Origin of the sequence: Rathayibacter sp. AY1A4, assembly GCF_002930955.1 — a bacterium.
GTDB lineage: Bacteria > Actinomycetota > Actinomycetes > Actinomycetales > Microbacteriaceae > Rathayibacter.
This window is the reverse complement of sequence record NZ_PSTN01000008.1, coordinates 54,832-111,707: the sequence shown is the minus strand read 5'-3', so window position 1 is coordinate 111,707 and position 56,876 is coordinate 54,832. Positions and strand designations below refer to the sequence as shown.

Sequence of the window (56,876 nt, the reverse complement as noted above, 5' to 3'; positions counted from 1 at the left end):
CATCACCCGCGCCGCAGCCGTCGACATTCGCGGCGCGGTGCACGGCCGCTACGAGCACGACGTGTTCAAGTCCGGCTACCGCAACGCCTATCGCCTCGCGTCCCCGCACGGCGGCAAGGTGTCCGGTGCTCAGGTTCTCCGACTCCCCAACGCGTCCGACTCCACCGAGGGCGGCTACGGGTACGGCGTCGAGCTCGAAGGCACCGCGCACAACTTCATCATCGAAGACTGCGTCTTCTCGAACGTCCGACACGGCGTCACCACGAACCCGACCGGCAACACCGGCTACCTCACCGCGGTCGGTGACACCCTCCGACACGGCATCCAGCGCTTCGTCTACGTCGTCGACTGCAAGACCGAGGACACGTACGCGCCCGGCTTCGACACCCACCACGGAGCGGACAGCGTCTTCTTCATCGGCTGCAAGGTCAACGGCGTCATCTCCGGCGGCGAGAAGGACTCCGACTTCGCCGGGTTCCAGACCCGCTCGAGCAACACCTGGTACGTGGACTGCATCTCGATCGGCGCGTGTGCCGGGTTCACCGATCCGACCGCGGGGTTCACGGTGCCGCAGGGCAACCCGAACCCGAACGGCGGCACGTGGCCGCTCACCCCGATCCACTCGCGGACGACGTACATCAACTGCCAGGCCCTCGACTACGAGGAGATCGGGTTCCGGCAGGGTCTCGCCGCCGAGTCGCTCGACCACTCCGCCGTCTACGTCGGATGCCTCGCCCGCGCCAAGAAGGACGCCCGATACCCGACCGTGGGCATGCGCCTGACCGGGGTGACCACGTGGATCATCGACCCGATCTTCCAGGAGAACAGCCTCGCGATGATCGACATCGAGCAGGGCTCCTACTACGGCCCAACCCCCTCGACCCGCGTGAAGGCGACCATCGGCGTGATCGGCGACACGTTCGCCGACTTCTCCCTCGCCCCCACCAACGACTGCGGACTGATCAACGTCGCCGGCTCCTCCTCGGGAGTGCTCACCCTCGCGCTCGCGGGGAACGTCGACGTGGTCCAGAAGGCCGGCGTCACCGGCATGCCCGCCGCGTGGGTGAACGTCACCGGCGGAGCGCTCACTGTGAAGGGGACCGGCGAGATCCGCAACCTCACCGGCACCACCGCCATCCCCCTCACCAAGAAGGCGTCGGCCGCGTCCGTCACGACCGCCACCATCCCGACGACCTCCTGGAGGTAACACATGGCCGGCTTCGGAACAGCGCCCTTCGGGACCACGCCCTTCGGCAGCGGCGACGGTCAGCCCGTCCCGCCGGAACCGCCCCTGCCCACTCCTGACGCCGTCACTGTCTCCGAGGTCGGCGAGACCGACGCCATCATCACCTGGTCAGGGCCCACCCCGACCGCGTACCGGCTGAACGTCGGCGGGCGACAGGTAGGCTCGGAGGAGTCCCGGATTCTCGTGCGCGACCTCGAGCCCGACTCCTCCTACACGGTGATCGTCGAGACCTACGAGACCGCGGACGAGCCCGGCCAGGCAGCTGCGCCCGTCGCCTTCCGCACCCTCGGAACTACCGCCGTCCCCGAAGAACCGGAACAGGGTCAGCTGTACCCCATCGAGCGGTGGAAGGAGCTCGTCCTCCGAAAGCCGTATCTCGCGAGCGGATCGTCGGAGGGCATCGTCGTCGCAGAGTCGGCGATCAACAAGCCCGACTACGTGGCCGCGGATCTCTTCCACCGCCGCTTCGGACGCGAGCTCGGCGTGACCTCCGTCAACCAGCACAACGGTGGACGGCACCGCCTCGACGTCGTCCTCGGGAACCTGAAGGACGGCTACTACGAGTTCAACAAGTGGGGCCTGATCACGCAGGCGGCGGGCGGAAACGATGCCGCCTACTGCTGGTCCACTGAGGCAGGTAAGCGCGGGTTCAAGCACAACACGACTGCGCTGCTCGGACAGTACCGCTCGAAGGCCAAGGTGCTCCCCGGCAGCCTCGAGACCGGCTCGTGGGTCCAGTCCGAGAACCAGTACTCCGGGAAGACCCGCAAGTCGACGACTCCCGGGTCGACGCAAACGATCAAGTTCACCGGCGTCGGCGCGACCCTGTTCATGCTCGGCTACACCGACCTCGAGGTGGCGACGAACTTCGCTGGCTCGGAGTTCACGTGGTCGATCGACGGGTCTACGCCGATCAGCCGCTCGACGAAGCGGCAGGGCGTCGCCGGGTCGGACAAGCCGAAGAACTCGGTCGTCCCGATCCACTTCCGCGACCTGGCGCCCGGCGAGCACACCGTCGTCATCAAGCACAACGGCTCCGCGGGCGACCCGCTGATCGTCGACTCGCTATGGATCTGGCACGACCGCGTCCAGGACATGCCGTTTACGCTCATGCTCCCGCCGGCGCAGACCACGTTCACCGGTCTCCTGCTGTACCCGGAGCCCCGCCCGACGAACGACATCATCGTCAAGTTCCGCGAGCTGGAGGTCGAGGCGTTCGACGAGTTCGGCCGCGACGGGACCTTCGGCAGTGTGCCCGGCGAGCTGATCGACCGGTACTTCCCGCCGAACGACCGCAGCAAGCGACTCGGTGACGGCCTGCACCCGAGCGACGCCGGCCACGAATCGATCGCGCGGGGACTGCGCGAGGCGATCGAGATGTTCACGCCGACGTCGTACATCCCGACGCCGACGGACCCGACCGATCCCACCGATCCCACCGATCCCGTCGACCCGACGGACCCCGTCGACCCGGGCGACCCGACCGACCCGGTGGAGCCGACCCCTGAGCCCGACCCGACCGTGACGGTCTCGATCCTCGTCCCGGCCAGGGACGCGGTCGCGTCGTCGGCGGTGACGTTCCTGTGGACCAGCGAGCCCCGGCAGTACACGCTCTCGAGCGCACTGCTGATCAACGGCAGGAAGATCGCGGACGGCGCCCCATACGGGCAGGCATGGACAGTTACGGTCCCCCTCGAGGACTTCCCCGCGGCGGACCGCGACGGGTTCGTCCGTTGGGGCGCCCAGACCACGACCCCGTTTGGGACGGTCAAGTCGATCGAGCGCCTCCTCCGCATCGAGAAGCCGCCGGTCGTGCCGCGGCCGAACAGCCCGCGGCTGACGTTCTCGGATCTGAAGGCGACCTCGGTCGTCCTGAGCGGAGCGCCGGCGGACGTCCCTGGCGACGTCGACCGTTACGAGCTGCGCCGAGGATCGACAGTCGTCCGCTCGAGCGCGTCCATCGTCGACTTCGCGAAGGTCATCGAGACGCTCACCGAGAACACCGCCTACCAGTACGCGCTCGTCGCGATCGGCCCGGGCGGCGAGTCCTCGTCCGCGACGGTCTCGTTCCGTAGCCCGTTCTCCCCGGCCGACATCGTCCCGAACTGGTTCGAGACCGGTCCTCGCACTGTCGATGGCGCCGCCGGGCCTGTGAACGGCGACGTCTACGTCCGGTACAGCAGCGACGTCCGCACCACGGACGGCCGACAGCTGACCGCGACGCAGCAGCTGATCAGCGCGATCGACGGTAGGTTCTTCGACCCCGCCACCGCCGAGCCGTGGCGGGGCTACAGGTCCCCGAACCCGGACGACTACATCGAGTGGATCGAGCGCTTCCTCGGTCCCGACGGCAAGGCCCTGATCCGCAACCGCCGGTTCCGGTTCCCGCGGGATGCGGAGGGCTCGACCGTCGACTACCTCGACCGCATCTGGCTCGACGACGCCCCCACGGGTACGTCGCTGCCTCTGTGGGCGCAGGGCCTCGAGGCCAAGACCGACCGGCTCGAGGCCGTCTCTGCCCAGATGGTCCTCGCGGTCGAGGCGACCGCCGAGCGGGTCGACGCGGCGATCGCGCAGCTGCCCGAGCCACTTTCGGCGTACGGCTACCAGGCGACGCCGCTGAACGATCCGACTCCGCACGTCGGCAAGCGGATCATCTTCAACGGCGACTCGCTGAATGTCGCGGACGGCGCCCACGGCACCGGCCCGACGAGCGTCTACGGCTACCTCGTCGCGAAGATGCTCGGCTCCGAGGGCAGCTACCGGATCGACCACGTCGGCGGCTCCACTACCGGCGACGTCGCACTCCGCCTCCTCAATCCGGCGTCCACTCAGTATCAGGACGCGTCCAACCCGGGCGCGGCCAGGCCTGAGGATGACGTCGTGCTCAACGTCGGCAGCAACGACGCCGGCTTCGGCTCCGGCGGCCGCAACCCCGACGACGGCGGCGCACCGTTCTTCGTGAACGGCCGCTTCCTCTACTCCGACGGCATCGAGGCGCTCGCGGGGATCTACCAGTCCCTCGAGAACCTGCACACGGGGTGGGTGAAGACGGGCACCTGGACGACGGTGACCGGCCCCTTCTCCGACGCGGGGAAGGCTCAGCAGACCACGGTCGCCGGGTCGAAGATCGCGCTGACGTTCACGGTCCGGGCAGGCCGCGGCGTGACGGCGATCCTCATGGCCCCGGTCGACTCGACGGGCGCGAACTACATCGCGCGCGTCGACGGCGTCCCGGTGAAGACGGACACCACCATCCGGCACGGCTTCGGCGGCGACGGCACCGCGCTCCACGCGACGCACAGCCCCGTCCCGATCACCTACCGGGACCCGAACTGGGCCGTCGGTTCGCAGCACACGATCGAGATCGAGAACACGTCGGGCGGCCCGCTTATCGTGAACTCGGTCCACCCGTGGGGCGTCTCGCCGCTGATCCGGTTCGCGCCGGTCGTCTACCAGTCCGACGCGGGCTGGGCGCTCCTGCGCCCAGAGGCGCCGTACCGGGCCGACAACCGGCTGGTCGACGAGTTCTACCGGCCGACCCTCGAGAGCATCGTCAACGCGCTCGGCAACCCGCGCATCCGCACCATCCGCGCGGCGCTGTTCGACCAGCTGTTCTCTCACCTCGAGCCGGGCCTGCGGGTCCCGGACGGAGTGCACGCGAACACCACCGGTCAGCTGCGGCTCGCGAAGGTGTTCTACGAGGGGGTGCTGCAGCCGCAGACCGGGGTCGACCCGGACCTGTACCTGCGGCCCACCCGCGGCGAGCTCGCCCGGCTCATCCCCGACGGGTCGATCACGAGCTCGAAGATCGTCTCGCTGGACGGCTCGAAGGTCACCGGTCTCCCGGAGGCCCTGCAAGCTCGGGACCGTGCGATCGAGGAGCGCGCCACGAACGCGGACCTCGACGAGCTGAAGACCGACGTCGCCGCGGCACTGGACGCGCGGATGACGGCCGTCGCGCAGGTCGTCACCCACGGGTCGGTCGCCTCCACGGCTCGCCCGGCGGGCGCGGTGTGCGTCATCTGGCTCGGTACAGTCGAGCCCGCCAACATGGCGGACGGCGATCTCTGGATTGGACCCGCATGAACCTGATCCGCCCGCGAACCGGCCGCGTCCTGCGAACGAAAGTCGGCGGCGTCCTGCGCCAGCTCTGGCCGCAGCTCTCGCAGACGATCCGCTGGGGAGGCAGGACGTGGCTGGTGCGAACCGGCACCGCCCTGTCGCCCGGGCCGAACGACTTCGGCGGCACGTCCCGGAACGTGGCGGTCGAGAGCGACGGGCGGATGCGACTCTCCATCGCTCAGGTCGACGGTGTGTGGACGAGCGCGGAAGTACAGGACACGGCGGGCAGTCTCGGCTACGGCCGGTACCGGTGGGTCTACGACATGGACGTGCTCGGGATGGACTGGAAGCCGGTGCTCGGCCTCTTCGTCTACGACGACGACCCCGCGGCGGCTCCGCACTTCCGCGAGATCGACATCGAGACGACGAAGTGGAACTGGGTCGGGGAGCCGTCGCGCCAGTGGTACTCGGTGCACCCGACGGTGGGGATCCTCGAGCCGCGAACCGGGCCAATCGAGCCGAGGATGGGCGAGCACACCATGTCGCCGGCGTCGCCGTACACGGGCGAGTTCATCTGGCAGCCCGGCCAGGTCTACTTCCGCACCCTCGACGCGAACGGCGTCGTCCTCGGCGAGCACACCGTCACCGAGGGCGTGCAGGTCCCGGGCACCGAGAACGTGCGGATGAACCTGTGGCTGGTGAACGGGGACGCGCCGGCGAACGGCCGCCCGATCGACGTCTACCTCCACTCGTTCGACTTCACGCCCGACGTCACCTTCACGCAGCGCCGGGCGGCGGCGGTGACGGACACCTTCGACGACACGTACGGGTGGGCGCTGCGCGGAGGCGCTGCGATCACCGGCGGCGAGCTCGTCCTCCCGTCCGTGCAGACCTATGCGTCAGCGACCAGCGGCTCGGTCCTCGACCTCCGCGGGTCCTACGCCCAAATCGAGGTGGTCGCGTTCCCCGAGGGGGTCGGCGGGTACAGCCAGGAGGCGCTGTGGTTCCTCCGCTACGACGGCGACAACTTTCTGCTGTTCTTCTACTCGGCCGGCGGGCTGTACGTCCGGGCGCTGCAGAACGGCGTGCAGACGCAGTTCCAGATCCCCGCGTTCGACCCGGCCGTGCACCGGTGGTGGCGGATGGCGCACGCAGGCAGCACGCTCACGTTCTCCACGTCACCGGACGGCGACACCTGGACGACGCGCGGAACCATCCCCGCCACGATGCCCGCGCGGATGCTCGCGACGCTCCGGCTCCGGCTCGAGTCGGGCATCTTCGGCGACCCGTCGGATCAGTCGACCCCGTTCCGGGTCGGACAGATCGGCCGGGTCGATGAGCTGTCGCTCCTGCAGGACACCGACGGCGTCTACTACGCCGGCACCGGATCCTCCGATGCGTTCCGCGTGCCGATCCTTCGCGACACCGACGGTGTCTACTACCCCGGCGCTGCCGGTGCCGACGGCGGCTTCCACCCGAAGCAGGACACCGACGGCGTCTTCTACCCCGACCCCATGACGGAGGACTGAACCGTGCCCAACAGACCATCAGGAAGCGGGTTCGTCACCGAGTCGGCGCTCGCGCTGAAGGCGGACGCGTCGGCAGTGTCCGCGGCGCTCGACCTCAAGGCGAATGCAGCGGAGGTGGCAGCGGCGTTCGCCGGCACGGCGACGGCCGCGCAGCTGAACACGAAGGCGGACGCGACCGCCGTCGAGGCGGCACTGACCTCGAAAGCAGACAGCAGCGCGCTCAGCCTGAAAGCGGACAGCGCCGCACTGGCGACGAAGGCCGACACGGCCGCGGTCGACGCCCTCTCCGCGAGCGTGACCGCGGAGCTCGGGAAGCGCGCGCTGACCACAGCCCTGACAGCGGGGCTCGCGGGGAAGGCGGACCTCTCGGCACTCACGGCGGGGCTCGCCGCCAAGGCGGACCTCTCAGCACTCACGGCGGGGCTCGCCGCCAAGGCAGACCTCTCAGCGCTGAGCGCGCAGGCGACGATCGTCGCGGCGAAGGCGGACGCGGCCACGGTCAACGAGCAGGTGAGAGTGCTCGGCACCCGACTCGATGCGATCGGGCCGGCCACCCGCGACGGACTGGTCGCCCTGACCGCTGACCCGGCGATCTTCAGCTCGACCTACACCCTGAACGCATCCGCGACCATGGTGCACCGGGTGGCCGTCGAGTCGGCTACGCCGATCACGAAGGTCCGCGCGTACCTCACCGTCTACGACACGACGACCACCATCCAGGCGGCCGTCGCCACGTCGGCCGGGGTGATCCTCGCGCAGTCCGCTTTCGTGGCAGGCGGCGGGGCGTCGAACTGGTACTCCTGGGACCTCGGGTCCACGGTGGCCGCGCAGCCCGCGGGGACAGTGCTCTACGTGGTGTTCACGCGGTCGGCTGCGTCTGGTACGGCGACGTTCCGGGCAACGACGTCGTCCACGATGATCGCCGTACCGACCGCACCGTTCATCCGCGCCGCGGTGCAGTCGACCGCGGGCGCCATGCCCAGCCCGGTCGCCCCCGCGTCGATGCTCGCCCTCAACCAGGTCTGCCTCGTTGGCATCTCCTGACACGACGAAACGCCCCCTCACCTACCGCTTCGGCGGCCGGGTGAGGGGGCGTTTCGTCGTACCCCTAACGTTGGCGCAAAACAGTAACCGGCGCCGTGTGTGCTTCGTCCGACTCTAGTCGCCCTGTCCAGCGCCGCAGCCTCTCAGGAGCCACGCCGAGCTCGTGGGATGCACGAGCGAAAGTGGCGGTGGGATAGACGCGAGTGAGAGCTTGGCTTACGAGGAGCGGCGACTCCACCGCCACCGCGACGGGCTCTTCCTGCGTCCATCCTCTCGAGGAATGCTGAATCGACAGTGTTCGATGCCGGGCTTCACTGATAAGACCGAGCCGCATAGCCCGGTACATCACTGCCTTAGCAGAGATGCCGTAATCGGCCTTTACCTCTAGGTAATCACGAAGCGTGGAAGCATCGGTGATGCGGTCCTCGACGACGGTCCGCGGAAGCAGGAAAGCAGAACCGAATGCGAACGCCCGCTTTTCCTGCGGACTCCTGGTCGAGCAAGAAATTGTTGCTGCGCGCCCATCGAAGATTAGATGCCCTAGTTCATGCGCGAGAGTCATCCTCTGCACATCACCCCGCCCGATCATCGGCGTGGCAACGATAGGCCTCTCGTTCTGAACTGTGGGCATAGCGATGCCTGAGATATCTCGCCGATCTGCCTCGTGGGCCTCGTCAAGATCGGTGACCACCCCTACTCCGAGGCGCTCGAGAGTCCTCACGAGATTGGCGATGGGAGCCGTGCGCCCGATGCCCGTTTCTCGACGAAGGTCCTCCGCCAACCGCTCAGGGTCCGAGCTGTCTATTACGACGGGCAACGCTGCGGCATGGTAGCCCGACGCTTGCGAGACGAGGAAAAAGACCCGCGCCGCCTCACGAAATAATTCTTGAATGCGCGCTTGCTCTTGGGCCGTCGCGGCTGCACGACGTCGAAATGCCGGAGGTCCTAGGTGCACAGGGTTGTTGGACACTGTGAAGAACGACAGCGGTTCGCCGAATGCCGAGCTTGCTGCGTGCGCCAGGCTGGAAACGAGCGGCTTTTCCCCGCTTTCGATGCGTGAGAGCTGCGAGGGGTGGATAGACAATCGCGCGCCAAGATCCCGTTGCGTAAGTCCGTGAATTCGACGAAGAGTTTCGAGACGCGCGCCATTTAGAGGCGCTTCAGACATCGCGAGAGCCGCTCTCTTCCTCCGAGATGCGCACAGTGAAAAGGTCCTCTTCTTCATCGCTACCGCCGAAGGAGCGGTCTTCCCAACTCTCAGCAGCCTGCTGCAGGACCAAATTGTAGTCGCAGGGAACAGTGCCGCGATAGCGACCAGGAGCGACTGGACGCACGATCCGAAGGCTCGGCTCAAGGCTCTCGAAAGCACCCAGGAGAAGAAAACGCCGGTCTATCCGGACATCGGAGGGGAGAGTGAACAACGGAACCTGAACCGCTGTCCAGGCGTCCTGTTGTGCCAGTGTGCGCCCAGCGTGGGGTACCCCATTTGTCGTCACGCGACTCTCAGCAAGGACACGCAACGTTGTGCCCAGGTCGGCATGCATCAAGATGATTTGACCATTCATCTTGGGTGAACCGGTCACGGTCCACCCAGAGGGCAGACCTGTACCGAGCAGGGCTTCACGGAAATAAGCCCTCTTGGAGGAGGCGAACAAGTGCGGGTAGTCGCGCTCGGACAGCTTCCGGAGGGCACTCGTCGTCTGCGCAACTGCCGACTCGATGCCGTCAAACAGCGGGCGCGAGAGGAGGTTGCCCTCACGGGCGAGGATGCGGCGTGTTACATCGTCGATCATAAGTTGCAGAGTAGCAGGCCTTCGCAAGATTTGACAGCCAATGAAACACCGACTTCGACGCCTCCGGTGTCCGCTCGTCGGCGGCGCCCCCAACTCTCACCTCACGTCGCACCTCTGGACCCCGATGGGCATGGTCCGCTCGCGGTCAGTTCGGGCAAGTGCTGGGTCGGTGGCAAGAAGGGTGCTTTTCGTCGTTGCTGGCTGCAGTGCAGTGTGCCACCGCGGCCGCACCTCGCGCCTCGACTCTCGCACTTCGGCGCCGCCCGGCAGGCTGGACCGATGAGCGATACAGAGCACCACCTCGTCCTGGTCACCCGACTCTGGGCGAGCGCCCCGACCGTGCTCGGGATTTACACCACCCACGCTGATGCTGAGGCAGCCGTCGCCGACGACGCGCCGACCGGGCCGACGCCGGACCGATACCACCACGAGACGTGGCGCGGCGGCGAGCGAGTCTTCTAGCGTCCAGCGCAGCTGGCCTGGGTGTCGAGATCGAGTCCGAGCAGAGTCCGAACACGGGGGCCAGCGGCCTTCTCCTCATCGGAGCGCGGGCTGAACGTGATCGCGAGAACCTCGTCTGCCGACCCGGCCTGGATGACTCGGTCAAGGTCCGCGAGATCCTTGAAGTAGGAGCTCGCGATGACGTCGATGTCCGCGTCGACCTCCGCCGGCCAGACCGTATCGGCCGAGGAGAATGCGACCGCAGCATCCTGGTTCGCGTCTCGGAGAGTGACCGACGCCTGCTGAAGAGGGGCGATGTCAGCGCCGGAACCCGCGGCCACGACCGCATCGTACGCGTCGTTGTACGCCTGCCCAGCGATGTTCGCCGGGCACACGCCGTCCAAATAGGCGGCGGCCGCTTCTTCCGTCGAGAGAGACGTTGCGGTCGGCTGCGGAGCTGCCTCTGCCGTAGTAGCGGCGGGCGTCGTCGGCGCTACCTGCTCCGCTGAGGGTGCAGGAGCGGCCGTGCAGCCGGCGAGGAGGAGGACCGCGGCGAGGACCGGCACGTAACGCTTCATGCGGGCGACTCTACCGAGCACCCGTGTCGGTGGTCGACCGCACGCTAGGCCCGTGACCCGTTACGACCCGAACCACCCCGAGCGCCCCGACGAGGAGGGCGACCCGTTCGTCCGCGCCTGGCGCAACGCGGGCGAGGAGGCGCCATGGTTGCTCGCCTGGCGCGACGGCAAGGTGATGATGAACCCGGAGGCGGGTCGCTACCTCTACAGCCACGAGGTGCCCGGCCAGCACGGCGACCTGAAGCGCGGCCGCGGCGGACGTCGCGCGTGACTGACGCCGAACTGCTCGACTTCGTCCGCGCCCAGCCCAGCGGCGCTGCCGGCGACCTCGCGATCCGCTCCCACTTCGGGAGTCCCGCGCGCTTCTACCAGCGCCTCGGCCGAGTACTCAACGACGAGGCCGCGCTGCGCCACGACCCCGAGCTCGTCCACCGCCTGCGACGCATCCGCGATGAGCTGGCCCGCACCAGCGCGGAGAGGCGTTTGCGATGAGTAAACGATGGTTCGCCGCCCTCGACCTCTGCTGAAGGCCGCCCGGTCCCCAGGGAGAGTGCCCCCGGCAGGAATCGAACCTGCGACCAAGAGATTAGAAGGCTCCTGCTCTATCCGCTGAGCTACGGGGGCGGACTCCGACCACGATACCGAAGCACAGAGGCCGCGCCCGCCGGGGCCTAGGCGCCCCGGACGAGTCCCAGCACTCCCACGACGAGGGAGACCACGGCGAGGGCGAGCGACACGCCGATGAGCACCGTGTGCACGCGGAGGAAGGTCGTCGCGCGGCCGTCCGCGTCGCGCGCCCGCGGGTTCTTGCGGACGCGGCGGAGGAAGGGCGGCCAGACGATCGCGTTCCACACGGCGTTGACGATGAGGAGGCAGCAGGCGAGCGTGATCACGAGGGTCCAGTGTAGGAGGAGCGAGGCGGCCGGACCGGGTGTCGGCGGCCGCCGATAGACTGCCCCGCATGAGTAGCGCCCCCGACCGTCTTGTCTGGATCGACTGCGAGATGACGGGGCTCGACCTCTCCGTCGACGAGCTCGTCGAGATCGCCGTCGTCGTCACCGACTTCGAGTTGAACCCGCTCGACGAGGGGCTCTCCCTCGTCATCCGGCCCGACGCGACCGCGCTCGAGAACATGGGCGACTTCGTCCGGTCGATGCACGAGACCTCCGGGCTACTGGTCGAGATCCCCTCCGGCGTCAGCGTCGCGGAGGCCGAGTACGAGGTGCTGGAGTACGTGCTGAAGCACGTCCCGGCGGAGCAGCAGGCCCCCCTCGCCGGCAACTCGATCGGCACCGACCGCGCCTTCCTCGCGAAGTTCATGCCGCGTCTCGACGGCCACCTGCACTACCGCAACGTCGACGTCAGCACGATCAAGGAGCTGGCACGGCGGTGGTTCCCGCGCATCTACTTCAACGCGCCCAAGAAGCACGGCGGACACCGCGCTCTCGCCGACATCCTCGAGAGCATCCGAGAGCTGCAGTACTACCGCCGTGCCGTGTTCGTGGAGCAGCCGGGGCCGAGCACCGCCGAGGTGCAGGCCGTGTCGGCCGCCGTCGTGGACGAGTTCGCCTCGCGGATGTAGTACTCTCGTACAGTTGCTTCGGCGGGTCACCCCGCCGGAACACGCTCCTGGTGGGTATAGCTCAGTTGGCAGAGCGCCTGGTTGTGGTCTAGGAGGTCGCGGGTTCGAGCCCCGTTACTCACCCCAGTGGCTGTGCATGCAGCGGAAGAGGCCCGGAGTTCCGACTCCGGGCCTCTTCGCACATCCGGCGACCGGCAGCGATCGCCGACGCAGAGAGGTCCCGGATGCTCGAGCTGGACGAGGACGCCTTCGAAGCCCTGGTGATCTCCGAGCTCGACGCGCTCCCGGACGACATGGTCGACGGGCTCGACAACGTCGTGTTCGTCGTGGAGGACCGGCCCGAGGACGGGACCCTGGATCTGCTCGGCTACTACGACGGCGTCGCCCTCACCGAGCGCGAGCGCTACGGCTTCGGCGAGATGCCCGACCGCATCGTGCTGTTCCGCGAGCCGCACCTCGCCGCGTGCGACGATCTGGACGCGCTGCGCGACGAGATCCACGTCACGCTCGTCCACGAGATCGCCCACTTCTACGGCATCGACGACGACCGGCTGCACGAGCTCGGCTGGGCCTGATCACCGCCGAGGGCGAGCCTCTCACCGGCATCCGCGCGTCGCAGCGCTCGGAGTGGACCCCTCAGCCGCGCACCGCTCCCCCGCCGCCCGTGTCCAGCACGAGGTCGGCGTTCTCCCGGGGCCGCTCCCGAGCGCAGTAGGAGCGGAAGTCGCGGTCCCAGGCGTCCCAGTGCGGAGCGAAGAGCTCGCCGTCGCGCTCGAGCGCGCGCACGCGCCGCACCTCGTCGTCGGCCTCGAGCCAGACCACCAGATCGGCGTGGCGGCGCGCGGCGGCGCCGGCCGATCCGCAGCCCTCGAGCACGAGAAGCGGCTCGCGGACGACGCGGCGCCCGGCCGTCGTCCCCGCGGCCCAGTTCCAGGGCCGCCAGCGCGCCGCGAGGCCGAGGCCGTGGGGGCGGACGAGCGTCGCGGCCGTCTCCCGCGACGCCCGGTCCAGGCCCGTCCAGCCGGGGTAGAGGTCGTCCATCCGCACGAGCGCGACCGACGATGCCGCCGGCGCGAGACGGAGCTGCTCGACCAGCGCGCGCGCGAACGTCGACTTGCCGGAGCCGCTCGGTCCGTCCAGCAGCACCGTCCGACGACGCCGCGCGATCACGGAGCGGGCGAGGTCGCCCGCCGTCCGATCCGTCAGCGGCAGGATCCGCTCAGCCATGCAGGACGAAGCTCCAGGAGCCGGTGACGACGGCGGCGGTCACGGCGACGGCAGCGATCAGCGCTCCGCCCGCGAGCAGCAGGAGGTCGCCGGCTCCGAGGCGCGACTGCCGCGCCCAGGTGCGCGGGACGCCGGAGCCGAAGCCCTTCGCCTCCATCGCCGTCGCGAGCCTGCTCCCCCGCCGGATGGCCAGCACGAGCAGCGAGAACGTGCGGGCCGCGAGGCTGCGGAGCGCCTCGACGGGCCCGCGGCCGTCGGCGACCCCGCGGGCGCGGCGGGCCATCGACAGGGTGCGCCAGTCGTCGACGAGCAGACCGACGAGCCGCATGCCGGCGAGAGCGCCGAGCACGAAGCGCGAGGGCAGTCGCAGGATCTGCGCGAGGCCGTCCGCCAGGTCGGTCGGGTCGGTGGTGGCGATGAGGACCACGCTCGGCAGTCCGATCGCCAGGACGCGCAGCGCGATGGCCAGCCCGAGGGCGACGGATCCCTCCGTGACCGAGACGATGAGGAACTCCGCGTAGACGGCGCCGCTGTCACGCCCGTAGAGGACAGTCGAGAGGCCGGCGAGCGGAGCCGCGATCCAGACGGGAGCCGTCCGCCGCACGAGCTCACCCGCCCGGAGCCCTGCGAAGGGCAGAACCAGCAGCTCGAGCGCCAGCGCCGTCGCCGCGGAGACCGCATCGACCGTGAGGAGGAGCGCGAACGCGATGACCAGGCTGGCGAGGAGCTTGGCGACCGGGTTGGCCCGGGCGATCCGGCTGCGCGCGGGAACGGAGTCGAGGAGCGTCATCCCGACACCGCCTCGCGGGCGCCGAGGGTGACGACCGAGTCGGCGAGGGCGGCGACCAGCGCCTCGTCGTGGGTGACGGCGAGCACCGCCGTGCCCGCGTCGCGCTGCTCGGCGAGGAGGTCGACGAGCACCTCCCAGGTCAGGCGGTCCTGCCCGAACGTCGGCTCGTCGAGGACGAGCACGGACGGCGACCGGGTGAGGGCGGACGCGACGGCCAGGCGCCGCTTCTCGCCTCCGGAGAGGGTGAACGGATTGGCGTCGGCGAGGTGCGCGAGGCCGAGGCGCTCCAGGAGCTCCTCCGCCGGATGCCGCTCCGCCTCGTCGCGGGCGCCCAGCGCGAGCTCGGCGCGCACGCGAGCGGTGAGGAACTGGTGCTCCGGCTCCTGGAACACCATCGCGATCCGTCCGGCGAGCTGAGCCGAGGTCCAGCGGATCGGCTCCGGGCCCGCACCGGCGCGGAGCGACTCAGAGGCGGTCACCCGCCCCGCGACCGGCGGCAGGAGACCGGCCAGCGTGAGCGCGAGGGTCGACTTCCCCGCGCCGTTGGGTCCCAGCACGGCCGTGGCCCGCGCGGAGTCGACGGCGAGCTCGAGCCCCGAGGCCACGATGGTCGAGCGGCGGCGCCCGAGGACGGGCCGGCCGATGGCGAGGTCGTGCGCGCTCAGGGCGGCGGGCGAGGGCAGCACGCTCGCCCCGCGCCGGGCGGGGGTGTCACCGGGCAGCCAGACGCCGGAGGCGCGGAGCACGTCGTGCGTTCGATCGAGGACCTCGACTGGAGCGCCGTCGGCGACGACCGCGCCGTCCCGCCCGAGCACCACGACCCGGTCGACGAGGCCGACCCACACGTCGACCCGGTGCTCGACGACGATCAGCGTCGCCCCCGTGCGGGCGGCCGTGCGCTCCACCGCCGCCCGCACCTCGCGTACACCGTCCGGATCGAGGTTGGCGGTGGGCTCGTCGAGGAGCAGGAGCCGCGGACGCATGGCGAGCACGCCCGCCAGGGCGAGCCTCTGCTTCTGCCCGCCCGAGAGCGCCGAGGTGGAGTGGTTTAACGGGACGTCGAGACCGACGTCGCCGAGCGCCTCCCGAACCCGCGCGGGGATCTCCTCGCGCGGCACGCCGAGGTTCTCGCAGGCGAACGCGACGTCGTCGCCGACCCGCGCCAGGACCGCCTGAGTGTCCGGATCCTGCAGCACGAGCCCCGCGACACCGCGCCGGGTGAGCGGCGCGGCTCCGTCGATCTCGAGCTCGCCCGCCGCGGAGCCGTCCTCCTCCCCGCCGAGGACGCCGGCCAGGGCGTGCAGCAGCGTGCTCTTTCCCGCGCCGGAGGGGCCGAGGAGCAGCACGCGCTCCCCCGGCTCCAGCGCGAGATCGAGGCCGGAGAGGGCGTCGCGGGAGCGTCCCGCGTGCCGCCAGCTCCAGCCCCGCGCCCGGACGGAGGCGCCGCTCATCGAGCGCCCGCGCCGGCTCCCTCGACCGTCCGGCCCTCGCGCCCGGAGGCGAAGCGGTCCAGCGCTCCCGAGGCCGCGAGCCCCCGCACCGCGAACCAGGACAGCAGCCCGGCCAGGAGCGCGCCCGAGACGATCGAGGAGGCGACGTAGACGGTCTTGAAGAGCGCGTCGTTGACGGCGTAGTACGACAGCAGGTCGTTGATCGCGAGGGCCAGCCCGGCACCGGCACCGGCCAGCATCGCGACGAGCGGACGGCCGCTGCGGTAGAGGAAGAGCGCCAGGACGATCTCCGCGCCGAGTCCCTGCACGAGTCCGGAGATCAGCACGGTGAAGCCCCACTGGGTGCCGATCAGAGCCGACACGGCCGCGGCGACCAGCTCGGTGTAGAGCGCGGCTCCGGGCTTGCGGATGATCAGGCCGCCGAGGACGCCGGCGAAGAGCCAGCCGCCGCCGAGGAGCCCGCCGAGCCCGGGCAGGAACTCGAAGGCGAGGCCGAGGACGTTCGTCGCCAGGCCCCAGGCCCAGAAGACGATCCCGCTCGCGACGGCGACGACGCTCGCCACCACGATGTCGACGACCCGCCAGCGCAGATCGCGCCGGGCCGGGGCGGAGGAGGTGAGGTTCTGCGCGTTCGTGTTCTGCGCGTTCGTGTTCTGCGCGTTCGTGTTCTGCGCGTTCGTGTTCTGCGCGTTCGTGTTCTGCGCGTTCGTGTTCTGCGCGTTCGTGTTCTGCACTGACGTGCCCTTTCGTGGAAGCGAATGGAGGGCACGGGTTGGTAAGAGGAGATCGAAACGTTCCTTCGCTGGCATGACCCAGATCAGGTTCGACGGTCGAAGGCTGCTGCCTTCCTCTCAGCCCGGTGCACCGGACTCCCGTGTTCGTCGGCAATCATAGACGTCATGTCGTGGTCGGTGGTCGTCGTCCTGGCCGTGCTGCTGATCGTTCTGCTGCAGGCTCTGCTCTGGCAGCGCCGTGCGCGGATCCGCCGCGAGCTGCTCAGCTACGGCACGCGGGTGCCGGCGCGCGTCGTCGGGCCGGATCCGGCACGCGGCGATCGCGATTCGGCACGGGATCTGGGCAGGCTCCTGGTCGTCTACCGGACCGCCGAGGGTGTGGAGAAGCGCGCGCAGAAGTACCCGCTGAAGCGGGGGGACGCGTGGATGGCCGGCGAGCCCGCCGCGGTGATCTACGACCCCCGCCGGCCGGACGACGCCGAGCGGCTGATCGTCGGCTTCGGCCGGACGAAGAAGAAGTGGTACCCCGCGCGCCAGCAGCGCGCCAGCTGACGCGGGGCCGCTCCGGCTACTTCTTGAGGGCGCGGATGATGCGCGCGAGGGCCTTGCCGGTCACCCACACGAAGGGGATGCCGACGGCGAGGACCGAGATCACGTTCGGCTGGAACCGCAGGCCGAGGTCGTCCTTGATGTAGGCGCCGATCGGGATGACCGTGGCGCCACCGCCTCCGCCGCCGCCCTCCTGGCCGTCCTCGGAGCCGCTGCCTCCGCCGAAGCCGAACCAGCGGAGGGCGACGGGGACGAGCGAGACGCCGTCGACGGTGACGGGCTCGCCGTAGATCGTCGCGGTACCCGCGGTGGTGACGGTGTCGGCCAGGGAGACTGCGATGTTGGGCATGGTGCGACGGTACTCCGCGGCTCTCCGCGGCGACAAGCGGCCCGCCGGGGCGCACAGGACTCGTCCATGGACCTCCGGGGACCTGCTGCCATGATCGACGGATGTCCGCCCGCACCCGCCGCCGCCGCCCCGTGCGCTCGGCCGCGGTGGCGGTCGCGAGCCTCGTGCTCGCCGCCTTCCTCGCCTTCCACCGCGCGCTGCCCGATCCGATCGGCTGGCTGTCGGTCCTCGAGGTCGGGATCCCGTGGACGGGGCTCCTCGTGCTGCTCCTCATCGCGGCCGCGGCGGCCCTCCGGTCGCGCCGGACGGCGGCCGCGGTCACCGTGCTGGCGATGGTCTACGGCGTGCTGGTGCTGCCGGTCGCGCTTCCGGCGCCGGCCGTGCGCTCCGGCTCGTTCACCGTCGTCAGCCAGAACATCGAGACGAGCGGCGACGCCGGTGGCCTCGCCGCCTCGCTCGCCGCCCGCGGCCCCGACGTGATCGCGCTGCAGGAGCTCGACGGAGACGCCGTGGACGCGGTCGACGCCGAGCTGGCCGACGAGTACCCGTACTCGTCCGTCTCGAGCACCGTCGGCGTCTGGAGCCGGACCGAGCTGACCGACCAGGAGCCGCTCGACCTCGGTCTCGGCTGGGAGCGCGCGCTCGCCGTCGACGTCGACACGCCGGTCGGCAGCGCACGCCTGTTCGTGGTGCACCTCGCCTCGTTCCGGCCGGGCGACCACGAGGAGCGGGACACCATGCTCTCGAACCTCGCCACCGCTCTCCGAGACGACGAGTCGGACCGGACGCTGGTCATCGGTGATTTCAACACGCCGACGGACGACCACCTGCTCGCTCCGGTGCTGGCGGAGGCGGGCCTCGTCCGCACGGGCGGAGTCGGCTTCCCGGCGACCTGGCCGTCCCTGCTGCCGCTCGTCTCGCTCGACCACGCGCTCGCCGACGGCGTCACCGCCGCGACCGTCGCGGTCCTGCCGCCGAACGGCTCCGACCACCGCCCGATCAGTCTGACGATCGGTTCCGCGTAGCGAGCGTGTCGCTGAGGTCGATCCCCTTGGCCGACTCGGGAGCCGACCGGGACAGGAGCGAGGCGGGACGCACGGCCCCGGAACCGAAGCGGGCGGCCACGCCGTCGACCGCGAGCTCCGCGTCGCGCCAGTCGTCGGAGTCGCTCCACAGGGAGAACGCGACGTCGTCGCCCTCGACGAGCTGCTCGCCGCGCACGCCGATCAGCCGCACGGGCCGCCGCATCGGGTTGGCCGCCTCGAGCAGCGCGGAGGAGGCCTCGTAGAGGACGCGGGCCACGTCCGTCGCCTCGACGAGCGTGCGGGAGCGGGTGAGGGTGCTGAAGTCGCCGAAGCGCACCTTCACCGCGACGGTGCGGCAGCGCACTCCCGAGCGGCGCATCCGCACGGCGACCTTGTCGCAGAGCCGCAGCAGCTCACGACGGACGAGCTCGGGGTCGGCCACGTCGTCGGCGAAGGTGATCTCGTGTCCGGCGCTCTTCTCGATCTGGCGGGTGTCGACCGGCCGCGGATCCACCCCGTTCGCCAGGGCGTGCAGGCGCCTCCCGGTCGCCTCGCCGAGGGCGGACACCAGCGACGGCAGCGGGGTGGTCGCGACGTCGGCGACGGTGCGCAGACCGCGGCGGACGAGCGCCTCCTCCGTGCTCGCGCCGACTCCCCACAGCGCGCTCACGGGCAGCGGATCGAGGAACTCGCGGACGCCGTCGGCGGGGACGACCAGCAGACCGTCGGGCTTGGAGCGGCCGGAGGCGAGCTTGGCGACGAACTTGGTGCTGGCGATCCCGACCGAGCAGGTCAGCCCGAGCTCGGCGTGCACCCGGCGGCGGATCTCGGTGCCGATCGCGAACGGCGAGCCCGAGATGCGGCGGGCACCCGCGACGTCGAGGAACGCCTCGTCGATGCTCAGGCGCTCGACCAGCGGCGTGAAGGAGTCGAAGATCGCCATGACGCGGCGAGAGGCCTCGCGGTAGCGCTCCATGTGCGGCTCGAGGACCACGGCCTGCGGGCAGCGGCGGAGGGCGACCGCCATGGGCATCGCCGAGTTGACGCCGTAGCGGCGCGCCTCGTAGGTCGCCGCTGTGACGACGGAGCGCGCTCCGTGGTGGCCCACGATGACCGGCCTCCCGCGCAGATCCGGCCGGTCGAGCAGCTCGACGGAGGCGAAGAACGCGTCCATGTCGATGTGCATGATGCTCGCGCGCGGGTCGTCGAAGGGCTCGGTCGTGACCTGCCGCCCCGTGCCGTCCTGCTTGCTCACGCGGTGCCGTCCTGCTCGCTCACGCCGTGCCGTCCTGCCTGCTCACGCCGCTCCGTCCTGCTCGACCACACCTCCGGACATGATCGCACCCACCACCGACATCGGCTTCCCGGCCGCTGCGCCCGGGCCGGCCGGGAATGAGCGCCGACCACTCGCGGTTGACCCGAGCACCACGACGCTCCGGAGAGACCATGACGCACGAGCAGCCCGACTCCCCCACCGCCACCGAGACCGGCCCCGGCGCCGAGATGAGCCGCTGGCTCGATCTGCAGGACCGCGCCCACCGCGCCTTCGAGCTCCGGCTGAGCGCCGTCGAGGACTGGTCGGCCCCCACGCCCGACACCGAGTGGGACACGCGCGCTCTGGTGCTGCACGTCGTCCGCGAGCAGCAGCGCGCGCACACGCTCCTCTCGGGGGGCGACGAGTCGGCGCTGCGCCTCGAGTCCGTCGCCACCGATCTGAGGAGCGAGTGGCGCCGCGTGACCGACCGCCTGCGCGTCGCTGTCCGCACCGTCGACCCGGCGGCGACCGTGCAGCTGGGGCGCGACACCGTCAGCGCCGTCGAGCTGCTGCAGGAGCAGACGGCCGATGTGACCGTCCACGCCTGGGACCTCGCCCGCGCGACCGGCAGCGACGAGCGGCTGGACGAGGAGCTCGTCGCAGCGGTCTGGGAGCTCTTCGCACCCCAGGAGGAGACCCTGCGCGCGAGCGGCCTCTACGCCGCGCCCGTGCCGGTCGACGACGCCGCCTCCCTCCAGAGCCGCCTGCTCGCCATCACCGGACGCGACGACCGCCTCGCCGCCTGACGACCCGGCGCCCGAACGCCGTCAAGGCCTGGAGGCGCCCAGGGACGCGGCGGCAGGATGGAGGGGACACGAACACGGGGCGACCCGCCCCGACGAGGAGAGGAACGTCCATGACACGCATCGCCGTCATCGGAGCCCACGGCAAGGTGGGGCAGCAGATCCTGCACCTGCTCTACGACGCCGGCCACGAGTCGGTCGGAGTGATCCGCAACCCCGATCACGCCGAGGACATCGTCCGGCTGGGCGGCGAGCCGCTCGTGCACGACCTCGAGGACACGACGCCCGAGGCCTTCGCCGAGGCGCTGGGCCACGTCGACGGCATGGTCTTCACCGCCGGAGCCGGACCCGACTCGGGCCCGGAGCGCAAGCGCACCGTCGACCTGGGGGCGTCCGTCCTCAGCCAGAAGGCCGCCGCGATCGTCGGGGTCCAGCACTTCGTGCAGGTCAGCGCGATCGGTGTGGACGAGCCGCTCCCCGAGGACACGGAGGAGGGCTGGAAGGCCTACGTCGAGGCCAAGCGCGACGCCGACGCGGCACTTCGCGACTCCGGCCTCGACTACACGATCCTCCGCCCGGGCGGGCTGACGGACGACGAGGGCACCGGCACGATCACGCTCGGCACCTCCGTGGAGAAGGGGAGCATCCCGCGAGCGGACGTCGCCGCGACGGTGATCGCCGCCCTGGCGCAGCCGACCTCCATCGCGAAGACGTGGGAGATCGTCTCCGGTCCCACCCCGATCGAGGACGCGGTGGCTCAGGGAGCCTGAGCCCCGGCCCCTCCTCCTAGAGTGGGGCGGGTGAGCACCCACCCGCCCCGCCCCTGGATCCGCAGCTACGCGCCCGGCGTGCCGACGGAGCTCGAGCTCCCGACCGGCTCGCTCGTCGACATCGTCACCGAGTCGGCCGAGCGCTATCCCCACCAGGTCGCGCTCGAGTTCTTCGGCCGTTCGACCAGCTACTCCCAGCTCGCCGACGAGGTGGAGCGGGCCGCCGAGGGACTCCGCCGCCTGGGCGTCCGCGCGGGCGATCCGGTCGCCCTCGTCCTCCCGAACTGCCCGCAGCACGTCGTCGCCTTCTACGCCGTCCTCCGGCTCGGCGCCGTGGTGGTCGAGCACAACCCGCTCTACACCCCGCGCGAGCTGCGCCACCAGTTCGAGGACCACGGTGCGCGTGTCGCGATCGCCTGGAACCGCGTCGTGCCGACGGTGCAGGACCTCCCGGCCGATCTCGGCGTCGAGACCGTCGTCGCCGTCGACCTCACGCGCGCGATGCCCGCCTCGATGCGCGCAGCCCTCCGCCTGCCGCTGAAGAAGGCCCGGGAGTCGCGCGCCGCGCTGACGGGGCCGGTCCGCGGCGCGATCGAGTGGGAGTCGCTGCTGCGCCGGCGGATCGACCCGGCGCACCCGCGCCCGGTCGCGGAGGACCTCGCGGTCATCCAGTACACGAGCGGCACGACCGGCACACCCAAGGGCGCCGAGCTGACCCACGCGAACCTGACGGCGAACGCCGCCCAGTCGCGCGCCTGGGTGCCGACGGTCCGCCGCGGCGACTGCGTGGTCTACGCGGTGCTCCCCATGTTCCACGCCTACGGGCTGACGCTCTGCCTCACCTTCGCGATGAGCATGGGCGCGCGCCTGGTGCTGTTCCCGAAGTTCGACCCGGAGCTGGTGCTGAAGGTCGTCAAGAAGCACCCCGCCACCTTCCTCCCGGCCGTTCCGCCGATCGCGGAGCGCCTGGCGCGCAGCGCGCAGCAGCGGGGCGTCTCCCTCCGCGGCATCGAGATCGCCATCTCGGGTGCGATGCCGCTCGACCCGGCGCTGGTCGAGTCGTTCGAGGCGCTGACCGGAGGCACGCTCGTCGAGGGCTACGGCCTCTCGGAGACCTCTCCGGTCCTGATGGCCAATCCGGTCGGTCCGACGCGACGCGCCGGGACGGTCGGGCTCCCGCTTCCCGGCACCGACGTGCGGATCGTCGATCCCGAGGATCCCGACACGGAGGTGGCGACCGGCGAGCAGGGCGAGCTGGTCGTGCGCGGTCCGCAGGTGTTCCGGGGCTACCACCGCAAGCCCGACGAGACGGCGGCGACCTTCACCGGTGACGGCTGGTTCCGCACCGGCGATATCGCGACGATCGACGAGGACGGCTTCGTGCGCATCGTCGACCGGATCAAGGAGCTCGTGATCACGGGCGGCTTCAACGTCTCGCCGTCCGAGGTGGAGGAGGTGCTGCTCCGCCTGCCCGAGATCAAGGAGGTGGCGGTGGTCGGCCTGCCCGATCCGCGCAGCGGCGAGTCCGTGGCGGCGGCGGTCGTCCTGGAGCCGGGCGCGCAACTCGACGTCGCAGCCGCCCGCAAGGCCGTCCGGGAGGCGCTGACCCCCTACAAGGTGCCCAAGCGGATCACCGTCGTCGACGAGCTGCCGCGGAGCATGATCGGCAAGGTCCTCCGCCGCCAGGTGAAGGCCATGCTGACCGACGAGGACTAGCCCGGAACGAGCGAGGGCCCCCGACCACTGTCCGTGATCGGGGGCCCTCTGCAACGAGGCTAGAAGCCGAAGTCGCCGCCTCCGAAGTCGCCGCCTCCGAAGTCGCCGCCCCCGCCGAAGTCGCCTCCGCCACCGAAGTCGCCGCCGCCGGAGTCGCCCCAGCCGCCGCCGTCTCCGGCGTCCGCACCGGAGGCGTCCGCACCTCCCGCATCCGCTCCACCGTCGGCCGAGGCGTCTCCCCCGCCGTCACCGCCGGCGTAGTCGCCTCCCCCGTCGGGGAGGAACGCGCCCGCGATGGCCGAGCCGATCGCGAACCCGGCGATCGTGCCGAGCATCGAGGAGGCGAGGACGCCGCCGAAGCCCATGCCTCCGCCGCCGGAGAAGCGGCGCTCCATGAATCCGGGCTGTCGCAGCTCGCTCCGCGTGGCGGACTGGGCGAGCGTGCGGGGGTCGTCGTCCTTCGGCGCGTCGCCGACAGGGGCCCCCTCGCTGAGCTCTCGGAAGACCTGCTGGCGCTGATCCGGGGTCAGCTGCTCGAAGGCCTCGCGGTGCACCTGCTCGATCGCCTCGGGCGGCGCGGTGCGGAGGAGGTAGCGGTAGCGCTCGATGGCACGCTCATCGTCGGTGCGCGGAGACGTCGCCGGAGGGGAGCCGTACTCGGGCCTGCGGTCCGCGGCCTGCGGCGGCGCGTACGTCGAGCGGCGTGCGCTCTCAGGCTGCTCGTCGCGGCCCAGCAGTCGGTCCAGGAATCCCATGATCTCCTCCTCGGCGCCCGACGGACGCACACCGCCACCGTAGGCCTCTCACCGCTCCGGGTGCTGAGCGTTCTCTCAGAGGCTGCTCGGAGCGGGGGCCTCGGTCATTTCTGCTTCGGGATGACCACCCACATCACGAGGTAGGCGATGATCTGCGGCCCCGGGAGGAGACACGAGAGCACGAACAGGAGACGCACCACGAAGGGGCTCCAGCCGAATCGGCGGGCGAGACCGGCACAGACGCCGGCGATGATCCTGCCCCGACGGGGGCGCACGAGAGTAGCCATGACTCCACTCTGGCGCAGGGCGCCTGAGCGGGGCATCCGGGAAACCCCCTAGGTCTGCGCGGGAGTCCCGTCGAGCTCCTCGGGCCGGAACGCTCCGACCGAGCGGGCGAAGGCGGCGGCGCGCTCGGCGTCGGCCTCCGGCCAGACCACGTGGAAGCGCTCGAAGACCACGTCGCCGATGCCGCCAGGTGAGACGCGGGCGAAGTAGCGGCGGTGCCCGTCGAGCCAGGAGGCGCGCGTGCGGTCCCCCTCGCCCTCGGCCCAGGCGAACGCGTCGTCGACGGAGTCGAGCGGACCGGTCCGCACCTCGTCCGTCACGAGGACGACACGCGCCGCTCCCGCGCCGTCGCAGACGATCCAGTGCTCGCCCGCGACGGGCGCCCCCTCCTCGGCGAGGGACGCCGTGGCCGTCTTCACTCCGCGCCGCACGAGGCCCAGCAGCTCGTCCGCCATCGCCGTGCTGTCGCCGAACGCCTCGACCGGCGGGAGCGCCTCGTCAACTCCCGGATGTGCGGAGCGGTACTCCGCCCAGAGGAGCGCCGCCGAGGCGGCGTCGGGGTCGGGGAGGGCGGTGCGCTCCGGCGCGGCGGGCACGAGCGCCACGATGTTCGCCCCGGCCAGGGAGGCGGGATCGTCGGGGTGGTTGTCGGGCGTGGTGACCGTGTCGAAGGGCCAGTGCTGCTGGAGCCAGCGGCGCGCGTAGGCGTCGAGCTCCTCCTCGAGCCGCGAGCCCCGGACGGCGGGGACGACCCACCAGGAGGCCTCGGCGGAGTCGCCGCCGCCGGGCCGGACGCTCAGAGCGCCCAGCGCCTCGGTGCGGTCCGGGCCGACGAGCAGGAACGCGTGCGCTCTGCCCGCACGCGACTCCTCCTCGAGGCGCAGGAGACCGCGCACGTCGTCGCCGAGGGACGCCGACGGCAGGGCGGCCGGATCGTCCCCGCGGAGGAGAGCCGCGAGCCACGGTCTCTGCTCGCCGATCACCGCGTGCAGGAGGTCCGCATCGCTCGAGACGAGAGGACGCAGGAGGGCGCCCGCCGGCAGCTCGAGCCGCGCGGGAAGGGGCGCGTCGCCGGTTCCACCGCTCATGACCGCACCTCCCCGCGCACCGGCTCAGCCGGCCGCGCGCTCCAGGACGAGCTCGCGGACGCGGGCGGCGTCGGCCTGCCCCTTCATGGCCTTCATCACGGCACCGATCACGGCACCGGCGGCCTGCACCTTGCCGTCGCGGATCTTCGCGAGCACGTCGGGCTGCGAGGCCAGTGCAGCGTCGATCGCCTCGATGAGCGCTCCGTCGTCCGAGACGACCGCGAGTCCACGGGCGTCGACGACCTCCTGCGGGGTGCCCTCCCCGGCGATGACGCCCTGGAGGACCTCGCGGGCGAGGCGGTCGGTCAGCGTGCCGCTCTCGATCAGACCGGCGAGCTCGGCGACCTGGGCCGGGGTGACCAGGGACGCCGGGTCCTCGCCCGCCGCGTTCGCGAGGCGCGCGATCTCCCCGGTCCACCACTTGCGGGCCGCCTGCGGAGCGGCTCCCGCGGAGACGGTCTCGGTGATCTCGACCAGCAGGCCGCTGTTGGCGACGTCCTGGAACTCGAGGTCGGTGAAGCCCCACTCCTGCTTGAGGCGGCGACGGCGGTCGGCGGGCTTCTCGGGGAGCGCGGCGCGCAGCTCCTCGATCAACTCCGGGCTCGGCACGACCGGGAGCAGGTCGGGCTCCGGGAAGTAGCGGTAGTCGTCGGCGTCGCTCTTGGGCCGGCCCGCGGAGGTGCGGCCGGTGTCCTCGTGCCAGTGGCGCGTCTCCTGCGTGATCGTGCCACCCGCGGCGAGGATCGCCGCCTGGCGCTGGATCTCGTAGCGGACGGCGCGCTCGACCGAGCGGAGCGAGTTGACGTTCTTGGTCTCGGTGCGGGTTCCGAGCTTCTCCTGGCCGATCGGGCGGAGCGAGACGTTCGCGTCGCAGCGCAGGTTGCCGCGCTCCATCTTGGCGTCCGAGATGCCGAGCGCCAGCACGATGTCGCGGATCGTCGCGACGTACGCCTTCGCGTACTCGGGCGCGCTCTTCCCCGCGCCGTAGATCGGCTTCGTGACGATCTCGACGAGCGGGACCCCCGCGCGGTTGTAGTCCACGAGCGAGTACTCGGCGCCCTGAATGCGGCCGGTGGCGCCGCCGACGTGCGTGAGCTTGCCGGCGTCCTCCTCCATGTGCGCGCGCTCGATCGGGATCTGCACGAGCGAGCCGTCGGCCAGCTCGACCTCGACCGAGCCCTCGAAGGCGATCGGCTCGTCGAACTGCGAGATCTGGTAGTTCTTCGCCAGGTCCGGATAGAAGTAGTTCTTGCGCGCGAAGCGGCTGGACGGGGCGATCGAGCAGCCCAGGGCGAGGCCGAGGCTGATCGAGTAGCGGACGGCCTGCTCGTTCACGACCGGCAGCGAGCCCGGGAGGCCGAGGTCGACCGGGGTCACGTTCGTGTTGGGCTCGGACCCGAACTCGTTCGGCGCGTCCGAGAACATCTTGGTCTTCGTGTTGAGCTCGACGTGCACCTCGAAGCCGAGCACCGGCTCGAAGGTCTCGAAGACCTCGTCGTAGTCCATCAGCTCGGGAGCGGACGTGTGCGCGGAGGCCATCAGACGGCACCTTCCTCGGTCGCGGAGAGCACGGAGTGGGTCAGGTCGGGGGCCTGCGCGAGGAGCGGGCGGCCCCACTTCTCCTCGAGCAGCGCCTCGAGCGCGGCGCCCACGGTGTAGAGGCGCACGTCCTCCCGGGCGGGAGCGAGGAACTGGATGCCGACGGGCAGCCCGTCCTCGTCGGCGAGGCCGGCGGGGACGGAGATGCCGGGGATGCCGGCCAGGTTCGCCGGGATGGTCGCGACGTCGCCGCGGTACATCGCCAGCGGGTCGTCGAGCTTCTCGCCGAGGCGGTAGGCGGTCGTCGGTGCCGTCGGCGAGGCGATCACGTCGACGTCCGCGAAGGCCGCGTCGAAGTCCCGCTGCACCAGGGTCCGGACCTTTTGCGCGCTGCCGTAGTAGGCGTCGTAGTAGCCGGCCGAGAGGGCGTAGGTGCCGAGGATGATCCGGCGCTTGACCTCGGGGCCGAAGCCCTGCTCGCGGGTCGCGGACATGACCTGCTCGACCGTGCCGCCGCCCTCCGGCGTGACCCGGAGGCCGAACCGGACCGAGTCGAACTTGGCGAGGTTGCTGGAGGCCTCCGCGGGGAGGATCAGGTAGTAGGCGGCGACCGCGTGCTCGACGCTCGGGAGGCTCACCTCGACGACCTCGGCTCCGGCGCCCTGCAGGATCTCGAGCGCCTCGTGGAAGCGCGCCAGCACGCCGGGCTGGAAGCCCTCGCCGCCGTCGAGCTCCTTGACCACGCCGATCCGGAGGCCCGTCACGTCGGCGCGGCGCACCGCGTCGGCGAAGGAGGGCCAGGAGTCGCGCAGCGAGGTCGAGTCGCGCGGGTCGTGGCCCGCGATGACGTCGTGCAGCAGCGCGGAGTCGAGGACCGTCCGGGAGACCGGGCCGATCTGGTCGAGGCTCGAGGCGAGCGCGATCGCTCCGTAGCGGGACACGCCGCCGTAAGTCGGCTTCACGCCGACGGTGCCGGTCACGTGCGCGGGCTGGCGGATCGATCCCCCGGTGTCGGAGCCGAGGGCCAGGGGCGCCTCGTAGCTCGCGACGGCCGCGGCGGATCCGCCGCCGGAGCCGCCGGGGATGCGATCGAGGTCCCACGGGTTGTGGGTGGGGCCGTAGGCGCTGCGCTCGGTGGTCGAGCCCATCGCGAACTCGTCCATGTTGGTCTTGCCGATCGGGACCAGCCCGGCCTCGCGGACCTTGCGCATGACGGTCGCGTCGTAGGGCGGGCGCCAGCCCTCGAGGATGCGGGAGCCGCTCGTGGTCGGCATGTCGTTCGTGACGATGACGTCCTTGACCGCGAGAGGCACTCCGGCGAGGGGGTGCAGCGACTCGCCGTCGGCCCGCCGGCGGTCGATCGCCTCGGCGGACGCGACCGCGCCCTCGCGCGCGACGTGGAGGAAGGCGTGGACCGCTCCGTCGACCGCGTCGATGCGCTCGAGGTGGGCGCGGGTGGCCTCGACCGAGGAGACCGAGCCGTCGGCCAGCTTCTCGGAGAGGGCGGACGCGCTGAGGCGGACGAGCTCGTCGCCGTGCGCGCTCACTGCTCCTCCCCCAGGATCGCGGAGACCTGGAAGCGGCTGCCGTCGTGCTCGGGCGCGCCGGAGAGCGCCTGCTCGAGCGTGAGGGTCTCGCCGACCACGTCGGGCCGGAAGACGTTCTCGAGCGGGATCGGGTGGCTGGTCGCCGGCACGTCGGGCGTGGCGACGGCCTGGACCGCGCGCACGGAGTCGACGATCTGGCCGAGCTCCCTGGTGAGGCTCCCGATCTCGTCGGAAGTGAGGTCGATCCTGGCCAGCTGGGCCAGATGGGCGACCGTGTCGGCCGTGATCTCGGACATGCGTCTCCGTCTGGTGGTTCGGGGGGATTTCCGGCCGCCAGTCTACTCGGCGCGCCCGCACCGCCTCCGCCCGTGCCGCCCGCCCGTCAGGAGCCGCCGAAGAGGCTGGCGCCGTGCTTCAGGAGTGCGTTGTACGCGCCCTCGTAGGTGGTCGGCAGGTCCTCGCCGGGCTCGCCGTACCGGGCCAGCAGCAGGCCCATCAGGCCGACGGCGGGCGGGCTCAGCGGCTTGTCGCGGTTCACGTGCGCCGGATGCGCGGGCGCCGCCTCGGGGTTCGGGGGCAGGTACTGCGGCACCGTGGTCGGCCAGTCGCCGATCTGCCGCGGCTCGTCGAGGGTCAGCACCCCGAAGAGGTCGGGGGCGGAGGCGTCGCGAGCGGTCAGCGGCTCGAGGCCGTGCAGGGCGCTGAGGGTCCGGATCACCGCGCCGTGGTGCAGCTCGTCGTGCACGATCGTGCCGGCCCTCGTGTACGCCGAGACGGCGATCGCCGGCACGCGGCAGCCGAGCCGGTCGAAGGCGAAGCCCATCTCGCCCTCGCGGCCGTCGCCCGGCGGAGTCGCCGACGGCGGAGGGACGTGGTCGTAGAGGCCGCCGTGCTCGTCGAAGGTCGCCATCAGCAGCGTGTTCACCGCGTTCGAGCCGGTCGTGCTCGCGCTCTCCCGGATCGCCGAGTACACCTGGTGCAGCAGCAGCTCGCCGGCGCGGACGTCGGACAGCGCGCTGTCGTAGACGGGCGTGCCGTCGACCTCGTCCTCGTGCAGGACCCCGGTCGGCGGGTGCATGTCGTTGTGGTCGAAGACGAGCCGCGGCTCGAGGAAGGCGTAGTCGGGCAGCTCGCCGTTCTCCACGTCGGCGTAGAACCGGTCCATCGTCGAGAAGTGGGTCTTCCAGTACTTCTCGAGCACCGGCGCGTGCAGGAACCCGGTGTACGAGACCACCTGCAGCGCGTCGAAGTAGACGCGCCAGGTCCTCCCCGCCTCCTCGAGGCGGTTGAACACCGTCGGCGCGTCGGCCAGGTCGTCCGCGAGCCACTTCTCGTAGCCGCCGCCCTGCTTGTTGGTGACGAAGCCGTGCGAGGTCGACGCGTGCAGGAAGGACCGGTTGCAGAAGGTCTGGGAGGGGACGGCGCAGAACCACTGGTCGAAGACGGCGAACTCGCGGGCGAGGGTGGAGAAGACGGGCAGCATCTCCGGCGAGAAGCCGCCCATGATCGTCCGCGCCTCCTCCGCCGTGGGCTCCTGCCCCTTCTTCATCACCCTCAGGTGCTGGACGTAGTCCTCGAGGAAGCCGCTCATCGTCGGGGCGGAGGCGTCGGCGGGCGCGTTGAAGGGCGCGGTCATGGCGCCGACGGTGCGGCCGGCGTTCTCGGGCGGATCCACCGTGCCGAAGAGCTGGGTGTTGACGTGCGGGTACTCCTCGCCCGGGTCCGGGTCGGGCTGGCGCATCACGGAGTCGGTGGCGCCCTCGTAGACGTGCGTGCCGACGGTCAGTCCCCCGGCGCTGGTGTTCGTCCGCTCGTCGGGGAGGAGGCCCTCGAAGCTCTCGCCCGCGGGCAGGTCGTCCGGTCCGTAGAGGCGGCCGAGGACGTTGTCGAAGGAGCGGTTCTCGAACATGATCACGACGACGTGGTCGAATCCCGGCTCCGTGCGGGCGGGCAGTCGCGGCTCCTCCTCGCGGCGGGGACCGGAGGCGACGGCCGCGCCGATCGCGCCGCCGGCGAGTGCTCCGGCTCCGACTCCGGCGGCGGCGGTGCCGGCCAGGAAGCGGCGGCGGGAGCGGGAGCGCGGAGCTCCGTCGTCGTGCTCCGAGGGAGTCCGCTCGCTGGTCATCTCGGCCGCCTCTCCTGCGCCGCCTGCGCCTGCTCGGAGTGTAGCGACGCGCCCGGGGCGGCGGCTCGAACGCGGGTGAGCAGTCCGGCCTCCGGCTCGGGGTCGACGTGGGCGCGGCGGGCCGCGTCGCGGAGGCGCCGCCCGACCGGCGCGGGCGGCGCGAACGCCGGCGCCGTGCGGGGCCAGCGCGCGAGGGGGCGGTCGGGACCGCTGAGGAGTGCGGCCAGCTCTCGGACCTGCGGATCGACGAGCGCCCGGCGCACGCCCGCCCGGGCGCGGACGAGCTGCGCGGGAGTCTCCGGACCGAGCGGCACGCCGATCCGTGCACCCGAGGGGACGGCCGAGGCGAGCACGAGCGCCGGCACCGTGCCGGGCCGCCCTGCGCTCCCCCGCGCGGTGACGAGGAGCAGCATCCGCCGCCCCGCCCGCTCCCCGTCGCGGACGGCGTCGAACACGACGTGCAGCAGCTGCTCCGCGAGGCGCGCATCGGCGGATCGATCGGTGCCGGCGGCTGCGGCGTCGGCGAAGTCGGCCGGATCGACGAGGGACCGCGGCTCGACCAGGACGAGCGGAGGCAGGGAGCCGGCAGCGGCCTCGGCGGCCAGCGCGTCGACGGGAAGGAGGCGCCCGCCGCGGGAGCCGGCGGCGCCAGGATCGCGGTGGGGCCACTCCGGATCGGCGAGGAGCGTGGTCGAGACGCCCTGCCGCTCGTCGACCGCGAGAGCCCAGCCGGTGCCGGTCTCCCGGGCCGCGTGCAGGGCCGCCGGCAGCGGATCGCGGCCGTCGGCGCGCCAGTGGTCGGCCCGCGCGAAGGCCGTGGCGAGGAGCGCGTGCACCGGCAGCATCTCGGGGGCGAAGCGCGCGCCCGGAGGATCGTCCGGGCCGGGCGCGGTCATCACGGCGTCCGTATCACCGGTGAATACCGGGCCGTCCGGATCGTCGAGCGCGCCGAGGACCTGGTCGCGGCTGCGGCCGGCGAAGGAGAGCACGACCAGGTGGTCGATCCGGCCCAGCGCCTCGGCGGTCCGGCGCTCGGCGGCGGTGGGCCGAGCCGCGGCGTCGAGCGCGAGCGACGCTGCGTCGGCGAGGGACCGGCGCAGGAACGCGCGCCGCTCCCCGCCGCCCGAGTCAGGCATCGGGCCCGGTCGGCTCCTCCGTGCTCGGGGCGGCCGCGTCCGGGACGGCGTCGGTCTCCGGCACGGCGTCGTCCTCCGGCGAGGCGTCGGAGCGCGATGCGCCGGCGACGTCCCCGTCCGGGCCGGCAGCGGCCTCCTCCGGAGCGTCGGCGGACGCCTCCTCCGGCAGCGCGATCGCGTCCGGTCCCTCCGTCACCAGGAGGTGGAACTCGGCCGCGGTGATGATCCGGAGCCCCAGGGCCTCGGCCTTGCCGAGCTTGCTGCCGGCGCCGGGACCGGCGGCGACGTAGTCGGTCTTCTTGGAGACGCTCGAGCCGGCCTTGCCGCCGGCCGCGAGGATGGCCTCCTGCGCCCCCTCGCGGGAGTACCCCTCCAGGCTGCCGGTCGCCACGACCGTGAGACCCGCGAGCACCCCGCCGGCGGAGTCCGCGGCACCGGGCCCGGGGTGGCCGGGCGTGGCGAAGCGCACTCCGGCCGCGGCCCAGCGGTCGACGATCTCGACGTGCCAGTCGACCTCGAACCAGGCGATCAGGGCGTCGGCGATGATCCCGCCCACCCCGTCGACCGCGGCGAGCTCGTCGCGGCTCGCCCCGCGGATCGCGTCGAGCGAGCCGAAGTAGCCCGCCAGCGCGCGCGCGGCGACCGGGCCGACGTGCCGGATGCTGAGCGAGACCAGCAGACGCCACAGCTCCTTGGTCTTCGCCCGCTCGATGTTCTCGACCAGCCGGAGGGCGTTGGTGGAGGGCACGGAGGCGGCGTCCCCCGCGAAGGCTCCCGCCTCCGGGTCGAAGGCGCCGTCCTTGGCGAGCTGCCGCTTGCGCTTGAAGGGCGTGACGACCTTCGGATCGCCCTTCGCGTCGAGCTTCTGCAGACCCGTCTCGGAGTCGCGGACGACGACCTCGATCGGGAAGAGATCGGCCACCGTGAGCTCGAACAGGCCGGCCTCGGTCCGCAGCGGCGGCTCGGCGGGCACCAGGGGCTGGGTCAGGGCGGCGGCGCTGACCTCGCCGAGCGCCTCGATGTCGAGCGCGCCGCGGCTGCCGATGTGCTCGACGCGCCCGCGGACCTGCGCGGGGCAGGACTCCGCGTTGGGGCAGCGCAGGTCGACGTCGCCCTCCTTGGCCGGAGCGAGCGTGGTGCCGCACTCGGGGCACTGCGTCGGCATCACGAACTCGCGCTCGGAGCCGTCGCGGAGCTCCACCACCGGGCCGAGCACCTCGGGGATGACGTCCCCGGCCTTCCGCAGCACGACCGTGTCGCCGATGAGCACGCCCTTGGCCTTGACCACGTCGGCGTTGTGCAGCGTGGCCTGGCGCACCTCGGACCCCGCGACCTTCACCTTGGTCATCTGGGCGAACGGCGTCGCGCGGCCGGTGCGCCCGACGCTCACGACGATGTCGAGGAGCTTCGTGTGGACCTCCTCGGGCGGGTACTTGTAGGCGATCGCCCAGCGCGGCGCCCGGCTGGTGGCGCCGAGCTCGTCGTGCAGCTCGAGCTCGTCCACCTTCACGACCACGCCGTCGATCTCGTGCTCGACCGAGTGCCGCTCGCGGCCGTAGCGCTCGACGAAGGCGAGCACCTCCTCCACCGAGGCCGAGACGCGGTTGTGGCCGCTGACCGGCAGTCCCCAGGAGGAGAGGAGCCCGTAGACCTCGGACTGGGTCGCGACCGGCGGGTCCGGCCAGGCGCCGATGCCGTGCACGTAGAGCGCGAGGGAGCCGACGCGCGCCTCGCCGGCGCGCAGGTCGAGACCCGACTTCTTGTCGAGCTGCTGGCGGAGGCCGCCGCTCGCCGCGTTCCGCGGGTTGGCGAAGGTCGGGAAGCGCCGCAGCGCGCTCGAGCGCGCCTTCTCCTCCTCGAAGACGCCGCGGGTGGCGGCCGGGCGGGTCGACCAGCGGGTCCGCGCCTCCTCGACCGCCTCGTCGCGCAGCGTCTCCTGGAGGGCGTTCAGCTCGGCGAAGGCGGCCACGGGGATGAAGACCTCGCCGCGGACCTCGACGAGTGCCGGGTGGCCCTCACCGGAGAGGCGCTCGGGGATGCCCGCGACGCGGAGGGCGTTGACGGTGACGTCCTCGCCGGTGCGGCCGTCACCGCGGGTCGCCGCCGTGACGAGGCGGCCGTTCTCGTAGTGGAGGGAGATCGCGAGCCCGTCGATCTTGAGCTCCGTGAGCCAGGCGACGGGGCGGTCGGCCGAGGCCACCGTCTTCTCGCACCACTCGCGCAGCTCCTCGGCCGAGAACACGTTGTCGAGGGAGAGCATCCGCTCGGCGTGATCGATCGGGGCGAGGCCCGCTCCGACGATCCCGCCGACGGTCCGCGTCGGCGAGTCCTCGGCGGCGAGCTCGGGGTGCTCGGCCTCGAGCGCGGCGAGCTCGCGCACCAGGGCGTCGTACTCGGCGTCGGACAGCGGCGAGGAGTCGGCCGCGTAGTAGTCGTCGCTCGCCGACCGGATCCGCGCCCGCAGCTCCTCGACGCGGGCGGCGGGCTCGATGGCGCTCATCGGAGCACCGCGGCGTCGGCAGCGACCGTGCGGTCGATCGTGCACTGGCCCAGCACGCGGGTGCCGAGGTAGACGACGGCCGTCTGGCCGGGGGCGACGCCGTCGAGCGGCGAGTCCGGAGTGATCACGAGCTCCACCCTGCCATCGACGTGCGACACCACCGCGGAGGCGGGGACCGGGTCGGCGTGCGCGCGGATCTGGACGTCGCAGCGGAAGGGCGCGTCCGCGTCCTCGGGAGCTGCGCCCGCCCAGGTGAACCGCTCGCCGGCGATCTCGCCGATGCGCAGAGCCTCGCGCGGACCGACCACGACCTCGTTGCTCACCGGCCGCACCTCCAGGACGAAGCGGGGCCGTCCGTCGGGCGCGGGGACGCCGAGGTGCAGGCCCCGGCGCTGGCCCACCGTGTACCCGTGGGCGCCCTCGTGGGAGCCGACCACCGCGCCGTCCCGATCGACGACCGCTCCGGTCTCGGGGGCGACGCGCTCGGCGAGCCAGCCGCGGGTGTCGCCGTCGGGGATGAAGCAGATGTCGTAGCTGTCGGGCTTGCTCGCGACGCTGAGGCCCCGCTCCGCCGCCTCCGCGCGCACGATCGCCTTGGACGGCGTGGAGCCGAGCGGGAACATCGAGTGCCGCAGCTGCTGCTCCGTCAGCACGCCGAGGACGTAGGACTGGTCCTTCGCCTCGTCGCTCGCGCGGTGGAGCTCCGGGGAGCCGTCGGCGGCGGTGCGGAGGGAGGCGTAGTGACCGGTGCAGACCGCGTCGAAGCCGAGGTCGAGAGCCTTCTCGAGCAGGGCGGCGAACTTGATCCGCTCGTTGCAGCGCATGCAGGGGTTCGGGGTGCGGCCCGCCGAGTACTCGGCGACGAAGTCGTCGACGACGTCCAGCTTGAACCGCTCGGAGAAGTCCCACACGTAGTACGGGATGCCGAGGACGTTCGCGGCGCGCTGCGCGTCCATCGAGTCCTCGATCGTGCAGCACCCCCGGCTGCCGGTGCGCAGCGTGCCGGGCATCCTGCTCAGAGCGAGGTGCACGCCCACCACGTCGTGCCCAGCCTCCACCGCGCGGGCCGCGGCCACCGCCGAGTCCACTCCACCGCTCATCGCCGCCAGAACCTTCACCGTGCGAGTCTACGTTTCCCGCGGGCGCGGCCGGCAGGGGTTCAGGCGGGCAGCACCGCGCGGTTCGAGAGTCCGGCTCGGGCGGCGCTGGCGTAGGCGCCGGGCAGCGCGGCCAGGAGGGCGTCGACGTCCGCGTCGGTCGAGGTGTGGCCGAGCGTCATCCGGAGCACCCCGCGGGCCTCGTCCTCGCTCCGGCCGAGCGCGAGGACCACGTGCGAGGGCTCCGGGATCCCCGCCGTGCAGGCGGACCCGGTCGAGACGGAGACGCCCGCGGTGTCGAGGAGGAAGAGGAGGGAGTCGCCCTGCGCACCGGGGAAGGCGAGGTGCGCGTTGTTGGCGACCCGGCGTCCGGAGTCGAGGGCGGGCCCGGTCAGGGTCGCCCCCGGCACGGCGGCGAGGACGCCCGCGACGAGCCGGTCGCGCAGGGCGGCCAGGCGCCGCGCCTCCGCCGACAGCTCGGCGTCCGCCTCGACCGCGGCGGCGGCGAAGGCCGCGGCGCCGGGCACGTCCTGGGTGCCGGAGCGGACGCCCCGCTGCTGTCCGCCTCCGTGCAGCACCGGGACCACGCGGGCGTCGCGGGCGAGCACGAGCGCACCGGTCGCGATCGGCCCGCCGACCTTGTGACCCGAGACGCTGACGGCGGCCAGTCCCGCGCCGCGCCCGGAGCCGGAGGCGCGGCGGATCTCGGCGATCCGCAGCGGCACGTGTCCGAGGGCGGCGACCGCGTCGACGTGGAGGGGGACGCCGGCGCGGGCGCACGCGGCCGCCAGCTCGGCGATCGGGTTGATCGTCCCGATCTCGTTGTTGACCCAGAGCACCGTGACCAGGGCGACCGAGCCGGGGTCCTCCTCCAGCGCCGCGGCGAGCGCCTCCGGCCGCAGGGTGCCCTCGTCGTCGAGAGGCAGCCACTCGAGGACGGCGCCCTCGTGCTCGGCGAGCCAGGCGGCGGAGTCGAGCGTCGCGTGGTGCTCCCCCTCGGCGACCAGGACTCGGACGCGGGCCGGGTCCTCGCTCCGGCGCTGCCAGTAGAGGCCCTTGATCCCGAGGTTGACCGCCTCGGTGCCGCCGGCGGTGAGGATCACCTCGATCGGCTCGCAGTCGAGCACCCCGGCGAGCGCCGACCGGGCGTCCTCCAGCCGACGGCGCGCCTCCTGGCCGGAGCCGTGGACGGAGGAGGGATTGCCGCCGTGGGCGGACGCCTCCGCGAACGCGGCGAGCGCCGAGGCGCGCAGCGGGGTGGTCGCGGCGTGGTCGAGGTAGATCACAGCAGCCCTTCGTCCCGCGTCGGGGGCACGGAGGGAGCCGGTGCCCGTCACTACTGTAAGTCGCATGACCTCTCACGATCCCCTGGCCCGGCTCGGCGTGACCGTGGACGATCAGGGCGGTGAGCTTCGGGTCTGGTCCGAGAGCGCGAGCGCCGTCGATCTGCTGCTGTACGACGAGAAGGATCCGACCTGGGTGACCCGCACGGTCCCGCTGGCGCGCGACGACGCCGCGGTCTGGTCCGCGCGCTCCGATCTGCTGGCCCCCGGCCGCCGCTACGCCCTGCGCGTCGACGGGCCGACGGGCCCCCGACACCGCTTCGACCCCCGCCGGGCCCTGCTGGAGCCGTACTCCCGCGGCCTGCACCGGGTGGCGGAGAACGAGTGGCGCTCCGTCGTCGTGGACGACGCGTTCGACTGGGGCTCCTCCTCCCGGCCCGGCACCCCGATGGACCGCACCGTGATCTACGAGGCGCACGTGAAGGGGCTGACCCGGCTGAACCCGGCGCTCCCCGTCGAGCTGCGCGGCACCTACGCCGGCCTGGCGCACGAGTCGACGGTCTCGGCGCTGCTCGAGCTGGGCGTGACGGCGGTCGAGCTGCTGCCCGTGCACGCGTTCGTGTCGGAGCAGCGCCTGCTGCGGCAGGGGCTGACCAACTACTGGGGCTACAACACGCTGAACTTCTTCGCCCCGCACGCCGCGTACGCCTCCTCCACCGCGCAGCGCGGCGGACCGTCCGCGGTGCTCCGCGAGTTCAAGGGGATGGTGAAGCTCCTGCACGAGGCCGGCCTCGAGGTGATTCTGGACGTGGTCTACAACCACACCGCCGAGGAGGGGCCGGGCGGGCCGATGTCGAGCCTGCGCGGGATCGACGACGCCGGCTGGTACCGCCAGACGCCCGAGGGCCACTACGTGGACGTCACCGGCTGCGGGAACACGATCGACTTCGGCCGGCCCGCGGCGCAGCGCCTCGCGCTGGACTCGATGCGCTACTGGTCGGGCGAGGTCGGGATCGACGGCTTCCGGCTCGACCTGGCCGCGACCCTCGGCCGCGACGAGATCGCGCACTTCCGGAGCGACCACCCGCTGCTGCGGGCCGCGGTCGAGGATCCGGCGCTGGCCGGCGTGAAGATGATCGCCGAGCCCTGGGACGTGGGAATGGGCGGCTGGCAGACGGGGAACTTCCCGGCCGGGTGGTCGGAGTGGAACGACCGCTACCGCGACCGCGCCCGCAACTTCTGGCTCTCGGACATCGACTACGCCCGCCGCGCCGGCACGGCCCCCGTCGGCATCGGCGGCTTCGCGACCCGGCTCTCGGGCTCCTCCAACACCTTCTCGGCGGAGCGGGGCCCCCTCGCGTCGGTCAACTTCGTCACCGCGCACGACGGCTTCACGCTGGCGGACCTGGTCTCGTACAACGTCAAGCACAACATCGGCAACGGCGAGTCGAACCGCGACGGAGCCGACACCAACCGCTCCTTCAACCACGGCTTCGAGGGCCCCACCACCGACGAGCGGATCACGCTGGCGCGGCGCAAGGCGATGCGGAACCTCCTCGGCACCCTGCTGCTGTCGGCCGGCGTGCCGATGATCACGGCGGGCGACGAGACCGGTCGCAGCCAGCGCGGCAACAACAACGCCTACTGCCAGGACTCGGACCTGACCTGGGTGCGCTGGGAGGGTCTGGCCGACTGGCAGCTCGCGCTCCGCGCGCACACGCGCACCCTGCTGCGCCTGCGGCGTGAGCACCCGGCGCTGCGTCCCTCCCGCTACGGCAGCGGCGACGCGAGCGAGCCGGGCGCCACGACCATGACGTGGTTCGACGCCCACGGGCGCGGGATGAGCGAGCACGACTGGACCTCCGCCGCCAACCGGACGCTGCAGTACCTCGCGGCCTCGACGCCGGTCGAGGGCGAGCCGGACCGTGTCCTGCTGGTGGTGCACGGCGTCGAGCAGGACACCACGGTCGTGCTCGCCGAGGGCGAGGGGGTCACCGGCTACACGCGCCTGTGGAACAGCGAGGAGCCGGAGCCGCTGGAGCACGGCGAGTCGTTCGAGCCGGGGCAGGTCATCCGCGTGGCCGGCACCTCGATGCAGCTCTTCGCCGCGCACGGGCCGGCGGCCGAGCAGGCCGCCTGATGGCGCGGAGCGGGCCGGGGACCCCGGCGACCGTCGCGCTGACGGCGGCGGGCGTCCCCTTCACTCCCCGCCAGTACCGGCACGACCCGGCCACGACGCGCTACGGGCTCGAGGCGGCCGAGGCGCTCGGCGTCGAGCCGGAGCGCGTGTTCAAGACCCTGATGGTCGACGTGGACGGCGAGCTCGTGGTGGGCGTCGTGCCCGTCACCGGCTCGCTCGGGCTGAAGGAGCTCGCGGCCGCGGTCGGAGGCAGGCGGGCGGCGATGGCCGACCCCGCGCTGGCCCAGCGCCGGACCGGCTACGTCCTCGGCGGCATCTCGCCGCTCGGGCAGAGGACGCTGCACCGCACTGTCATCGACGAGACCGTCGAGCTCCACGACACGGTGCTCGTCTCGGGCGGGCGCCGGGGCTTCGACATCGAGCTCGCCCCCGCCGACCTCGTCGCCGCGACGGCCGCCCTCCTCGCCGACATCGCGCGCTGACCCCTGCTCCCCCGCCGTCCTCCTCCCGCGAGACCCCGCCCCGGTCCGCGAGACGCCGAGGAAGGCGCACCGGAGCGGCATCTCGCGGAGAGGGACCGGGCGGGGTCAGCCGGCGGCGGCGGCCAGGCCCAGCTCGGCGGAGCGGGCCAGGAGGGGGTGCCGCGGCACGACGCGGACGGTGTAGCCGAAGGAGCCGCTGCGGTCGAGGGTGACCACTCCGGCGTAGGGCACGCGCCCGACCGCGTCGGCCGGCACTACGGCACCCGACTCCTCGACCACCTCGAGCTCGTGGTGGCGGACCTCGGTGAGCGAGCCGTCAGCGGCCGTCGTCCCGTACACGACCTCGACCGAGACGTCCGCCGGCGAGAGCTCGCCCAGGCGCACGCCCGCGCGCACGGCGAGCCGGTCCCCGCGCTGGGGCACCGCGTCGATCCCGCCGGACTCGACGGACGCGACCGCGACCCCGGGCCAGCCGGCGCGGACCCTCCGCTTCCAGGTCGCCAGCGCCTTGGCCGGCTCGAAGTGGTCGGCGGCGACGGCGCGCCCGGCCTCGGCGGCCGGCGAGTAGAGCGCCTCGACGTACTGGCGCACCATCCGCTCGGCGGAGAGCTCGGGCGAGAGGGTCGCGAGGGTGTGCCGGATCGACCGCACCCACCGACGGGGCACTCCGTCGTGATCGCGCTCGTAGTAGCGCGGCACGACCTCGGTCTCGAGCAGCTCGTAGAGCGCCTCGGCCTCGAGCGTGTCGCGGGCCTCCGGGTCGAGCGCGCGGTCGGAGGAGGGGATCGCCCAGCCGTTCTCGCCGTCGAAGTACTCGTTCCACCAGCCGTCGAGGATCGAGAGGTTGAGCGAGCCGTTGAGCGCCGCCTTCATCCCGGAGGTGCCGCACGCCTCGAGCGGGCGCAGCGGATTGTTGAGCCAGACGTCGGTGCCCGGGTAGAGCAGCTGCGCCATCGCGATGTCGTAGTCCGGCAGGAAGACGATCCGGCGGCGCACGTCCGGCTCCTGCGCGAAGCGGACGAGCCGCTGGATCAGGCGCTTCCCCTCCTCGTCGGCCGGGTGCGACTTGCCCGCGATGACGATCTGGATCGGGTGCTGCGGGTGGGTGAGCAGCGCACGCAGACGCTCGGGGTCGTGGAGCATCAGGGTCAGCCGCTTGTAGGTCGGCACCCGCCGCGCGAAGCCGATGGTGAGCACGTCCGGGTCCAGCAGCTCGTCCAGCCAGGCCGGCGGGAGGCCGCCCGGGTTCTGCTCGCGCCAGGAGCGGGCGGCCCGGCGACGGGCGTCCCGCACCAGCTGCTCCCGCATCGCCCGGCGCGCGGCCCACAGCTCGGTGTCGCCGAGCGCGCCCGAGGCCCAGTCGGCCCGCGTCGTGTCGTCGGTGCCGAGCCGCTCCTCCGCGAGCCGCCGGAGGATCGGATCGGTCCAGGTGGCCGCGTGGACGCCGTTCGTCACCGAGCCGATCGGCACCTCCGCCGTCTCGAAGCCGGGCCAGAGGCTCGAGAACATCGAGCGGCTGACCTCGCCGTGCAGCGTCGAGACGCCGTTGGAGCGCTGCGCGAGCCGCAGGCCCATGTACGCCATGTTGAACGCCGTCCCGGAGTCCCCCGGCTCGGCGCCCAGCGCGAGCACGTCCTCGACCTGCACGCCCGGGAGCAGCTCCGTGGAGAAGTACTCCTCGATCATCCCGCGGTCGAAGCGGTCGATGCCCGCCGGCACCGGAGTGTGCGTGGTGAAGACCGTGCTCGCCCGCACCACCTGGAGAGCCTGGTCGAAGTCCAGGCCCGCGCCGATCAGGCCGGAGATGCGCTCGAGCCCCTGGAAGCCGGCGTGCCCCTCGTTGGTGTGGAACACCTCCGGGAGGACGCCGCCCGAGACCTCGGCCCAGAGCTCGAGCGCGCGGACCCCACCGATGCCCAGCAGCAGCTCCTGCAGCAGGCGGTGCTCGCCCCCGCCACCGTAGAGGCGGTCGGTGACGGAGCGGAGCGAGTCCTCGTTCTCGGGGATGTCGGTGTCGAGCAGGAGGAGAGTCACCCGGCCGACCTCCGCGCGCCAGACCCGGGCGTAGAGCGCGCGTCCCTCGGGGAGCGCCAGCACGATGCGGGCGGGCGAGCCGTCGGCGAGACGGACGACGCGCAGCGGCAGCCCGTCGGGATCGAGCGAGGGGTAGGACTCGAGCTGCCAGCCGTCGGCCGAGAGCTTCTGCGAGAAGTAGCCCGACCGGTAGAAGAGGCCCACGCCGGTGAGAGGCACGCCCAGGTCCGAGGAGGCCTTCAGGTGGTCGCCGGCGAGGATGCCGAGTCCGCCGGAGTACTGGGGCAGCGCCGCCGCGATCCCGAACTCCGGCGAGAAGTAGGCGATCGAGCGCGGGGCGGACTCCGGCAGCGACTGGTACCACCGCGGCTCGGTGCGGTAGCGCTCCAGCTCGTCGCGGAGGCGCCACGCCTCGTCGACGAAGCCCTGGTCCCCCGCCAGCTCAGCGAGGCGCTCGGGGCTCACCGCTCCGAGCAGGGCGGTGGGGTCCGCTCCCCCGCGCCGCCACAGCTCCGGATCGACCCGCTCGAACAAGCGCCGGGCGGGCTCGTGCCAGGCCCAGCGCAGATTGCCCGCCAGATCGCCCAGAGCCGAGAGCTCGGGCGGGAGGACGGAGCGGACGATGAAGCGGCGGATCGCCTTCACGGCACCCCTCGACTCTCTGCGGACCCCGGAGCGCCCGGTCGCGGAGCACCGGGGCGGTCGCGCTCGGTCACCCTAGCGGACCCCTCGGCCGCCGCGGATCGGCCGGACGCGGACCCGCCCCGACGCTCCGGCACGCGCTCCCCGGGTCCGTTTGCACAGGCCCGAGTGCGGGCGCAACCGTCGTGTGCGAGCCGCCGCCGGTCGCTACTGTCGTGACGTGGCTCAGATACCTTTCGGCAAGGCTCAGAACGGCAAAGACGCACGGCGAGCGGGTCGCGGACGCGCACCCCAGGAGGCGTCGGCGCCTCCCGAGACGGCCGCTCCGGCGCCCGCCGCCGCCCCCGAGGCGACTCCTGCTCCCCCCGCGGCCGACAGTGCTCCGGGCGCCCCGGTGACCGCGGACGCACCCGACGCGTCGCCGGCGCCCGCGACGACCGGGAGCGGCTACCGCGTCCGCGCCGAGCGCCTGCCGATCATCGACCCGCAGCCCCGGCTCGAGGACGACCGCTGGCCCGCGAAGGCGTTCGTCGGCGAGGTCGTCCCCTTCGCCGCCACGGCCTTCCGCGAGGGGCACGACCTCATCGGCGTCGACCTCCTGCTGAGCTCGCCGTCCGGGGCCGAGTCGGAGCACCGCATGTCGCTCCTCGCGACCGGCACCGACCGCTACGGCCGTCTCGTGGCCCTCGACGAGGAGGGCGACTGGAGCTACCGCATCCGCGCCTACGCCGACGACTGGGCGACCTGGCTCCACACGGCCGAGGTCAAGATCCCGGCCGGCCTGGACATCGACGTCACCTTCGCCATCGGCGAGGGCCTGCTGCGCAGCGGCGCCGACGACTCCGCGCGGCCCGAGGGCGAGCGCAGCCTGCTCTCCGACACCGCCGCCCGCGTCGGCGACACCACGCTGAGCGCCGAGGAGCGCCTCGCCGCGGCGACCGGTCCCGCCGTCCACGGCGCGCTCGACGCCCGCCCGGTGATAAGCCTCACGAGCGTCTCGGAGCCGCGCACCGTCCACGTCGAGCGTACCCGCGCCGGCGTCGGCGCCTGGTACGAGTTCTTCCCCCGCTCCGAGGGCGCCGTGCGCCACGAGGACGGGACCGTGACCAGCGGATCCTTCCGCACCGCGATCGACCGCCTCCCCGCCGTGGCGGCGATGGGCTTCGACGTGCTCTACCTGCCGCCGATCCACCCCATCGGCCGCTCCTTCCGCAAGGGCCCGAACAACACCCTCGACGCCGGCGAGAACGATCCCGGCTCGCCGTGGGCGATCGGCTCGGCCGAGGGCGGGCACGACGCGATCCACCCGGACCTGGGTACCGAGGACGACTTCCGCGCCTTCCACGCCGCGGTCGAGGCCGCGGGGCTCGAGCTCGCCCTCGACTTCGCCCTGCAGGCCTCGCCCGACCACCCCTGGGTCACCAGCCACCCCGAGTGGTTCACGACGCTCCCCGACGGCTCGATCGCCTACGCCGAGAACCCGCCGAAGAAGTACCAGGACATCTACCCGATCAACTTCGACAACGACCCCGAGGGCATCCGTCAGGAGTCGCTGCGGGTCCTGCGGCACTGGATCGACCTGGGCGTGCGCATCTTCCGCGTCGACAACCCCCACACGAAGCCGCTCGACTTCTGGGAGTGGATCATCCACGAGGTCAACGCCGAGCACCCCGAGGTCGTCTTCCTCGCGGAGGCGTTCACCCGCCCCGCGATCATGCGCGCACTCGGCAAGGTCGGCTTCCAGCAGTCGTACTCGTACTTCACCTGGCGCAACACCAAGGAGGAGCTCGGCGAGTTCTTCACGAGCATCTCCCACGAGACGGCCGACTACATGCGGCCGAACCTCTTCGTGAACACTCCGGACATCCTCACCGAGTACCTCCAGTACGGCGGCCGCTCGGCGTACAAGGTGCGGGCGGCCCTGGCCGCGACCGCGTCGCCGCTGTGGGGGGTCTACGCCGGCTACGAACTGGTCGAGAACGTCGCTCGCCCGGGCGCCGAGGAGAACATCGACAACGAGAAGTACGAGTACAAGACGCGCGACTGGGCCGGCGCCGAGGAGTCGGGCCGCTCGCTGGCGCCGTACATCACGCGCCTCAACGAGATCCGGCGCTCGCACCCCGCGCTCGGGCAGCTGCGGAACCTGCACGTGCACGGCAGCGACGACGACGCGATCCTCGTCTACTCCAAGCACCTGCAGGCCGCGTTCACGGGCACCGGGACCGACGACACGATCATCGTCGTCGTCAACACCGACCCGCACTCGGCACGCGAGACCACGGTCCACCTCGACCTGCCCGCGATCGGGCTCGACTGGAGCGCGACCTTCGAGGTCGAAGACCTGATCACCGGCGCCGTCTGGACCTGGGGCAGCGACGACTACGTGCGGCTCGACTCGTTCGTCGAGCCCGTGCACATCCTGAGCGTGAAGGCGGACGAGCGATGAGCGGAACCACCCCCGAGGGCACGAGCCCGGCCGAGGAGGCGGGCCTCGGCGCGCACGCCGAGACGGTCCAGACGACCGGCACCAGCTCGGCGACCACCTCCGGCCACGGCGCGCACGTCGCCGACGCGGCGCCCGACGCTCGACAGCACCCCGGAGCGCAGGGCGAGAACGCGCGCAGCTACGCGGTCGAGACGGTCCCGGAGGCGCCTCAGCCGGTCGCGGCCGACGACGCCGTGACCGTCGAGCCCGACGCCGACGACGCGGAGTCCGCTCCGGTCGGCAGCGGGGCCGAGGGCGACCTGCCCGACGACACGGACGCCGCCGATTCGGTCGCAGCCGACAGCGCCGCGCCCTTCGAGACGACCGCCGGCCCCGCCGAGACGACCGCGGACCCCGCATCCGCTTCGGGCCCCGTCGACGGCACCGCGGCGATCGCGCTGCCCGACATCCCGGAGTGGGTGCTGCAGCAGCTCGCCACCGGCAGCAACGCGCTCCCCCACGACGTCCTGGGCCAGCACCTCGTCTCGGCCCCCGGCGTCTCCGACCCGGTGACGGTCGTCCGCGTGCGCCGCCCGCTCGCCGAGAAGGTCGCCGTGGTGCTCGCCACCGGCGCCCGCGTCGAGCTCAGCCACCTCAGCGACGGGATCTGGCAGGGCTTCCACGTCCTCGGTCCGCAGGCGTACACCGTCGAGGCCCGCTACGGCGGCGGCGGCGAATGGACCGCGGAGGACCCCTACCGCTTCTCGAAGACGGTCGGCGACTTCGACCTCTACCTCATCGGCGAGGGCCGCCACGAGCGCCTCTGGGAGGCGCTCGGTGCCCGCCACCGCGAGCACGAGGGGGTCTGGGGCACGAGCTTCGTCGTCTGGGCCCCGCACGCCCAGGCCGCTCGGGTCGTCGGCGACTTCAACGACTGGAACGGCGAGAGCCACTCCCTCCGCAACCTCGGGACGACCGGGGTCTGGGAGATCTTCGTCCCGGGCGTCGAGCCCGGAGCCTCCTACAAGTTCGACCTGCTCTCGCGCGACGGCCACTGGGTCCGCAAGGCCGACCCGATGGCCCGCGCAACGGAGGTGCCGCCCGCGACGGCGTCGAAGGTCCCCGTCTCGCACCACCAGTGGGGCGACTCCGGCTGGATGGAGAAGCGAGCCTCGGTCGATCCGCACACGCAGCCGCTCAGCGTCTACGAGATGCACCTCGGCTCCTGGCGTCCGGGACTGGGCTACCGCGACCTCGCGGACCCGCTGATCGAGTACGTCACCGAGCTCGGCTTCACGCACGTGGAGTTCATGCCGCTCGCCGAGCACCCGTTCGGCGGCTCCTGGGGCTACCAGGTCACCGGCTACTACGCCGCCTCCAGCCGCTTCGGCACTGCCGACGACCTCAAGTACCTGATCGACCGTCTGCACCAGGCCGGCATCGGCGTCATCGTCGACTGGGTGCCCGGGCACTTCCCCAAGGACGACTTCGCCCTCGCCCGCTTCGACGGCGAGCCGCTCTACGAGCACCCGGACTGGCGCCGCGGCGAGCAGATGGACTGGGGCACCTACGTCTTCGACTTCGGGCACACCCAGGTGCGCAACTTCCTCGTCGCGAACGCCCTGTTCTGGCTCGAGGAGTTCCACGTCGACGCCCTGCGGGTGGACGCCGTCGCCTCGATGCTCTACCTCGACTACTCCCGCAAGGAGGGCGAGTGGCTGCCGAACCAGTACGGCGGACGCGAGCACCTCGAGGCGATCAGCTTCCTCCAGGAGGTCAACGCCACGGCCTACAAGCTGCACCCCGGCATCATGATGATCGCCGAGGAGTCGACGAGCTGGCCCGGCGTCACCCAGCCCACCAGCTCCGGCGGCCTCGGCTTCGGGCTCAAGTGGAACATGGGCTGGATGCACGACTCGCTCGACTACATGGCGAACGATCCGCTGTGGCGCCAGTACCACCTGGGCGAGATCACCTTCTCGTTCGTCTACGCCTTCAGCGAGAAGTTCGTCCTGCCGATCAGCCACGACGAGGTCGTGCACGGCAAGGGCTCGCTGATCCAGAAGATGCCGGGCGACCACTGGCAGCAGCTCGCGAACGTGCGCGCCTACCTCGCCTTCATGTGGGCCCACCCCGGCAAGCAGCTGCTCTTCATGGGCCAGGAGTTCGGCCAGTACTCCGAGTGGAGCGAGGAGCGGGGTCTGGACTGGTGGATCCTCGATCAGCCGAGCCACCGCGGTCTCTGGAGCCTTGTCGGTCAGCTGAACCGCGTGTACCGCGACTCGCCGTCGCTCTGGGAGCTCGACCACGAGCAGTCGGGCTTCGAGTGGATCGACGGCGGCGCGGCGGCGGCCAACGTCGTCTCGTTCCTGCGCAAGGACAGCGAGGGTCGCCCGATCGCCGTCATCGCCAACTTCTCGGGCTCGCCCGTGCACGGCTACCGCGTGAGCCTGCCCACGGCCGGCCGCTGGGAGGAGCTCGTCAACACGGACGCCGAGATCTACGGCGGCAGCGGAGTCGGGAACTTCGGAGCGGTCGAGGCTCGCGAGGAGCCGTGGGCCGGCCGCCCGGCTTCCGCCGAGCTGGTCCTGCCCCCGCTGGCCGTGCTCTACCTGCGCCCCGCCGACTGATCGGTCCCCGCACGGAAGAGGCCGCCCGCCGCGACGATCGTCGCGAGCGGGCGGCCTCTCGGCGTTCCGGCCGGCGTCAGTAGAGCAGGCCGGTGAGCCGGGCCCGAGCCTTGTTGACGCGCGGGTCGGTCTGACCGACGATCTCGAAGAGCTCCAGGAGACGAGCCCGGACGGCGGCCTTCCCCTCGGCGTCGAGGCGCGGGAACATCGAGAGCAGCCGGTCGAACGCGTCCTCGACGTGGCCGCCCGAGACGTCCAGGTCGGCGACGGCGAGCTGCGCGTCGAGGTTCGACGGCTCGGCTGCGGCGGTCGAGCGGATGTCGTCGAGCGTGCGGCCCTGGAGGCGGGCCAGCAGCCGTACCTGAGCGAGACCGGCGACCGCGAGGTCGTCGCGCGGGTTCTGCGCGATGGCGGTCTCGTACTCGGTGATCGCCGCGGCGTAGTCGCCCCGGTCGATCGCGTCGTAGGCCTCCTGGTGGTGCGGCGGCAGCGGCTCGGGCTCGGGCTCGCCGCCCTCGGCGGGAGCGGCTCCCTCCACCGGCACCGTGCCCGTCACACCGTTCTGAGCGGCGAGCTGGAGGACCTGCTCGAGCAGGTCGCGCAGCTGCTCCTCGGCGACGAGGCCGCTGAACAGGGGCACCGGGCGGCCGCCGATGATCGCGGCGACCGTCGGCACGGACTGCACCTGGAACGCCTGCGCCAGCTGCGGGCTCGACTCCACATCGACCCCGACGAGCACGAACGCGCCGGCGTACGAGACGACGACCTTCTCGAGCAGCGCGGTCATGCTCTGGCTCTGGTCCGACCAGGAGCCGCGCAGGTCGACGATCACCGGCACGCGCGACGAGAGCTGGACCACCTGGTCGAACTCGGCGTCGCCGGCGGTCAGCAGCAGCGGATTCGCGCCGGGCGCGCCTCCGGGAGCGGCGGGCGCGGCCGGGGCGCCGGCGGAGGCGGCGGGCGGGGTGCGGCGGTTCACCAGCGACGAGAGGTCGACGGCGCCGCGGAGGTTTCCGGGCAGGGGCGGGACGGTGCTCACGGCAGCTGCACCACCGAGACGAGTCCCTGGCTCCATCCGAGCATCACGATCTTCTCCTCCGATCCGACGGGCGGTACGTAGAACAGCAGTTGGTATCCGTAGGTGGTCTCGATGCCGGTCGTCGACTTGTCCGTGCCCAGCAGGGTCTGCGAGGCGCCGGAGGTCGAGACGGTCGAGCCCTCGGCAGTGGGGCGGACGGTCGACGTCTCGGCGATGCTCGCGGCGACGAGGGCCCCCGAGTCGTTCGTCGCGAGCGCGATCGTCGGCGACGTGCCGGCGGCGTTCGAGAACTCGATCGAGGCGGTGTCCGGCAGCGCCTCGCGGTCGGCGTTCTTCTTGTCGACGCCGACCTGCCCCCGGAGGGTGTCGCCGTCGGCCGCGAAGAGCTCGGCGTACTGGCTCGAGTCGCCGTTGGCGAGCACGTCCGCGTACGCGGAGCCGACGGTCTGCGGGGCGAGCTTCATCAGGCGCGAGTCGGGCGCCACGATCGACGTGCCGACGGTGACGGGCGCGACGTCGGGGATGCGCGCGTTGGCCTCGAGCGAGATGGCGTAGTCGACCTTGTAGTCGACGCGCGGGCTCGCCTGGCTCATCATCAGCGCGATCGGGGCCTGGGTGGTGTCCGTCGAGTTCTGCACGACGGCGGTGACCAGGCGCGGCCACGACTCCGTGTCCTGCGGGAGCACCAGGCTCACCGGGGAGGCCGGGATCGTCTGCGGGGGGTCGATGGTCCCGCCCTTGGCGACGACGTCGTAGTTGGTGGTGCGCTCGGTGAGCGCCTCGCCCTGGAAGCGCTCGGCCAGGATCCCGGCGTCCCGGGCGGCGTCGGCGCGCGACGCGACATCGGCGACCTCGGCGACGACGGCCTCCGCCTGCTGCGTGGTGACCACGGGGGTCGGCTCGGCCGAGACCGGCTCTGCCCCCGCGGTCGCCGTGGCGGACGCGGTCGGCGCCTCGCTCGCGCCCGCGGCGAGATCAGGCCAGTAGTCGGAGCTGCAGCCGGAGAGCAGGACGGTCGTCCCGAGGACGACGGGCAGCACCAGGGCGGCCCGGCGGCGCGAGGGCGCCGGCGACGCCGTGGAGGCCTGGATCCCGGCACGCGGCCGGGGGCGGCGGGCACCGCGGGGGATCCGACCCTGCGGTCCCTTCCGGCGCGGGCCGTGCTGGCGGCGCAGGTGGACGAAGGCCCAGATGTAGAGGACGAGGCCGAGGAGGAGGAACACGGCTCCTCCGAGCAGCAGCGGGCCGGCGAGGGGCGTCGCGGTGTCCACGGGCCAGCTGACGCGCACGGAGTCGGCTGCCGGCGCGGTGCCGTCGCTCGCGATGAGGATGGAGACGTCCTCCGGCACGTCGAGCGCCAGGGTCACGCTGCCGCTCCCCTCGAACTCCTCGAGCCAGAGGTCGGAGCCGCGCGGATCGACGACCGCCACGTCGGCGGTCTCGACGTCGGAGGAGAGCTGGACGCGCTCGCCCGTCTCCTCCGCGGAGGTGAGGGTGTCGTCGGCGCGCTCGTAGCCGATGGCGTCGTAGCTCGAGCCGCCCACCCAGCCCAGCACGTCGGAGGTCCGGGCGTAGGCGACGACGACGTCGCCGCTGCCCTCGACCGTGATCGTCTGGCGTCCCGGGTTGGCGCCCAGGGTGCTGCCGTCGATGACCGCGTAGGGAGCGGAGGAGTCGAGCGCGGTCTCGGCGGTGAGGGACTCCGGAGGAGCCCAGACCGTCCGCTGACCGATGCCGAGCACGATCATCGCGGCAGCGATGACGGTGGCGATGATGGCGAAGACGAACCGCACGAAAGAACTCCTCCTGCGTTGCCGGATCGGGGTGACGGCCGGGGCCGGCTCGGGGTACGCAGCCGGACCGGGGCGCGACGGCAACAGACAAAGACAGTCCACGATAGCCGATGCCCTCGCTCCGATGCCCGGGAGAAGCCGAGAGTGCGGCCCGGGCGGCGCGCGGTGCGGGTGTCGCCCCGGCCGCGGCCTCCGCGCTGAATACACTTTCCGAGTGCCGCGAGCCCCACCGCGGTCCTGCTCTGAAGGAGACGACGTGGCGAACGACGAGGCCGAATTCACCCAGGTGTTCCGTGGCTACGACCGGGACGAGGTCGACAAGGCCGTCCAGGGCCTGCGCCGCGAGCTCATCCACTCGAACACCCAGGCGGCCGAGAGCGGCCGCGAGGTGAAGCGCCTGTCCTCCCGGATCGAGGGCCTCGAGAAGGAGCTGCAGCAGGTCGGCACTCCCACCTACGCCGGCCTGGGCGCCAAGCTCGAGCACACCCTGCGCGTGGCCGAGGAGCAGTCCGAGCGGATCATCGCCCAGGCCGAGAACGACGCCTCCGCCCTCCGCCGCTCCACCCGCGACGACGGCGACCGCATCCTCCAGGAGGCGCGCGACGAGGCCGAGCGCCTGGTGACCGAGGCGCGCCGCCGTGCGGACCGGACCCGCGACGAGTCCGAGGCGCAGGCCGCGGCGACGCTCGGCAAGGCCGCCGACGACCGTGACGTGATGACCCAGGACGCCGTCCGCGAGGCCGCCGCGATCCGCGGCACCGTGGCGACCGAGGCCGCCGAGACCCGCGCCACCGCGAAGCGCGAGGCCGCCGCGATCCGCTCCGAGGCCGAGCGCGAGGCTGCGGAGATGCGCGCCGTCGCCGCCCGCGAGATCGAGGTCGCCCGCGCCGAGGCCGCTCGCCTCGCCCAGGCCAACGAGCTCCTGCGGGCCGAGGTCGCCTCCGAGGTCGACCGGCTCCGGGCGGCCGTCGAGGCCGAGGTCGCCCAGGCTCGCGCGGCGGTCGAGGCCGAGGTGCTCTCGACCCGCGCCGCGCTCGACGCCGAGGTCGCCGCAGTCCGCGCCGAGGGCGCCCGCGAGATCGCCGACCAGCGCACCCGGCTCACCCAGGAGCGCGCCGAGGCCGTCGCCGTGCTCGACGCCGAGCTGGCGGGCCTGCGTGCCGCGTCCGCCGACGAGGCCGCTGCGCTCTCGCGCGAGGTCGAGCAGGCCCGGATCGACCTGGTGGTCGAGCTCGCCGCGCGCCGCGAGGAGGCCGACCGCGACGACCTGCTCCGCCACCAGGAGGCCGTCGCGCAGACCCAGCGCTACCTCGACGAGTCGAACCTGCAGCTCGCCGACGCCATCCGACGCGCGAACGACAAGCGCCTCGAGGCGGACGCCCTCCGCAGCGACGCCCTCGACGACACGACGCGACTGCGCCGGAAGGCCCAGGACGACTCCGACGCCCTCCTCGACGACGCGCGCGACCAGGCGCAGAAGCTCGTCGCGGACGCGGAGCGCCGCAGCCGCGAGCTGATGGACACCGCCGAGCGGCGCCTCGACGAGATCCGCACCGAGCGCGACGCGATCGCCGGCTACGTGTCCGGACTGCGCGGGCTCATCGGGCACATCGACGGACTCGCGGACGACAGCGACGGCGACGACTCCGACGGCAGCGGCTCCGACGGCGGCTCGTCCGGCCGCTAGGCGGTCGCCGCACGGGCGGGCTCAGCCGAGCTCGCCCGTCCACTCCGTCGGCAGCGGGGACGAGGCGGGCGCGACCACCCGCACGATCTCGTCGAGGACGCGCCGGGTCTGCGCCTCGCCGACCCAGAGGTGCTTCCCGCCCTCCACGGCGACAAGGTCCAGCTGCGGCACGCTCGCGAAGCGCTCGGCGGCCGCCTCCGGCCGCAGGTAGTCGTCGAACTCCGGGACGACCGCCACGAGCGGGCGGCCGTCCTCGCCCCAGGCGGCGACCTCCTCCGCGCTCGTGCGGTGCAGCGGCGGCGAGAGCAGGATCGCTCCCTCGACGGGGTGCTCCCTCCCCCACTTCAGCGCGAGCTCGGTGCCGAAGGACCAGCCGACCAGCCAGGGGTGCGGCAGTCCGCGCTCCGCGACGAGCGCCAGGGCTGCGGCGACGTCGGCGCGCTCCTCGGTGCCGTGTCCGAACGCGCCCTCGCTCGTGCCGCGCGGCGACGTGGTGCCGCGGGTGTTGAAGCGGAGGACCGCCAGGTCGGCGAGCGCGGGCAGGCGGGCGGCGGCCTTCCGCAGGATGTGCGAGTCCATGAAGCCGCCGTGGGTGGGCAGCGGATGCAGGGTGACCAGGGTCGCGACCGGCTCGCGCTCCAGGGGCAGCGCGAGCTCCCCGACAAGGGTCAGCCCGTCGGCCGTGTGCAGCTCGATGTCCTCGCGGCGGGCGGGGAGGACGACGCCTCCGCGGATCTCGTGGGTCATCGTGCTCGTGCTCCTCGGATTCTCCAGCAGTGCGTGTGCCAGTGGCGGCGGCCGGCCAGGTCGGCCGCGTCGCCGAGCGCGCCGTCGGCCCGCCAGGTGACCAGGTGCGGCTGGCCGATGTCGATGGTGAGCCCGCAGCCCGGGCAGAGGTAGTTCTTCACGGCCCGCGCTGCGGAGACGGGCTGGACGTTCCACTCCCGGCCGGCGTGAAACTCGGTGCGCCGGAAGCCGGCGAGCATCTGCGAGAGGTCGCGCTGCTCGTCGTCGTCGTCACGGCGGCCGCCCCGGGGTCTGTTGCTGCGCGGCATCCCCCCAGTCTAGGAGGCCGCCGCCGTGCCCCTCCCGTCAGTGGGAGCTGTCGTCCATCTCGAGCCGGGTCTCCTCGGCGTCGAGCATCAGCTGCGCCCGCCGCAGCGTCCGCGAGGAGTAGACCCCGCGCCCCCGGGCGTCCAGCAGTGCCTCCCGCTCGGCGAGCAGGACCGCTCGGCGCAGCCGCAGGTACTGCGCGTGCGGGCCGAGCGGCGCGTCCTCCGCGCGGCCGACCTGCTCCCACGCCACCTGCGAGCGGGTCAGAGTGTCGCGGCGCACGCGCTCGAGAACGCGCTCGCCCGCCTCGCCGTCGGGCAGCTCCGCCACCGCCTCGGGCAGGGCCTGGATGCCCGTGGCCGCGACCTCGTCGAGCAGCGTCGCGAGCTCGCGGCGGTCGGCCTCGCCGTCGGTGCCCTGGATGCCGGTGAGCCGGATCAGCGCGGGGAGCGTCGCACCCTGCAGGAGCAGCGTCACGACGGCGACAGTGAAGGCGATGAGGATCAGCTGGGAGCGGTAGGGAGTCTCGTCCGGCAGCGACTGGGCCGCGGCGAGCGTGACCACGCCGCGCATCCCGGACCAGGACAGGACGACTCCTCCGCGCCATCCGAACGCCTCGCTCGTGGTCGCGGCCAGATCGGTCTCGCGCCGGAGGTAGAGCCGCTCCGCTCTCACCTGCCGCCGCCGGAAGCGCTCGTCGCTGGTGGCGCTGTTGCGCAGTCGCATGAGGCCCACCGCCAGCCGCCGGTTGATCCGCTCCGCCCGCCGACCGGAGCTGCGCAGCCACAGGAGCAGCGGCCACACGAAGAGGGCCCGCAGCACGATCAGGATGACCACGGTGGCCAGACCCAGCAGCACCGCGGTGCCCACTCCGAACTCGCCCGGGTTCACGACCCCGGAGACGATCGCCTTGATCTCGGCGCCCATGAGCAGGAAGACGCCGTTCTCGAGCAGGAACTGCGCCGTCCGCCAGTTCACCCGCTCGCTGATCCGCGACTGCGGCGAGAGGAAGCGCGCGCTGTTGTGCCCCGTGTAGATCCCGGTGACCACGACGGCGAGCACCCCGGACGCGCCCAGCTCCTCGGCCGGGATGTAGGCCAGGAACGGCACGGCGAAGGACACGGCGGTGTCGAGCACCGGGTCCCGCAGCTTCGAGCGCACGAAGACGGTGAGCACGCCCATCACCAGTCCGAGGACGATCGCCATCAGGACGGAGTAGACGAAGAGGACCCCCACCTCGCCCACGTCGATCGCGTCGGTCGTGACGGAGGCGCCGACCACGGCCGCCGCAGCCGTCGCGGCGCGCAGCAGCACCAGCGCCGACGCGTCGTTCACGAGGCTCTCGCCCTCGAGCACCGTCACCAGGCGGGGCGGGAGTCCGAGCTTCTTGCCGATCGAGGTCGCGGCCACCGCGTCGGTCGGGCTCACGACGGCGCCCAGAGCGATCGCCGCGGGCAGGCTCAGATCGGGGAACACGAGGTAGAGGAAGCCGCCGACCACGAGGGCGGTCACGACGACCAGGAGGACCGAGAGCCCGAAGATCGAGCGCAGGTTCCGCCGGAAGTCGGTGAGGGGCACCTGGATCGCGGCCGAGTACAGCAGCGGCGGCAGCACGCCCGCGAGGATCAGCTCAGGCTCGACCTCGATGTCCGGGACCCCGGGGAGGTAGGACGCGCCGATCCCGATGACGACCAGGAGCAGCGGTGCGGCGATTCCAAGGCGGCTCGAGAACCGCGCGACGGTGACGACCGTGATGATCCCGACGACCCCGAGCAGCGCGTAATCCACGGCACCAGGGTAGCGAGAGCCTCAGCCCGCCGGACGCGGTGCCGAGCGGAGGAGAACGATCAGTACCAGCCGACCGACTCGGAGTGGGCCCAGGCGCCGCAGGGCGAGCCGTAGCGCCCGGAGATGTAGCCGAGGCCCCAGGTGATCTGGGTGCTCGCGTTGGTCGCCCAGTCGGAGCCGGCCGTCGCCATCTTGCTGCCGGGGAGTGCCTGCGGGATGCCGTAGGCACCGCTGGACTTGTTCTCGGCGTAGACGTTCCAGCCGGACTCGCGGTTCCAGAGGAGGACGAGGCAGTCGTACTCGCTGTCGGCCCAGCCGCGCTGCACGATCATGTCGTACGCGATGGCCTTCGCGGATCCGGGATCCGGAGCGGCGGCGCGCTGGACGGGAGCGGCGGTCTCCGCCTCGGCGGAGCCCGACTCCTCCTCGTCGGCGGTCGCGGAAGCGGTCTGAGTCTCGGTCGGAGTGGGCGTCGGGGTCGGAGTGGGCGTCGGCTTCGCCTCGGCGCCGAACGAGTCGCGCTGGACGGTCCGCTCGACGGCGTCCGCGACGACGAGCCGCTGCGCGGAGTCGCCGTTGAAGCGCGCCGGGGCCTGGTAGTAGGGGGAGGCGACCGCGCCGCTGGACGGATCGACGACGTTCACCATGGCGAACGCGATCGAGGCCGTGAAGGCCAGCACCGTCACCGGGATCCGAGCCCAGGAGCGCCGCACCGGGGTCTGGTGCGGGACCGCCGGGCGACCGCTGGTGCGGTTCGCGGGCGTGTGGGCGACGGAGGTCTGAGGATGCTGAGCCACGATTAAGAAAGCATAACGGACGATGACCTGATCGGCCAGCAGATCCGGCTCCGGTCAGCGGACCGCCAGCATCACATCGACGACCGTGTCGAGCAGCAGGTCGACCTGCGCCTCGGCGTACCCGCCGCGCTGCGGGGCGAAGGAGACGGTCCGCACGTCGTCCACGGTCAGCACCGATCCGTCGCGGAAGTACCCGGAGATCCGGTCGGCGAAGGCGTCGACCTGGCGGATGTTGTAGCCCGTCGTGAGAGCACCGGCCCGGGTGAACCGCTCGCGGGGAGCGCGGGCCAGCCGGTTCACGATCTCCTGGGCGGTCGACCGCGCGTCCGCGAGCCACGCCTCCTCGCCCCGGGCCGCGATCGCGTACTGGCGCTCCCGCAGGGCGAAGGCGTCCTCGAGGCGCTCGAGCGCCGCATCGACGTGGGGCGCGGAGTAGCCGCCCTTGCGCAGGGTGAACGCGGTGTGGCGCAGGTCGGCGGCGCGGAGGTCCGCCGGTCCCCCGGAGAGCTGCGAGTAGGCCTCGCGCGCCGACGCGAGGAAGGAGTCGACCTCGGCCGTGTCGTAGCCGGGACGGGACTCGCGGGCTCGGGGGAAGGGAGCGGTCATCCCGACATCATGCCAAGCCGCGCGCCGGGAGCGGAATCGGCACGCCCCGGTGAGGCGTGCGCTCAGTGGGCGAAGAGGAAGTACAGCACGTAGGCCGCTGCGGCCGACGGCAGGATCGAGTCCAGCCGGTCGAGGACTCCCCCGTGGCCGGGCAGCCAGGAGCTCATGTCCTTGATGCCGATGTCGCGCTTGATCAGCGACTCGGCGAGGTCGCCGAGCGTCGCGGTGAGGAGCACCACGGCCCCGAACACCGCGCCGACCCACCAGGGCTGGCCGAGCATCAGCAGGGCGAGCAGGACGCCGACGACGATCCCCGCGACGGCCGCACCGGCGAACCCCTCCCAGGTCTTCTTCGGGCTGATCCGCGGTGCCATCGGGTGCTTGCCCCAGGTGAGTCCGCTCACGTAGGCGCCGGTGTCGACGACGATCACGAGCACCAGGAACGCGAACGCCCAGAGCTGGCCGCCGGGCTCGGCGACGAGACGGATCGCGAAGGCACCGAGGAAGGTCGTGTAGCCCTGGACGAACGCGCCGAGGCCGATGTCGAGGGCGAGGTCCCTCCGACTGGAGGCGGTGCGCCGGAAGAGCTGCTCCCCCAGCCGCCAGAGGCCGACGAGGACGGATCCGCCGAGGACCGTGGCCCACGCGGCGCCGAGGCCGCCGTAGTAGGCGGCCGGCACGGCGACGACCGCCACGATCCCGGTCGGGATGCGCGGGATATCGCGACCGGCGTGGCGCAGGGCGTTCGAGAGCTCCAGCGCCGCGAGCAGCACCACCACCCCCGCGAGCACCATGAAGAGCTCCTTGACCAGGAGGAGGCTGACGACCATCGCGCCGCCGCCGAGGAGTCCGATCGCGGTCGCCGACACGAGGTTCCGGCCCGAGCGCGCGGTGAGACGGTCGTTCGTCGCCTCGAGCTGGGCGCGGGTCGCCTCGAGCTGGCGCTCGACGTCGGCCCGGCCCTGCTGGGCGCGCGCACGCAGCGCGTCGCGGGTGACCATCCGGGATCCCCGGGCACCCGGGACGTGCGGAGACGGTCTCTTCTCGCCGCCCTCGGGTCCTTCGGGGATCTCGGGCACCGCTACACCTCGAGCAGTTCGGATTCCTTGCGCTTGAGCGCCTCGTCGATCGCGTCGACGTGCTGCTTCGTGAGCGCCTCGAGCTCCTTCTCGCCGCGGGCGAGCTCGTCGTCGCCGATGTCGCCCTTCAGCGCGTCGAGGTCGTCCTTGCCCTTGCGGCGGATGTTGCGCACCGCGATCTTGGCGTCCTCGGCCTTGGTGCGGACGATCTTGACGAACTCCTTGCGGCGCTCGGCGGTGAGCTCCGGCAGAGTCACGCGGATGATCGTGCCGTCGTTGGTCGGGTTCGCGCCGAGGTTCGGCATGTCCCGGATGGCCTGCTCGATGTCGCGCAGCGAGCCCTTGTCGTAGGGCGTCAGGACGAGCGTGCGGGCCTCCT

50 protein-coding genes, 2 tRNA genes and 1 riboswitch (2 of these 53 only partly in view) are annotated in these 56,876 nt (G+C 72.3%); of the genes, 20 read left to right on the top strand and 32 right to left on the bottom strand.

What is annotated here, in order from left to right:
* The 4 genes in view from C5B92_RS06995 to C5B92_RS06980 are tightly spaced (at most 3 nt apart) and all read left to right on the top strand, a layout consistent with a single transcriptional unit that may run on beyond the window.
* Window positions 1–1,207: the 3' portion of a hypothetical protein gene (locus C5B92_RS06995; protein ID WP_104350207.1), read on the top strand. It extends 1,073 nt beyond the left edge of the window; 1,207 of the gene's 2,280 nt are visible here — the last part of the coding sequence; the start codon falls outside the window, past its left edge; its stop codon occupies window positions 1,205–1,207.
* A gap of 3 nt (window positions 1,208–1,210) precedes the next feature.
* Window positions 1,211–5,335, top strand: coding sequence for a hypothetical protein (locus tag C5B92_RS06990; protein ID WP_104350206.1), 4,125 nt, complete (start codon window positions 1,211–1,213; stop codon window positions 5,333–5,335).
* Entirely contained in the window at window positions 5,332–6,840 is a 1,509-nt protein-coding gene (locus tag C5B92_RS06985) for a hypothetical protein (RefSeq protein WP_104350205.1), read from the top strand. Before C5B92_RS06990 ends, C5B92_RS06985 begins: the two co-directional genes overlap by 4 nt.
* Window positions 6,841–6,843: 3 nt before the next feature.
* A complete protein-coding gene (locus tag C5B92_RS06980) occupies window positions 6,844–7,884 on the top strand; it encodes a hypothetical protein (protein WP_146079275.1) in 1,041 nt (346 codons plus the stop codon).
* 64 nt (window positions 7,885–7,948) lie between these two features.
* On the opposite strand, the gene C5B92_RS06975 is transcribed toward C5B92_RS06980, so the two are convergent.
* Window positions 7,949–9,052 carry an ImmA/IrrE family metallo-endopeptidase gene (locus C5B92_RS06975; RefSeq protein WP_181028761.1) on the bottom strand — a complete coding sequence of 368 codons (1,104 nt, stop codon included), beginning with the start codon at window positions 9,050–9,052 and terminating at the stop codon, window positions 7,949–7,951.
* Window positions 9,045–9,677 (bottom strand): hypothetical protein, encoded by a 633-nt coding sequence (locus tag C5B92_RS16890; protein WP_146079274.1) that lies wholly within the window; start codon window positions 9,675–9,677, stop codon window positions 9,045–9,047. The genes C5B92_RS06975 and C5B92_RS16890 overlap by 8 nt, the downstream gene beginning before the upstream one ends.
* 279 nt (window positions 9,678–9,956) lie before the next feature.
* Between C5B92_RS16890 and C5B92_RS06970 the strand changes: the two genes are divergently transcribed.
* Window positions 9,957–10,139 carry a hypothetical protein gene (locus C5B92_RS06970; RefSeq protein WP_104350202.1) on the top strand — a complete coding sequence of 61 codons (183 nt, stop codon included), beginning with the start codon at window positions 9,957–9,959 and terminating at the stop codon, window positions 10,137–10,139.
* Here C5B92_RS06970 and C5B92_RS06965 read toward each other — a convergent pair.
* On the bottom strand, window positions 10,136–10,696 hold the full coding sequence (locus tag C5B92_RS06965) for a hypothetical protein (RefSeq protein ID WP_104350201.1): 561 nt from the start codon (window positions 10,694–10,696) through the stop codon (window positions 10,136–10,138). The two genes, C5B92_RS06970 and C5B92_RS06965, sit on opposite strands and share 4 nt — an antisense overlap.
* Window positions 10,697–10,748: 52 nt before the next feature.
* Here C5B92_RS06965 and C5B92_RS17635 point away from each other — a divergent pair, with 52 nt between their 5' ends.
* Both C5B92_RS17635 and C5B92_RS17630 read left to right on the top strand, forming a co-directional pair.
* A complete protein-coding gene (locus tag C5B92_RS17635) occupies window positions 10,749–10,967 on the top strand; it encodes a hypothetical protein (protein WP_258061294.1) in 219 nt (72 codons plus the stop codon).
* On the top strand, window positions 10,964–11,188 hold the full coding sequence (locus tag C5B92_RS17630; RefSeq protein ID WP_258061293.1) for a DUF3263 domain-containing protein: 225 nt from the start codon (window positions 10,964–10,966) through the stop codon (window positions 11,186–11,188). The genes C5B92_RS17635 and C5B92_RS17630 overlap by 4 nt, the downstream gene beginning before the upstream one ends.
* Before the next feature lie 59 nt (window positions 11,189–11,247).
* Here the strand turns inward: C5B92_RS17630 and C5B92_RS06955 are convergent.
* Window positions 11,248–11,320 (bottom strand) — tRNA-Arg (locus C5B92_RS06955).
* Window positions 11,321–11,367: 47 nt separating this feature from the next.
* The gene (locus C5B92_RS06950; RefSeq protein ID WP_104350199.1) at window positions 11,368–11,589 is read right to left on the bottom strand and encodes an SCO4848 family membrane protein; all 222 of its coding nucleotides are present in this window, start codon (window positions 11,587–11,589) and stop codon (window positions 11,368–11,370) included.
* Window positions 11,590–11,657: 68 nt separating this feature from the next.
* Here C5B92_RS06950 and orn point away from each other — a divergent pair, with 68 nt between their 5' ends.
* From orn to C5B92_RS06935, 3 genes are all read left to right on the top strand, one after another.
* Entirely contained in the window at window positions 11,658–12,278 is a 621-nt protein-coding gene (gene orn / locus C5B92_RS06945; protein WP_104223718.1) for an oligoribonuclease, read from the top strand.
* Between the two features lie 50 nt (window positions 12,279–12,328).
* Window positions 12,329–12,404 (top strand) — tRNA-His (locus C5B92_RS06940).
* A 98-nt stretch (window positions 12,405–12,502) separates the two neighbouring features.
* Window positions 12,503–12,853, top strand: coding sequence for a metallopeptidase family protein (locus tag C5B92_RS06935; RefSeq protein ID WP_104223719.1), 351 nt, complete (start codon window positions 12,503–12,505; stop codon window positions 12,851–12,853).
* Between the two features lie 61 nt (window positions 12,854–12,914).
* Here the strand turns inward: C5B92_RS06935 and C5B92_RS06930 are convergent, their stop codons facing one another.
* From C5B92_RS06930 to C5B92_RS06915, 4 genes are read right to left on the bottom strand one after another with little or no spacing between them, the layout of a single operon-like run.
* Window positions 12,915–13,505 carry an AAA family ATPase gene (locus C5B92_RS06930; protein ID WP_258061292.1) on the bottom strand — a complete coding sequence of 197 codons (591 nt, stop codon included), beginning with the start codon at window positions 13,503–13,505 and terminating at the stop codon, window positions 12,915–12,917.
* A complete protein-coding gene (locus C5B92_RS06925) occupies window positions 13,498–14,295 on the bottom strand; it encodes an energy-coupling factor transporter transmembrane protein EcfT (protein ID WP_104254936.1) in 798 nt (265 codons plus the stop codon). The genes C5B92_RS06930 and C5B92_RS06925 overlap by 8 nt, the downstream gene beginning before the upstream one ends.
* On the bottom strand, window positions 14,292–15,746 hold the full coding sequence (locus C5B92_RS06920) for an ABC transporter ATP-binding protein (RefSeq protein WP_104254937.1): 1,455 nt from the start codon (window positions 15,744–15,746) through the stop codon (window positions 14,292–14,294). Before C5B92_RS06920 ends, C5B92_RS06925 begins: the two co-directional genes overlap by 4 nt.
* Window positions 15,743–16,336, bottom strand: coding sequence for an ECF transporter S component (locus C5B92_RS06915; RefSeq protein ID WP_104247316.1), 594 nt, complete (start codon window positions 16,334–16,336; stop codon window positions 15,743–15,745). Before C5B92_RS06915 ends, C5B92_RS06920 begins: the two co-directional genes overlap by 4 nt.
* A gap of 187 nt (window positions 16,337–16,523) precedes the next feature.
* Window positions 16,524–16,631: riboswitch (TPP riboswitch) on the bottom strand.
* Between the two features lie 14 nt (window positions 16,632–16,645).
* Between C5B92_RS06915 and C5B92_RS06910 the strand changes: the two genes are divergently transcribed.
* Window positions 16,646–17,032 (top strand): DUF3592 domain-containing protein, encoded by a 387-nt coding sequence (locus C5B92_RS06910; RefSeq protein WP_104223723.1) that lies wholly within the window; start codon window positions 16,646–16,648, stop codon window positions 17,030–17,032.
* Between the two features lie 16 nt (window positions 17,033–17,048).
* Here C5B92_RS06910 and C5B92_RS06905 read toward each other — a convergent pair whose 3' ends face one another.
* Entirely contained in the window at window positions 17,049–17,378 is a 330-nt protein-coding gene (locus C5B92_RS06905) for a hypothetical protein (RefSeq protein ID WP_104223724.1), read from the bottom strand.
* A gap of 101 nt (window positions 17,379–17,479) precedes the next feature.
* Here C5B92_RS06905 and C5B92_RS06900 point away from each other — a divergent pair, with 101 nt between their 5' ends.
* Window positions 17,480–18,403 (top strand): endonuclease/exonuclease/phosphatase family protein, encoded by a 924-nt coding sequence (locus C5B92_RS06900; protein ID WP_104254938.1) that lies wholly within the window; start codon window positions 17,480–17,482, stop codon window positions 18,401–18,403.
* Here the strand turns inward: C5B92_RS06900 and dinB are convergent.
* Window positions 18,378–19,658 carry a DNA polymerase IV gene (gene dinB / locus C5B92_RS06895; protein ID WP_104223726.1) on the bottom strand — a complete coding sequence of 427 codons (1,281 nt, stop codon included), beginning with the start codon at window positions 19,656–19,658 and terminating at the stop codon, window positions 18,378–18,380. The two genes, C5B92_RS06900 and dinB, sit on opposite strands and share 26 nt — an antisense overlap.
* A 191-nt stretch (window positions 19,659–19,849) precedes the next feature.
* Between dinB and C5B92_RS06890 the strand changes: the two genes are divergently transcribed.
* From C5B92_RS06890 to C5B92_RS06880, 3 genes are all read left to right on the top strand, one after another.
* The gene (locus tag C5B92_RS06890; protein ID WP_258059445.1) at window positions 19,850–20,464 is read left to right on the top strand and encodes a TIGR03086 family metal-binding protein; all 615 of its coding nucleotides are present in this window, start codon (window positions 19,850–19,852) and stop codon (window positions 20,462–20,464) included.
* A 110-nt stretch (window positions 20,465–20,574) separates the two neighbouring features.
* Window positions 20,575–21,231, top strand: coding sequence for an SDR family oxidoreductase (locus tag C5B92_RS06885; protein ID WP_104223727.1), 657 nt, complete (start codon window positions 20,575–20,577; stop codon window positions 21,229–21,231).
* 30 nt (window positions 21,232–21,261) lie between these two features.
* A complete protein-coding gene (locus C5B92_RS06880; RefSeq protein ID WP_104254939.1) occupies window positions 21,262–22,947 on the top strand; it encodes a long-chain-fatty-acid--CoA ligase in 1,686 nt (561 codons plus the stop codon).
* Window positions 22,948–23,006: 59 nt separating this feature from the next.
* Here the strand turns inward: C5B92_RS06880 and C5B92_RS06875 are convergent, their stop codons facing one another.
* The 11 genes from C5B92_RS06875 to C5B92_RS06825 all read right to left on the bottom strand — a co-directional run bounded on the left by C5B92_RS06875 (window position 23,007) and on the right by C5B92_RS06825 (window position 36,305).
* Window positions 23,007–23,702, bottom strand: a complete 696-nt coding sequence (locus C5B92_RS06875; protein WP_104254982.1) for a hypothetical protein — start codon at window positions 23,700–23,702, stop codon at window positions 23,007–23,009.
* A gap of 104 nt (window positions 23,703–23,806) precedes the next feature.
* The gene (locus tag C5B92_RS06870; RefSeq protein ID WP_104223873.1) at window positions 23,807–23,989 is read right to left on the bottom strand and encodes a PspC domain-containing protein; all 183 of its coding nucleotides are present in this window, start codon (window positions 23,987–23,989) and stop codon (window positions 23,807–23,809) included.
* A 48-nt stretch (window positions 23,990–24,037) separates the two neighbouring features.
* Window positions 24,038–25,075 carry an ASCH domain-containing protein gene (locus tag C5B92_RS06865; protein WP_104254940.1) on the bottom strand — a complete coding sequence of 346 codons (1,038 nt, stop codon included), beginning with the start codon at window positions 25,073–25,075 and terminating at the stop codon, window positions 24,038–24,040.
* A gap of 24 nt (window positions 25,076–25,099) precedes the next feature.
* Entirely contained in the window at window positions 25,100–26,614 is a 1,515-nt protein-coding gene (gene gatB, locus C5B92_RS06860; RefSeq protein ID WP_104254941.1) for an Asp-tRNA(Asn)/Glu-tRNA(Gln) amidotransferase subunit GatB, read from the bottom strand.
* Window positions 26,614–28,161, bottom strand: a complete 1,548-nt coding sequence (gatA, locus tag C5B92_RS06855) for an Asp-tRNA(Asn)/Glu-tRNA(Gln) amidotransferase subunit GatA (RefSeq protein ID WP_104247609.1) — start codon at window positions 28,159–28,161, stop codon at window positions 26,614–26,616. Before gatA ends, gatB begins: the two co-directional genes overlap by 1 nt.
* Window positions 28,158–28,457: an Asp-tRNA(Asn)/Glu-tRNA(Gln) amidotransferase subunit GatC gene (gatC, locus tag C5B92_RS06850; protein WP_104223877.1), complete on the bottom strand. Its 300-nt coding sequence runs from the start codon at window positions 28,455–28,457 to the stop codon at window positions 28,158–28,160. The genes gatA and gatC overlap by 4 nt, the downstream gene beginning before the upstream one ends.
* 86 nt (window positions 28,458–28,543) lie before the next feature.
* Complete coding sequence (locus tag C5B92_RS06845) at window positions 28,544–30,286, bottom strand: alkaline phosphatase family protein (protein ID WP_104350198.1); 1,743 nt, start codon at window positions 30,284–30,286, stop codon at window positions 28,544–28,546.
* On the bottom strand, window positions 30,283–31,422 hold the full coding sequence (locus C5B92_RS06840; RefSeq protein ID WP_104350197.1) for a hypothetical protein: 1,140 nt from the start codon (window positions 31,420–31,422) through the stop codon (window positions 30,283–30,285). The genes C5B92_RS06845 and C5B92_RS06840 overlap by 4 nt, the downstream gene beginning before the upstream one ends.
* Window positions 31,415–33,922 (bottom strand): NAD-dependent DNA ligase LigA, encoded by a 2,508-nt coding sequence (gene ligA / locus C5B92_RS06835; protein WP_104350196.1) that lies wholly within the window; start codon window positions 33,920–33,922, stop codon window positions 31,415–31,417. Before ligA ends, C5B92_RS06840 begins: the two co-directional genes overlap by 8 nt.
* Window positions 33,919–35,040, bottom strand: coding sequence for a tRNA 2-thiouridine(34) synthase MnmA (gene mnmA, locus C5B92_RS06830; RefSeq protein ID WP_181028759.1), 1,122 nt, complete (start codon window positions 35,038–35,040; stop codon window positions 33,919–33,921). Before mnmA ends, ligA begins: the two co-directional genes overlap by 4 nt.
* A 41-nt stretch (window positions 35,041–35,081) precedes the next feature.
* The gene (locus tag C5B92_RS06825) at window positions 35,082–36,305 is read right to left on the bottom strand and encodes a cysteine desulfurase family protein (protein WP_308471281.1); all 1,224 of its coding nucleotides are present in this window, start codon (window positions 36,303–36,305) and stop codon (window positions 35,082–35,084) included.
* A gap of 64 nt (window positions 36,306–36,369) precedes the next feature.
* Between C5B92_RS06825 and glgX the strand changes: the two genes are divergently transcribed.
* Both glgX and ybaK read left to right on the top strand, forming a co-directional pair.
* Window positions 36,370–38,442, top strand: coding sequence for a glycogen debranching protein GlgX (gene glgX / locus C5B92_RS06820; RefSeq protein WP_104350194.1), 2,073 nt, complete (start codon window positions 36,370–36,372; stop codon window positions 38,440–38,442).
* Complete coding sequence (ybaK, locus tag C5B92_RS06815) at window positions 38,442–38,924, top strand: Cys-tRNA(Pro) deacylase (RefSeq protein WP_104347838.1); 483 nt, start codon at window positions 38,442–38,444, stop codon at window positions 38,922–38,924. The genes glgX and ybaK overlap by 1 nt, the downstream gene beginning before the upstream one ends.
* 105 nt (window positions 38,925–39,029) lie before the next feature.
* Here the strand turns inward: ybaK and glgP are convergent, their stop codons facing one another.
* Complete coding sequence (gene glgP / locus C5B92_RS06810) at window positions 39,030–41,603, bottom strand: alpha-glucan family phosphorylase (RefSeq protein ID WP_104350193.1); 2,574 nt, start codon at window positions 41,601–41,603, stop codon at window positions 39,030–39,032.
* Between the two features lie 472 nt (window positions 41,604–42,075).
* On the opposite strand from glgP, the gene C5B92_RS06805 reads away from it, so the two are divergent.
* Together C5B92_RS06805 and glgB are read left to right on the top strand one after the other, a co-directional pair.
* Window positions 42,076–44,046 (top strand): alpha-1,4-glucan--maltose-1-phosphate maltosyltransferase, encoded by a 1,971-nt coding sequence (locus tag C5B92_RS06805; protein ID WP_308471282.1) that lies wholly within the window; start codon window positions 42,076–42,078, stop codon window positions 44,044–44,046.
* Window positions 44,043–46,655 (top strand): 1,4-alpha-glucan branching protein GlgB, encoded by a 2,613-nt coding sequence (glgB, locus tag C5B92_RS06800; RefSeq protein ID WP_104350191.1) that lies wholly within the window; start codon window positions 44,043–44,045, stop codon window positions 46,653–46,655. Before C5B92_RS06805 ends, glgB begins: the two co-directional genes overlap by 4 nt.
* 76 nt (window positions 46,656–46,731) lie before the next feature.
* On the opposite strand, the gene C5B92_RS06795 is transcribed toward glgB, so the two are convergent.
* Window positions 46,732–47,694 carry a tetratricopeptide repeat protein gene (locus C5B92_RS06795; protein WP_104350190.1) on the bottom strand — a complete coding sequence of 321 codons (963 nt, stop codon included), beginning with the start codon at window positions 47,692–47,694 and terminating at the stop codon, window positions 46,732–46,734.
* Complete coding sequence (locus C5B92_RS06790) at window positions 47,691–49,487, bottom strand: hypothetical protein (protein WP_104350189.1); 1,797 nt, start codon at window positions 49,485–49,487, stop codon at window positions 47,691–47,693. Before C5B92_RS06790 ends, C5B92_RS06795 begins: the two co-directional genes overlap by 4 nt.
* A 256-nt stretch (window positions 49,488–49,743) precedes the next feature.
* On the opposite strand from C5B92_RS06790, the gene C5B92_RS06785 reads away from it, so the two are divergent.
* Window positions 49,744–51,174, top strand: coding sequence for a DivIVA domain-containing protein (locus C5B92_RS06785; protein ID WP_104254950.1), 1,431 nt, complete (start codon window positions 49,744–49,746; stop codon window positions 51,172–51,174).
* Window positions 51,175–51,195: 21 nt separating this feature from the next.
* Here C5B92_RS06785 and C5B92_RS06780 read toward each other — a convergent pair whose 3' ends face one another.
* The 7 genes from C5B92_RS06780 to frr form a co-directional block, all read right to left on the bottom strand.
* A complete protein-coding gene (locus C5B92_RS06780; RefSeq protein WP_104254951.1) occupies window positions 51,196–51,921 on the bottom strand; it encodes an alpha/beta hydrolase in 726 nt (241 codons plus the stop codon).
* Window positions 51,918–52,229 carry a hypothetical protein gene (locus tag C5B92_RS06775; RefSeq protein ID WP_181028758.1) on the bottom strand — a complete coding sequence of 104 codons (312 nt, stop codon included), beginning with the start codon at window positions 52,227–52,229 and terminating at the stop codon, window positions 51,918–51,920. The genes C5B92_RS06780 and C5B92_RS06775 overlap by 4 nt, the downstream gene beginning before the upstream one ends.
* 37 nt (window positions 52,230–52,266) lie before the next feature.
* Window positions 52,267–54,015 (bottom strand): sodium:proton antiporter, encoded by a 1,749-nt coding sequence (locus C5B92_RS06770; RefSeq protein WP_104254952.1) that lies wholly within the window; start codon window positions 54,013–54,015, stop codon window positions 52,267–52,269.
* Between the two features lie 59 nt (window positions 54,016–54,074).
* The gene (locus C5B92_RS06765) at window positions 54,075–54,812 is read right to left on the bottom strand and encodes a lytic transglycosylase domain-containing protein (protein ID WP_258061290.1); all 738 of its coding nucleotides are present in this window, start codon (window positions 54,810–54,812) and stop codon (window positions 54,075–54,077) included.
* Between the two features lie 54 nt (window positions 54,813–54,866).
* Window positions 54,867–55,418 carry a DivIVA domain-containing protein gene (locus tag C5B92_RS06760; protein WP_104226865.1) on the bottom strand — a complete coding sequence of 184 codons (552 nt, stop codon included), beginning with the start codon at window positions 55,416–55,418 and terminating at the stop codon, window positions 54,867–54,869.
* A gap of 62 nt (window positions 55,419–55,480) precedes the next feature.
* Complete coding sequence (locus C5B92_RS06755; RefSeq protein WP_104232500.1) at window positions 55,481–56,419, bottom strand: phosphatidate cytidylyltransferase; 939 nt, start codon at window positions 56,417–56,419, stop codon at window positions 55,481–55,483.
* Window positions 56,420–56,499: 80 nt separating this feature from the next.
* Window positions 56,500–56,876, bottom strand: partial view of a ribosome recycling factor gene (frr, locus tag C5B92_RS06750; protein ID WP_104232499.1) — the 3' portion only. Its footprint extends 178 nt past the window's final position; 377 of the gene's 555 nt are visible here — the last part of the coding sequence; its start codon lies off the right edge, out of view; its stop codon occupies window positions 56,500–56,502.

Coding starts and splice junctions, on each gene's coding strand:
- C5B92_RS06990 (WP_104350206.1), top strand. CDS start 1,211: ATGGCCGGCTTCGGAACAGCGCCCTTCGGGACCACGCCCTTCGGCAGC.
- C5B92_RS06985 (WP_104350205.1), top strand. CDS start 5,332: ATGAACCTGATCCGCCCGCGAACCGGCCGCGTCCTGCGAACGAAAGTC.
- C5B92_RS06975 (WP_181028761.1), bottom strand. CDS start 9,052: ATGTCTGAAGCGCCTCTAAATGGCGCGCGTCTCGAAACTCTTCGTCGA.
- C5B92_RS16890 (WP_146079274.1), bottom strand. CDS start 9,677: ATGATCGACGATGTAACACGCCGCATCCTCGCCCGTGAGGGCAACCTC.
- C5B92_RS06970 (WP_104350202.1), top strand. CDS start 9,957: ATGAGCGATACAGAGCACCACCTCGTCCTGGTCACCCGACTCTGGGCG.
- C5B92_RS06965 (WP_104350201.1), bottom strand. CDS start 10,696: ATGAAGCGTTACGTGCCGGTCCTCGCCGCGGTCCTCCTCCTCGCCGGC.
- orn (WP_104223718.1), top strand. CDS start 11,658: ATGAGTAGCGCCCCCGACCGTCTTGTCTGGATCGACTGCGAGATGACG.
- C5B92_RS06935 (WP_104223719.1), top strand. CDS start 12,503: ATGCTCGAGCTGGACGAGGACGCCTTCGAAGCCCTGGTGATCTCCGAG.
- C5B92_RS06930 (WP_258061292.1), bottom strand. CDS start 13,505: ATGGCTGAGCGGATCCTGCCGCTGACGGATCGGACGGCGGGCGACCTC.
- C5B92_RS06925 (WP_104254936.1), bottom strand. CDS start 14,295: ATGACGCTCCTCGACTCCGTTCCCGCGCGCAGCCGGATCGCCCGGGCC.
- C5B92_RS06920 (WP_104254937.1), bottom strand. CDS start 15,746: ATGAGCGGCGCCTCCGTCCGGGCGCGGGGCTGGAGCTGGCGGCACGCG.
- C5B92_RS06910 (WP_104223723.1), top strand. CDS start 16,646: ATGTCGTGGTCGGTGGTCGTCGTCCTGGCCGTGCTGCTGATCGTTCTG.
- C5B92_RS06905 (WP_104223724.1), bottom strand. CDS start 17,378: ATGCCCAACATCGCAGTCTCCCTGGCCGACACCGTCACCACCGCGGGT.
- C5B92_RS06900 (WP_104254938.1), top strand. CDS start 17,480: ATGTCCGCCCGCACCCGCCGCCGCCGCCCCGTGCGCTCGGCCGCGGTG.
- C5B92_RS06890 (WP_258059445.1), top strand. CDS start 19,850: ATGACGCACGAGCAGCCCGACTCCCCCACCGCCACCGAGACCGGCCCC.
- C5B92_RS06885 (WP_104223727.1), top strand. CDS start 20,575: ATGACACGCATCGCCGTCATCGGAGCCCACGGCAAGGTGGGGCAGCAG.
- C5B92_RS06875 (WP_104254982.1), bottom strand. CDS start 23,702: ATGGGATTCCTGGACCGACTGCTGGGCCGCGACGAGCAGCCTGAGAGC.
- C5B92_RS06870 (WP_104223873.1), bottom strand. CDS start 23,989: ATGGCTACTCTCGTGCGCCCCCGTCGGGGCAGGATCATCGCCGGCGTC.
- C5B92_RS06865 (WP_104254940.1), bottom strand. CDS start 25,075: ATGAGCGGTGGAACCGGCGACGCGCCCCTTCCCGCGCGGCTCGAGCTG.
- gatB (WP_104254941.1), bottom strand. CDS start 26,614: ATGGCCTCCGCGCACACGTCCGCTCCCGAGCTGATGGACTACGACGAG.
- gatC (WP_104223877.1), bottom strand. CDS start 28,457: ATGTCCGAGATCACGGCCGACACGGTCGCCCATCTGGCCCAGCTGGCC.
- C5B92_RS06845 (WP_104350198.1), bottom strand. CDS start 30,286: ATGACCAGCGAGCGGACTCCCTCGGAGCACGACGACGGAGCTCCGCGC.
- C5B92_RS06840 (WP_104350197.1), bottom strand. CDS start 31,422: ATGCCTGACTCGGGCGGCGGGGAGCGGCGCGCGTTCCTGCGCCGGTCC.
- ligA (WP_104350196.1), bottom strand. CDS start 33,922: ATGAGCGCCATCGAGCCCGCCGCCCGCGTCGAGGAGCTGCGGGCGCGG.
- glgX (WP_104350194.1), top strand. CDS start 36,370: ATGACCTCTCACGATCCCCTGGCCCGGCTCGGCGTGACCGTGGACGAT.
- ybaK (WP_104347838.1), top strand. CDS start 38,442: ATGGCGCGGAGCGGGCCGGGGACCCCGGCGACCGTCGCGCTGACGGCG.
- glgB (WP_104350191.1), top strand. CDS start 44,043: ATGAGCGGAACCACCCCCGAGGGCACGAGCCCGGCCGAGGAGGCGGGC.
- C5B92_RS06780 (WP_104254951.1), bottom strand. CDS start 51,921: ATGACCCACGAGATCCGCGGAGGCGTCGTCCTCCCCGCCCGCCGCGAG.
- C5B92_RS06775 (WP_181028758.1), bottom strand. CDS start 52,229: ATGCCGCGCAGCAACAGACCCCGGGGCGGCCGCCGTGACGACGACGAC.
- C5B92_RS06760 (WP_104226865.1), bottom strand. CDS start 55,418: ATGACCGCTCCCTTCCCCCGAGCCCGCGAGTCCCGTCCCGGCTACGAC.
- C5B92_RS06755 (WP_104232500.1), bottom strand. CDS start 56,419: ATGGTCACCCGCGACGCGCTGCGTGCGCGCGCCCAGCAGGGCCGGGCC.